The organism is Pseudoalteromonas sp. SG43-4 (assembly GCF_014164325.1).
In the GTDB taxonomy this organism is placed as follows: Bacteria; Pseudomonadota; Gammaproteobacteria; order Enterobacterales; family Alteromonadaceae; genus Pseudoalteromonas; species Pseudoalteromonas distincta.
On record NZ_JACJFB010000005.1, the window covers coordinates 114,353 to 172,023 of the forward strand.

The window sequence follows — 57,671 nt, forward strand, 5'->3', positions numbered from 1 at the left end:
TCCAATTAAACCGCTGTCATTAGATGAAATGCTTGTGTCGGCCACAATATATGCAGCTCGTGCACTGAACCAGTCGTATGATAGGCTCCAGTTTATACCGCCTAAATTATTTAACTCAGCAGGTAAGCTATCTCCAAATACATCTATATCGCCATCAAAAGCGCCATAAAACCCTTGCAAAGTAGAGTCCCAATCTCCTAATTGATTGTTGTAAACAACACTCAAGCCTTCATAAGTCGAAAATGGGATACCGTATACTGAGCGAGGTGGACGTACCCAGCGATAAGCATAGCCAACATCCAAGAAATCTGAGTATTTATAGAAAGGAACACGCATTTTACCAGCGCTAAATTGCAGTTCATCGCTGTATTCATAAGTAACATATGCCCATTCGAATGTGGCGTCAAAGTCGTCCTCTCCACGCGCAATAATTTGAGCCGTAGCCGTTAGCTTCTCTTGAAGATCAGCAGATAGTTGTAAAGCGAACTTACTCTCATTTTTAAATGAGATATCATCGTCATATCCGTATAAGGTTTGATCACTGTCTAGGCTTTTACCACCCACTATAGATGCAAAACCATTAATACGTACTTCAGCGCTTGCATAGCTAGATGCAAGTACAGCACATACAGCTACTGCTACAGATAGCTTTTTCATATGTATTTCCTATTTGTTATTTAGATGTTGATTTCAATAGGATTATAGAAGTGATAGTGTTTTTTATCTAATAAATTTAGGAAGTTAATAAAAATAAATTTAGTAACTGCTTTTTAATTTTGTAACATATATATTTTATGTATGTATTAAAAGCAGAATAGTATGATTTTATTAGAATAAACTTTAAATCTAGTTAATAAGGCTTTTTAAAATGGCGGGAATATTATAACTAAATTTTCTTTTTACGTTCTTTGGTTAAGGAGTTAGAACGAATGTTGCTGGTAATTACAATAGCTATTATCAAGTTTGCTTAATCGGTTTTAACTATTGATCTTATTTAAGTTTTTTTGACACCAAAGCAATGCTTGTTGCTTGTTTTTTACAGCGATTTTTTGATACACCTTGTGTAAATGTACACGAACTGTAGCTTCACTGATAAATAAAGTGTCTGCAATTGCGCTTGAATGTAAGCCAGAAAATAATAAGTTTAATACTTTCATTTCTTTGCAGGTTAAGTTATTTGATTGCAGCGTAGTTTGTTGTTCACTCGCTAGCATTTGTCTCATCCAACCATCAGTTACCGCACGTGGAAACCAAAGTTTTCCTTGTTCTATTGCTTGTAATCCTTGCTGCAGTAGTACTTCGTCAGTGCCTTCATAAAACAAACCTTTCAAATTAGGCCACTCTTTTAATGCCAAAACATCACCGTCTTTGGGCACGTCAAAAATAACGAGTCCTTGGTGACCGTTTTTTAGCATAAACTGATTTATAAGTTCATGGTTTGTAATAACATTTAAAGCTAGATAATTGACAAGTAGGACGTTGAAGTCAGCTGCGACACAAAAAAGTGATGTGTAATTTGGGCTGGTGAAGCATGTGGGGCTTTTATTGGCTGTATTTTCAATATTCATAATATTCTATCCATAGACTACATTTTAGCACTATATTCTTATTTTTAGTTAATTTCAATGATACCTGAATGTGTTTTAGCTCTTTTTTTATACACTAAAGTACATGTATGAGTATGTTTTATGCGCTCTTTAAAGTAGTATTTATGAGATTTTTTGTTTTAAAACAGTTCATTAGTGAGGTAAATATTAGAGGGGTTTATTTATGATAATTCATTTAAAGCTAACAATGCTTAAATTACTGTCATTTTCTATGAATTTATTTAAATAATCTTATACATTTATTCACAATAATGTCATATAATACCTGTCCAGAGGAAAGATGCTATTTAGCGTCTTTTTTTATGCCTAAAATTTATATTATTAATATAAAAGCATAACAAAAATCACACGGTATCCTTTGGAGAATATTTTGAAACTACGCACACTCTCACAGTTAAGCCTAGCAATTGTCGCTGCACTATCTACCTCAGTAAATGCTGAAGAAGCTAAAACAACCGCAAAACAAGACGCGTTTGAAAAAATCGAAGTCACAGCTCGTAAACGTACAGAGAGCTTATTTGAATCTCCAACCGCTATCACATCAATTGGGGCGAACCTAATTGATAAAGCCAATATGAGTAATCTTGAAGATATTGGTAAATATGTTCCAAACTTAAACATCACCCGTTACGGTGTTGGTAATGCAGCACATGCGTCTGTGTTCATTCGTGGTATTGGTCTGCAAGATCACATAATAACTACTGATCCAGGTGTAGGCGTATACTTAGATGGCGTTTATTTAGGTCGTCAAATGGGTTCTAATTTATCATTACCTAATGTTGAGCGTGTTGAAGTGCTTCGTGGTCCACAAGGTACTTTATATGGTCGTAATACATTAGGTGGCGCTGTAAATGTAATTACAAAGCAACCTGGTGATGAAGGTATTGTAACTACTTCAGCTAAGCTGGGAAGTCGTGGACGTATTGCTGGTGATGTTTATTTTAATAACTCACTAAACGATGAACTAAGCATGTCTGCGAGTGCATCTTACAAAACACGTGATGGTGTTGGTGAAGCTGTTAATTTAGCAAATCCAGAGAAAGAAATTGGTGAGGAAGAGGAATTCAGTGGTCGTGTAGCCCTTAAATGGCAAGCGAACAGCGATTTAGCATTCACTTTTGCTTTAGATGGAGTTGATAACGAGTCAGGTCAATCGCCTTACACAATTGAATTAACTGACCCGCTAGATGCAAACGATGTGTTTAATGGCGACTTCCCGTTATTGACTCAAGATTTAATTCCATCAGACCCTGATGATTTAGGTACAACCGTTGCAGGTATTGAATCAACTTCTTACTCAGGTTGGGGCACATCGTTCTCGGCTGATTGGGCAATTAACGATACTTATACTACTAAATTTATCTCAAGCTACCGTACATCTGAGTATGAAGGTGGCCTAGATGACGATGCATCACCTTTAAACTTATCTGAGTTTCCAGAAGAGGGCGGAGCTGATCAGTACTCGTTTGAAATTCAACTAAATGCAACATTTGATAATATGGACTTTGTGTCAGGCCTTTACTTTTTTAATGAAGATGGCTTTACACGTTCAGGCCCATTTGTATTCAGCCCATTTAATACACCCAATGGCTTATTGAATGACGGAGTAACAGAATCATTTGGTGGTTACGGCGATTTTGAAATTAACCAAGAAACTAATTCTTACGCAGCCTACTTTAATGCAAGCTACGATTTAACTGACGATTTAACGGTAGGTGGTGGTCTTCGTTATTCAAAAGATGAAAAAGATGCAAATGCTATATTCCCATCATTTCCTACTCGTAAGTATGTAAGTGCAGATTTTGATGCAGTTACGTGGGATGTAAATGCATCTTATCAGCTTAGCAATAATATGAATGTGTATGGCCAGATTCAAAAAGGCTACCAAACAGGTGGTTTTCCACCGCGCCCATTTGGTGGACCAGACCAGTTTGTATCATTTGACGAAACGAAAGCGGTTAACTACGAAATGGGTCTAAAAGGCCAAGTACACGAAAATGTATCTATGATGCTTGCGGTATTTGTGACTGATTACACTGATTTAGCATTACCATTTTCAGACCCAACAGCAGGTGGCGGTTTTGTAACAATTGTAGAAAATGCGGGCCAGTCTAAAGCACAAGGTATTGAGCTTGAAACAACAGTCGCTATTACTGATGACTTTACTATTCGCAGTGCAGTTGGTTATTTAGATTCTGAAATCACAGAAGTGGCTGAGGGTGTACAAGGTATAGGTAAAGGCGATTCACCTGCACTTACACCACGCTGGACTGTCATGGTTGCACCTTCTTACTTTATGGATTTAGAGAGCGGCGCAACACTTGCATTTAATGCTAATTATTCGTACCGAAGCGAAATGCAAGGGCAATCAGTTTATAACCAAAGTGAGACAATTGACTCTCGTGAACTAGTTGGTTTTAATATTTCCTACACTAATCCATATGGCGATATGGAAGTTACACTGTATGGTGAAAACGTTCTAAACGAAGTTTACGACGTTGGTCGTCTTCAACAATCAGGTTTTGTTGGCGTAATGCGCAGTAATGATCGAAGTGAATTTGGTTTGAAATTCAAAAAAGATTTTGAGCTATAAACTAAAATCAAGTAAATAAAATATAATGTAATTGAAGTTTATTTTGCATAATAAAGGCCGAATCATGCTGTGATTCGGCCTTTGTGTATTCAATAGTAAAGTTATTATTCGCATCGTTTAAATTCCTAATTTAAATTGCTGATTTAAAACAATCCACATCCCCATTTTTGAGTGTTTGTATTAACTAAAATGCGCCTTTTTAGTTTGTGTAAAGGCTAGGTTGTTCGCTACAATGGCGCCTCTTAATTGCCAAACGGACTCTGTAATGAAAATTCTTGCCGATCAAAATATGCCTTTAGTTGAGCAGTACTTTGCAGACTTTGGTGAGGTTGAGCGTTTTGATGGTCGTAAATTAACGCCTGAACAATTAATAGATGTAGATGTTCTTCTTACTCGTTCGGTGACAAATGTTAATCATGAACTTTTGGTACAAGCTAACAAGTTGAGCTTTGTAGGTACTGCCACAATCGGCATTGACCATATTGATACGCAATTACTGCATGATAGAAATATTGCTTTTACAAGTGCACCTGGTTGTAATGCTGTTGCTGTAGCTGAATATGTAATTAGTAGCTTATTTGCATTAAGCCAAGAAAATGCGCGTCCATTGTGTGGTCAAACAATTGGTATTGTAGGGATGGGCAACATTGGTACATGTTTGGCGCAAAAATTAAAAGCATTAAACGTAGTTGTACTGCTGTGCGATCCGATTAAGCACGAACAAGGCTTATTACAAGAGCATGTAGCGCTTGATGAGTTATTAGCGCAGTCAGATGTTGTTACTTTTCACGTTCCCCTTGTTAAAAGTGGCGAGCATAAAACACTGCACATGATGGGTAAAGAGCGTTTAAAGGCACTTAAGCCAGGAACCACGCTAATTAATGCAAGCCGTGGCGATGTAATTGATAACCAAGCATTACTTGAGGTAATGGAAGCTGGGGCTGATTTAGATTTAGTACTTGATGTATGGGAGAAAGAACCCAATATTTTAACTGAATTACTAGAGCATGTTCGTTACGCTAGTGTGCACATTGCAGGGCATACACTTGAGGGGAAAGCTCGTGGTACACAAATGTTGTATCAAAAACTGTGTCAGCTCAAAGGTGTTGAGGCGATTAAATCGTTGGATGATTTTTTACCAACACCAGCCGTTACAAATGCAACTGTTACGCAAAGCCTTAATGAGCAAGATATTGCCCGTTTAGTGCATTTAATTTATGACGTTCGCCGCGATGACGGAATATTACTTCGTCGTCTAGAGAGCGACGGCTTTGATAGTTTACGTAAAAACTATCCAATAAGGCGAGAATTTAGCACTTTATTTCTACAAGGTGATAGCTCACAACTAGCAGCACTTAGCCAGCTTGGCTTTAGCATAGCTGAATAATTATTTAACTAACGATGTTGTTTTAATGTCGTTTATAGAGGAAGAAATATGTCGCAAAAATATAACGTTGCCGTACTTGGCGCTACTGGTTTAGTAGGCCGTCAAATCATTGAAACGCTAGCAGATCGTAAGTTTCCTGTTGATCAGCTTTTTTTACTTGCTAGCAGCCGCAGCGCAGGTGAAGATATAAAGTTTCGTGGTGAGACCATTGAAGTACTTGACGTTGAAGGCTTTGACTTTAGCCAAGCGCATATAGGTTTGTTTTCTGCTGGTGGCAGTGTATCTGAAAAATATGCTCCTATTGCTGCTGAAGCCGGCTGTATTGTAATCGATAATACATCGCACTTTAGAAATGATTTTGAAATACCACTCGTGGTGCCAGAAGTTAATGCTTCAAGCCTAGCTGATTTTAGAAATCGTAATATTATTGCTAACCCTAACTGTTCAACTATTCAGATGATGTTAGCACTTAAACCAATTTATGATGCTTACGGAATAGACCGTATTAATGTATCTACTTACCAAGCTGTATCGGGTGCAGGTAAAGACGCGGTTGATGAACTTGCAAAGCAAACAGCTAATTTGATGAATGCACGCCCTATGGATAATAAAGTATTTCCAAAGCAAATTGCATTTAACGTTATTCCTCAAATTGATAGCTTTGAAGATAATGGCTATACGCGCGAAGAAATGAAAATGGTAAACGAAACTCATAAAATTTTGGGTGATACCACTATTGCAGTGAACCCAACGTGTGTACGTGTTCCCGTATTTTTTGGGCACTCAGAATCAATTAATATTGAAACGCGCATGCCTTATGACTTTGAACACGTTAAACAACTTTTAAAAGACGCGCCTGGTGTCGAGCTAATTGATGATGAAGGTGACTACCCAACAGCAGTGTCTGACGCTAGTGGTAACGATACTGTGTATATAGGTCGATTACGTGCTGATATTTCTCATCCTCATGGATTAAACATGTGGGTTGTAAGTGACAACACTCGTAAAGGTGCTGCAACTAATAGCATTCAAATTGCAGAAGAGCTTATTGCCAATTACATGTAATAGTTAATTGCGCTAAACATGCTTTTGAAGCGGTAAACAGTAGTTGTTTGCCGCTTTTTGTTTATATGGCTTGTCAAATTTTTGCCGTTTAATTTTAAAAATACAAAAACTGATTGATAACGCTCAATAAATTAATATTTATAAAGATGTTTTAAGGCATTTATTTTCAAGGTGTTGCGATGGATATTACGCTCTAACTGGTTTATAGTTTGTAATTGGAATAGAGCTTGCAATAAAAATAGATTGTAATAATAAATGCGAGTCAGTCATTTGGCTGATAATAGCAATAATAAACAATATTTATGCACTTAAGTTTTAGGTGTTTTATTAATATTTAAATATTAAAGGATCAGCATGCGCGGTTTAGCTACACTTATTATATTAGCGTCTGCATTGATAGTAACGCCAGTTTACTCTCAGGACAGTACCCAATTAAAGGGGCCTAAAGGCGTTGACTATGGTGCGCAAGGGCGATCAATTGGGCCAATTAAACCAACTGATACGCTTTGGCGTATAGCAGCTAAAGTGCGCCCAGACAATTCTGTCAGTATTTATCAAGTTATGCAGGCTTTGTATAACAAAAATCCCGATTCATTTTTAGAACAAAATCTTAACCACATTCAAAATGGTGCCTATTTAAAAATCCCTACCTTAGCCGAAATAAAAGCTGTAAATACGCAGCTCGCAAAGCAACGCTCTGAGCAAGATGATGCATTATGGGAAAAGAAAAAAAATGGCACGCTTACACAAAGCGAAATTAACTCAGCGCAAACAAAAGTAACTCAAGCGCGTAAAATTGATGTAGACGATGCTAAAAAAGAGATACAGAAAGAATTAAATGAAATAAAAACAGAGCAAGGTACTAAGCTTGTTGAGTTACAACAACAGTTTAAAAGCTCAGTTAGTAATGTAGAAGAGATTTTAGTTGAAAATAATAATCTTAAAAAACAGTTATCAGGAATATCTAAAGAGCTCGAAAACTTACGTTTGCAATTAGGACAAGACAGCGAAATTCAAAATCAGTTAAAAGAACTCATCGTTAAACAAAACGAGATTATTGCCCAACAAAAAAAACAAGAAGTAATACCAAAAGAGTCATTTGATTTTGGCTCATTATTTTCAAACCCCATAGTACTGGGCTTGTTAATGTTTATTCCTGGGTTACTGATTATTTTTGCAATCGTTATGTTTTTACGCAAACGAGCAAGTAATCAAGAAGAGCCGCAAAACGATGATGACTTTTTACCACAAACCCCAACTTATACTGGCGATGATGATTTAGGCCCAAGCTTAAATGACGATCCAATTGTACCTGACCCTTTAGATGACTTGAGTGTTCAATTAGATGATAGTCTCGAAAGTGATATGTTGCCTAATGATGATTTAGACGACGGCTTAGATGATTTTTCTGGCGACGAAAATTTACTTGATCAGGATGAGCTCGAAAGCTTGCTAAGCGATGACATTGTTTTTGATGATGAAAATACCGATGACGATGATGAGCTCGATATTTTTATGCAGCAAGGGTTTGATCAACCTTCAGATGAAAACGCTGAAGATATAGATTTAGACTTATCTGATGACTCAATTAACAATGATGAAATCCTAACTAATGACGATTTAGATAGCTTGTTTGATGAAGACGATAGTCTACCTGAGTTTGATGCACCGCAAACAAGCGAAGCTTTAGAGGATGACAGCTTAGAATCTCATGATGAAATGGCGGCTTTAAGTGAAGAGCTTGCAGATGAAGATAATTTTGATATAGATGAATTATTAGATCAAACATCAACAGAATTAGATACCTCAAATAACACTTCAGCTGAACTTGATACAAGCGACGACTTTGATTTAGACGATATAGATAGCTTAATTGATGAGGCGAATGACCCAAAAAGTGATGTGGTAGATGACTCACTTGATGCAGAGTTACTCGACGAAGATGAACTTCTAGAAGAAAGCGACGACTTTGATTTAGACGACATAGATAGCTTAATTGATGAAGCAGCAGTTGATACTGCAGATGACTCATTAGTTGAGGAAAGTGACGACTTTGATTTAGACGATATAGATAGCTTAATTGATGAAGCAGCAGTTGATACTGCAAATGATTCATTAGTTGAGGAAAGTGACGACTTTGATTTAGACGACATAGATAGCTTAATTGATGAGGCTGCAGTTGATACTGCAGATGACTCATTAGTTGAGGAAAGTGACGACTTTGATTTAGACGACATAGATAGCTTAATTGATGAGGCTGCAGTTGATACTGCAAATGATTCATTAGTTGAGGAAAGTGACGACTTTGATTTAGACGACATAGATAGCTTAATTGATGAGGAAGCAGTTGATACTGCAAATAATTCATTAGTTGAACAAAGCGATGATTTTGATTTAGACGACATAGATAACCTAATTGATGATGAAGTAAAAAATTCAGATGTAAGAGATTCAGAAATTGATAATGCATTGGCAGACTCAGTTGAGGATTTAGCAGATGCTCAAGAAGAATTAAATGTTGATGATATTGAGTCGCTTGCTTCATCATTAAATGAAGAACCTGAGCTTGAAGAAGAGCCTGAACTTGCAGAAGAACCTGAGCTTAAAGAAGAACCTGAACTTATAGATGTAACGGTTGATGATTTTTCAGATACATCAGAGTCGCTTCTTGATCCTGAAGATGCGCTTGAAGAATATACAGATGATACTTTAAAGAGCGTTGATGAGCTTTTAAATGAGCTACAACAAGCGACGGATGATGACTATATAGAAACACCAGATTGGTCTTTAGATGAGCTTGACGACGATCTTGAAGAAATAGAAGTAGATCTTGGTGACGATCCGTTAGCGGGCGACGATGGCTCAGATCTTACAAAAATTGAAGAGCAGCTTGATAGCGATCTTATAACGCCAAGTGAAGAGTTAGATGAATATCCTGAACTTGAATTAGATGATGATCATTCATTATTGGAGAATGAACCTTCGTTTGAGCCGCAAGAACCTAAAGAAAATGCACCGAGTGAAGAAAATGCAGTAGCACTTAGTCAAACAGAGAAAGATCTCGCAAATGCGCTTTCTGAAAATGCTAACTTAGATAGCTTAGAAGATGATTTTGATGATGAACTATTAATTGATAATGACTTCTCTGAATCAGAAGCTAAGGTTGAAGACGAGTCGTTTGATGATGATTTACTGCAAGAAATTAATGACGGAATTGATTCTGTTGAACCAGTTAGTATAGAAGAGGATACCAAACCTCTTAACCTTGATGAAGTTCAAGAAACACTAGAAAGTGAGTTGCCATTTACCCCCGAAGAATTACAAGGTGATGATTTAGACGGTGAGGCGCAGGGAGTCTCTTCCAGCCAAGCTGAGCAGGACTTATCAAATGCGCTTTCTGAAAATAATGATTTAGATAGTTTAGAAGACGATTTTGATGATGAAATTTTAATTGAAGACGATTTTTCTGACTTAGATGTTGAGTTTGACGAAGATATTTTAGAGCAAGCGCTAACTGATGAGTTATCAGACGAGCAGCAAGAGCAAACAAATGCAGAGCGCGAAGCACAGTTAACAAACTCAGATGAAGCAGGTAGCACTAATATTAGCTCTGACGATGAACTTGATGAAGAGTTTATGTCAAATTTGACGCAAACTGATTTTGATTCATTACTTAGTGAGTTAGCGGAGCCTGAAGAATTAAGTGCTGAGGATAGCAGTGAATTTGATGTCGACTTTGACAGCTTGCTAAAAGAAGACTTAGAGGAAGATGACTCATTAACTACAAAAGAGCCACTTGTTGAAAGTAGTGATATTGAGCAACTTGATAATGATGAATTTGTAGATATAGATTCATTATTAGAAGAAAGTGAAGAGGCTGAACTTGAACACGAACCTTACACCGACGTTAATATGGATGTCGGTTTGAGTGAGTTTGATGCATTACTTGCTGGTGATAACCCAACCGATGTTGATGCTGAAAGTGGTGGTTATTCAGCTAAACTAGATTTAGCGCGTGCTTATATTGAAATTGATGATTTTGATTCTGCGCTCAAGGTCATTGAGGATGTCATCAACAAAGGCCCAGAAGAAGTTCAAGAAGAGGCACTTAGTTTAAAAGCGAAACTAAAATAACAAATTGTTAAAAAAACCCTTAATTGGTTATTCTAATTAAGGGTTTTTTTATGGATGTTAGTTTAATTATAACAAGGGAAAGCAACGCATTAATGAAGCGGATTTTATAGTATGTAATTGTTATAAAAGAATAATTTACATCGTAATTATTAAGTTATTTGATTCATTAAAATGCTCATGTTTTTAATAAAAAGGGTATTACCGCACACCTCCTTTTATTGCGTCGAGAGATAGCATAAAATGCCGTGTTCATTAGCACAGTAGGTAAAGCAGTAATTATGCGAGTAGCACTTGGAGTTGAATACAACGGCGTACGCTATAGTGGGTGGCAACGTCAATCACATGTTAATAGCGTACAACAAGAAGTAGAAAAGGCATTGTCGCGTATTTGTAATCACCCAGTTGAAGTAGTATGTGCGGGGCGAACTGATGCGGGTGTGCACGGTACAGGTCAAATAATACATTTTGAAACTGAAGCTTCGCGTGACATGGTCGCATTTACAATGGGTATGAATACCTTATTGCCTAAAGATATTGCTATTCGCTTTGCACAACCAGTTGCTGTCGATTTTCATGCTCGTTTTAGTGCAACAGCTCGCCGATACCGCTATATTATTTATAACTCTCCTTTTCGAGGAGCGGTGTTAAGCGAAGGGGTTACGCATTTTCATCACCCATTAGATGAAGTTAAAATGCAGGAAGCCTGTCAGTATTTGATCGGGACACACGATTTTACATCTTTTCGAGCGATCCATTGTCAAGCGAATACACCAACTCGTACTATTCATCATTTATCGGTACAGCGCCAAGGGTGTTACGTTATTATTGATATTAAGGCGAATGCGTTCTTACATCACATGGTACGTAATATAACGGGGAGCTTGATGGATATTGGCATACATAAGCAACAGCCTATTTGGTTGAAAGAATTACTTGATTGTAAAGAGCGTGCTAAAGCAAGTGCTACAGCTAAAGCTGCAGGTTTATACTTGGTTGATGTCGATTATCCTGAAGAGTTTAATATTCCTAAAATGCCTTTAGGTCCATTGTTTTTACCTGACGCTGAAATTTAGTTATGGTTGTCGTTAGTGCTTTTTATGAACACTTTTAACTACTAAGACCAGTTTTTTATACCGCGTTAGTGTAATTCATGTTTTAATTGAAAAAATTTGTCTGCTAATTGCTATTGGCAGGCTCGCGACACAGAACAGCATTAAGAGAGTTGCAAATGAGTTGGCTAGAAAAAATCTTACCTAAAACGACAAAATCATCAGGTCGTAAAGAAATCCCAGAAGGTGTTTGGGCTAAGTGCACATCGTGTGATTCAATTTTATATAAAGCTGAATTAGAAAAGTCATTAAACGTATGTCCTAAGTGTAACCATCACATGCGTGTTAGTGGCCGTAAGCGCCTGGAGCACTTTTTAGATGAAGGTGACCGTCAAGAGCTTGGCACACAACATGAGCCTAAAGACATTCTTAAGTTTAAAGATTCTAAAAAATACTCTGATCGTATCAGTGCAGCCCAAAAAGCAAGTGGTGAAAAAGATGCACTTCTAGCTATGAAAGGCCGATTAAAAGGTATTCCAGTTGCAGCAGTAGCATTTGAGTTCTCGTTTATGGGTGGTTCAATGGCTTCTGTTGTTGGCGCTCGCTTTGTTGATGCTGTTGATCAATGTTTAGAGCATAACATGCCGCTTATTTGTTTTTCTGCATCAGGCGGTGCACGCATGCAAGAAGCGCTTATGTCGCTTATGCAAATGGCTAAAACAAGTGCTGCACTTGCAAAAATGACTGAAAAAGGTCTTCCGTTTATTTCAGTCATGACTGACCCAACTATGGGTGGTGTATCTGCATCACTTGCTATGCTGGGCGATATTAACGTTGCAGAACCTAAAGCATTAATTGGTTTTGCGGGTCCTCGTGTTATTGAGCAAACTGTTCGCGAAACATTACCTGAAGGCTTTCAGCGTAGTGAATTTTTGCTTGAACACGGTGCAATTGACATGATTATTGACCGCCGTGAAATGCGCGATACCCTTGCACGCATTTTAGCTAAATTTATGAACTTGCCTTCTACGGAACAAGAGCATAGAGTAGCGTAAATTTCAGCTTTACTGATTACACGCTATGACAAAAAAAACTCCTAGCCAATCATCAAGCCTTGATGATTGGCTTTTTTATTTAGAAAGTGTTCACCCAGCTAACATTGCTATGGGCTTAGAACGAGTTGCTAATGTTGCTAACAATATTGGCCTGTTAAACACTCCAAGTAAAATTATTCTTATTGCCGGTACAAACGGTAAGGGCACCACAGCACGCTGCTTAGAGTCGCTATTGCTAGCGCAAGGTTTCAATGTGGCTACTTACGCATCTCCACATTTAATTCGTTATAACGAGCGTGTACGAGTTAATGGGGAAGAATTGGCAGACCAATTTCATATAGATGCTTTTCACCAGCTTGAGCAAGGCCGTAAAGACACTCCTCTGACTTATTTTGAATATGGTACTTTGGGGGCGTTGGCAATTTTTAAACGCTGTAACGTCGATTATGTATTACTTGAGGTTGGTTTAGGTGGGCGCTTTGATGCTACAAATATAGTCACTCCCTTTGCAAGCGTGATCACCACAATAGACTTAGACCACAAAGAGTACTTAGGTGATACCCGTGAGTTAGTGGCTTATGATAAAGCCGGTATTTTTCGTGAAAATACGCCCGCTATTATAGGGGATTTAAATATTCCTCACACAATGACTGATTATGGTAAAGAAATTAATGCCAACATGACGCTGTCGGGCAGTGACTTTATTTTTAAAGAAAATGCTGAGAGCTTTAATTGGCAATATAAAGAACATAATCTTGAAATAGATAAGCCAGCAATACCGTGTCAAAATGCAGCTACCGCATTAACTACGCTAAGTGTTTTAAACTTATTACCTAGTGAATCAATTATACGAAGTTGTTTAGCTAATTTAGTTGTCGAAGGGCGCTTTCAACAGTTAAGTGTTGAGCCTTTAGTCTTTACCGATGTAGCACACAACCCTGAGTCGGCGCGTTATTTAGCCAATAAGTTATCAAGCTATAAAGATAAAGGCTTTAAAATTCATGCATTAGCCGCTATGCTTGCTGATAAAGATAAAGCGGGTGTATTTAAAGAAGTAAGTCACTTGGTCGATGAGTGGTCATTAGCGAGCTTAAGTGGCCCGCGAGGCGATACTGCAAGTAATTTACAAAATGCACTGCAGGAATTGTCTCATAATAATACTATTAATAGCTATGATAGTGTGGCACAAGCACTGAATGTAATTTTACCAGAACAACAAAGCGATACTATGTTGATTATATTTGGTTCATTTTTTACAGTTGCTGGCGCTATTAATTACTTTAAAAAATAGAGAGGATGTCGGTGAACTCAAGTTTTATTAATCGCTTAGTCGGAACAAGTATAGTGGTGATCGCAGCAATTGTGTTTATCCCTAATATACTCGATGGCGAAAAAGTGCATTATAAAGAAGGCTTTAAAGCGATCCCAGACCGCCCTGAGTTCAAAACAATCGATCTTCAAGAGTCAATTGATGAAAATATGGCTAATGCTGAGCCACTAAAGCAAGATGAAATTGAAGACATTCAAGCTGACGATGAAGCTTTTGAGCAGCAAAGCGCGATGGATGAGAGTGATTACGCTGTGGAAGATAAAGTTGTTGAAGCAACTATAGAGCCCAAAGCTACACCAATTACAAAAGCGCCTGTTCAAGCTAAGCCAGAGCCAATTGCACCACGTAAAAGTGATGAAAACCTAACGAGTATGGCCTATGTTATTCAATTAGGTAGTTTTTCACATGTTGCAAACGTTAAAGCATTACAGGCTAAATTAAAGGCTGAAGGGTTTAAAACATTTACTAAACCGATTAAAACCCCAAATGGGACATTAACCAAAGTATTTGTTGGTCCTTCGCTTGATAAAAGTGAATTACAAAAGCAGCTCCCCCAGCTCAAAGAGCTTACTAAATTAAATGGTAAAGTTACGCAGTACGAAGTAACAAAATAATTTTAAAAAGGCTTGTATAACAAGCCTTTTTTTATTTATTTATATTTTTTTTATCATTATCTTTATCTCACAATACCTACACTAGAATGTTAATTTTTTGTATTAACTACAACCCAGTAATCTCCCGTTTAAACTTGCATACTAACGATGTTTGGGTATAGAATGCGCCCCAAATTAGCGACTAATTGGTTCTTATGATCTGGGTTGATTACGCCATTATTGGCATCATTGTATTGTCTACCATCATCGGTTTAATACGCGGCTTTGTAAAAGAAGCAATGTCATTAGCTGTATGGGCTGGCGCCTTTATCATCTCTAGCTTATTTTACCAATATTTAGCTTCCTTCCTAACAACCATTTCTGAACCCCTTTTAAGAAATGCGGCGGCCATAGCCATATTATTCTTTGCGACGCTACTGTTAGGCGGTTTACTAAACTACATTTTAGGTGAACTTGTACATCGTACTGGTTTATCGGGTACCGACCGTGTTTTTGGCATAGTGTTTGGTGCTCTACGAGGCGTGTTGGTCGTGAGCGCGTTACTCTTCTTTCTTGATGCTTTTACTGGTGCACCCAATACGCACTGGTGGGGCAATTCTATTTTGATTCCAGAATTTGGCTTTGTTGTTGAATGGTTCTTTTCGTACCTAGAAAACAACTCGAGCTTTTTAAATTCAGTAAACCGTTAATCGGCGAGGATAAATTACATGTGTGGTATCGTTGGAATAGTCGGAACATCCCCTGTCAATCAGGCGATTTATGATGGCTTAACTGTTTTGCAGCACCGTGGTCAAGATGCCGCGGGTATCATTACCATTGAGAATAATACGTTCAGCTTACGCAAAGCAAATGGCTTAGTGAAAGATGCCTTTCACACTCGTCATATGAAACGACTACAAGGTACGATTGGTCTTGGCCATGTGCGCTATCCTACAGCAGGGTCTTCAAGCTCATCTGAAGCACAGCCTTTTTATGTTAACTCACCGTTTGGTATAGCGCTTGCCCATAATGGTAACCTTACTAATGCAGAAGCTTTAAAAGAGCAGTTATTCTCAGAAGCACGTCGTCATGTAAATACAACATCTGATTCAGAAATCTTACTCAACATCATGGCACATGAACTAAGTAAATCTGATAAGTTGCATTTAGACCCTGAAGATATATTTACTGCGGTAACCGAGGTAAATAATAAAGTAAGCGGTGGTTATGCAACAATTGCTATGATTATTGGTCACGGCATTGTTGCTTTTCGTGACCCTAATGGTATCCGTCCACTTGTATTTGGTAAACGTGAGACTGCAAAAGGCACTGAGTACATGTTCGCTTCAGAAAGCGTTGCGTTAAAACCGGATGGTTTTGAGTTTGTACGTGATGTTGCCCCTGGTGAAGCTATATATGTTACAGAAGAAGGTGAATTTCATTCACTTAGTTGTGCAGATAAAGTATCTTACTCGCCGTGTATTTTTGAATTTGTTTATTTTGCTCGACCTGACTCAACAATAGACCGTATGTCTGTGTACGCAACACGCGTAAACATGGGCACAAAACTAGGTGAAAAAATTGCACGCGAATGGGCTGATAAAGACATTGATGTAGTTATCCCAATCCCAGAAACTTCATGCGATGTAGCACTGGAAATTGCACGTGTGCTTGATTTACCGTATCGTCAAGGTTTTGTTAAAAACCGTTATATCGGTCGTACATTTATCATGCCTGGCCAAGAGATGCGTAAAAAATCAGTGCGTCAAAAGCTAAACGCAATTGATCGCGAGTTTAAAGGTAAAAACGTATTATTGGTTGATGACTCAATTGTTCGTGGTACAACATCAGCACAAATTGTTGAAATGGCTCGAGAGTCTGGTGCTAAAAATGTTTACTTTGCATCCGCAGCGCCTGAAATACGCTTCCCTAATGTGTACGGTATTGATATGCCTTCAGCAGCTGAGCTTATTGCTCACGGACGTGAAGTTGAAGATATTAATGCAAGTATTGGTTCTGACGGTTTAATCTTTCAATCGTTAAAAGATTTAATAGCTGCGGTTAGCCAAGAAAATCCTGAAATTACTAAGTTCGAAACCTCAGTATTTGATGGGCAATATATTACAGGCGACATTGATCAAAACTATTTAAACCGTATTGATGAGCTACGTAACGATTCAGCAAAAAGTACCCGCGAAAGTGCGATGTCTTCAAGTTTAGAGATTCACAACCAAGACGAAAACGAAGCTGATTAATTATTAGTTAATAAAAAGTCGTTACATAAAAAAAGGAGCTAATTAGCTCCTTTTTTGCGAAGGAAAGAAAGGGAACATTTCTATCAAACACGACTCTTTATTAGCTAAACTTTACTAAGTAAACATTGGACTAACAATCCCATTTGTCCAAAGCATAGCTGTTACAGCTAAAATAATAACTAGTAATATTAATCCACACGTTACAACCGAGCTGGCATAAATAAAGCCACGCTCTTCTGGAATATGCATAAGTATTGGTACGCCGGTATAAAGTAAGTAGACCGAGTAAGCTAGCGCAATAATTCCAATACACACTACAAACCAAAGTACAGGCCAAAAGGCGGCAAGCGCTGACATAAACACAGGTGTTGCAGTATAAGCTGCAAGTTCAAGTGTTTGTGTAAATGTAGGCTTAGAGCCAAATGTAACGGCCATCCAATGAGCCAAATACGCCAATGCAAAAACACCAGCTATTAAAGCAAAATACATTGCAACTGCAATTAATAGCGCACTATCGTGCGTTAAAAATACAGGATCGCCTGCGCCTATACTCCATCCTAAATAAACAGATGAGTAATAACCCATTATTGAAGGAAACAAAGCAATCAGTAAAATATGCGACAAACTATAGGTTAGACTTTCATGGCGATTATCTATTGTTTGCCATTCTTCAAGTGGGTGAGCATAAATGCCCCAGAGGTGATTTAATATCATAGTGCTTACTCCATAAAAGGAACGTATTACTGTTTTGGTTGGTTTATTTTTATACAGTCTACGTACAGTTATGGTTCACTTATTTTGCAAAGTCAAGTTAACTCACTATTAACATTTTTGCACAGGTTAGGGCTTTGATTTATCCCAAACAAAATTTCGTGTTAAAATAATGGCATATCAAATTTATTTAGTAATGAGCAGTCAACGTGCCACATAGCCAACTTTTAGAGCCGATCAATAACTTTTTAGTGTGTACAACCCCACAGCAGTGGGTGGAGCAGGCAATTAAAAAAGAGAACTTATCAGTAATCTTAATCGATCACTTAATTTGTGAGTTAAAAGCGGCTCAAAGTGCGATGTTTTTAATACGTAAATACGCTGTTGATAAAGAGGGCAGTGATGCCTTACTCGAGTGGCTAAAGCCATTTGAAACGCTTATTTATAAGCGTGAAGGAAATTGGCGTGATCTCGCCGCTAAAAATAAGCTAACTAAATCAATAATTCCTAAATCTAATTCGCCATATGGACAAGATTTAATTGATAAAATGGTATTGTTGATAAAAGAAGAGTTGCATCATTTTTACCAAGTGCTCGAAATTATGGACGAGTACGGTGTAGAGTACCAAAGCATTACACCATGTCGTTATGCAAAAGGCATGCTTCGTCATGTTAAAACGTTTGAGCCAAACGCCCTTGTTGATAAATTAATTGTAGGCGCTTACATTGAGGCGCGTTCATGTGAGCGTTTCGCAAAGCTTGCGCCGCATGTTGACAAACGTTTAGGTGATTTTTATATTTCGCTGCTGCGCTCTGAAGCCCGTCATTACCAAGATTATCTAACTTTAGCGCAAGAAATTGCTGATTTTGATATTACCGAACGAGTTAAAGAATTTGGCGAGATTGAAGCCGAATTAATTTCATCACAGGATGAAGATTTTAAGTTTCATAGTGGCCTGCCAATAGCAGAAAGCTAATTTTCTTTTAAAAAATTAATGTATTCAGCTGTTTTTTGATTGCTGAAATTGTGTTTCTTCATGATTTCAGCAATGCTTCCGTTTTCAATTATTATATCAATCCCTCTATTAAACTTTTGTAAGTACTCTTTTGCCCTGTAATTTGATTTAGAGACAACTAAATATAGTTTATGAGAAGCAAGATCTGGCAATAAGTACTCAATTTTATTCTTATCTAAATCAACTTCGTTATTGTGCTCAAGCCAATACTTCCCTACTTCTTTAGTGCCTGCGACCAAATCAATACGTCCTTGTTGTAGCAGGTATAAACTTGTAGGAAGGCTTTTAGTGGATGTTATTGCCAGCTCAGTATTTCTTGTAAACTCTTGGCTTACAAAGGCATTGTCTTCTGTACCAATACTATAAGGTGTTAATGATTTAACTGTACCATCGAAGTTAATAGCACTCTCTTTGCGTTTAAAAATTCCTGAATGAGCAACTGCAAGTGGGCGAGAGTAGTAAAAAACTTCATTTCTTTTTAATGAATAAAAAGCGCCTAAAATAGCTGTTTTTCTCTTTTTTTCTAATAGCTTTAGGGCGCGGTCCCATGTCGTAAACTCGGCTTCGCTATTAATGCCTTGAGTTTTAAGGGCTGATTGAGTGATTTCATATAACCAACCGTTATCAGGAAGGTTTTCGCTAAAATAGGGAGGGTAGTTTTCAGTAACAATTTGCCATGTTTGCTCGCTAAATACTTTGGTAGGAATGGCAATTACTACGATGAAAATTAACAGCTTAATCATTAAACCTCTCACTATTATTCAAATATATAGTTAAATAATAGTCAGGATTTTAAATTATGCGAAAGGCGTGCTAATTAATTCTTGTGATTGAGGGGTAACGACTAAATAAGAGCCTTGGGTATACCAGTCACCTAGCACTGTACGAGTAAGCGTTTGTTCATTAACTTTATAGGTATGAACATTAGGGCGGTGAGTATGACCATGAATCATATTAGTAACGTTATGTTTGGCAAAGGTAGCAAGCACGGCTTCATCGACAACGTCTAAAATTTCGATAGGTTTATCAGCTTGGCTCAACTTACTTTTTTCGCGGGCATTACGCGCTATTTTTTTACGATACCAAAGTGGCATTGCAAGCATTAATTTTGGCCACCACCAACCACGGCTTTTTTTACGAAATTTTTGATACTCAGTATCTTGAGTACACATTTCGTCGCCATGTAAAATAACGGTAGGCGTACCATATAAATCAATGACTGTTTGTTCATCAAGTAAAGTCATTGCGGCCATGTCTGCATATTGCTTGCGCATGATGAAATCACGGTTGCCATGTATAAAATAAACAGGTGTCCCACCATCATTAACGGCGCTTAAATGCTTTGCTACATCGGCACTCAGCGCTGTAATGTAGTCATCTCCAACCCATACTTCAAAAAAATCACCCAAAATATAAAGTGCATCTACATCTTTATTTAGTATATGCGTATTTAAAAAGTCAAAAAATGCAGCGCTAATGTCGGGGCGGTTTTCGCTTAGGTGTAAATCTGCAATAAAGTAAGTTTGGCGAGTCATAGGTCAGTCTTTTCGATATAAATAAAGCGGGCGTATACACATTGCGTAAATGCCCGCTGATACTCCACATTACGTGGGTAAACTTACTATTAGCTAACAGTAACGCTTTCGATGATCACATCTTCAAGAGGCACGTCTTGGTGAAAACCAGTACTACCTGTTGCTACGCCTTTTATTTTATTTACTACGTCCATGCCTTCTACTACTTCAGCAAAAACACAGTAACCCCAGCCTTGCGATGTTTCGCTGCTGTGGTTTAAAAAGTCATTGTTGTTCACGTTAATGAAAAACTGCGCTGTAGCTGAATGAGGATCAGGCGTACGCGCCATTGCTAAAGTACCTATCTTGTTAGATAGGCCATTATTAGCTTCATTTTTAATTGGGTCGTTAACTTCTTTTTGTTCCATACCTGGTACAAAACCACCGCCTTGAACCATAAAACCATCGATTACACGATGAAAGATAGTGCCGTTGAAAAAATCAGCATTTGCATACTCTAAAAAGTTTTTAACTGTGTTTGGAGCTTCTTGCTCAAACATTTTAATGGTGATGTCACCAAAATTGGTGTGTAGAACAACCATGTGTTTTCCTATATCTGGTTTAAATATTGGCGCTATTTTATCGTAGTTGGCTAAGATTAACAAAGTAGATGTTTGGTTTGTTATAAAGCGCTAGAGCAGGGGCTTTTCAAGTGGTAACATAACTGTTCAAGTAAATAGTCAAGGACTCAAAGTAAATGGTAAATATATACAACACACTCACGCGACAAAAAGAGCAATTTAAACCTATGGTCGAAGGCAAAATCGACATGTATGTGTGTGGTATCACCATTTATGATTACTGCCATATTGGACACGCTCGTACTTTTGTTGGTTTTGACGTTATTGTGCGCTACTTACGTCATATTGGTTACGATTTAAAATATGTACGTAACATTACAGATATCGACGATAAAATAATTAAACGCGCAAATGAAAATGGTGAGTCAATAAACGACTTAACTGTGCGCATGACTAAAGCGATGCATGAAGATTTTGATAGCCTAAATATGCTACGCCCAGATATTGAACCAACAGTTACAAGCCATATGGATGAAATCATCGCTATGGTTAAGCGCTTGATTGAAAAAGGCCATGCCTATGTTGCAGCTGATGGCGATGTTTTGTTTGATGTATCAACGTTTGAGCAATACGGTGCGCTTTCTCAGCAAGATTTAACTATGTTGCAATCGGGCTCTCGCGTAGAAGTGGCTCAAGATAAAGACGATCCACTTGATTTTGTGTTATGGAAAAAAGCCAAAGCAGGTGAGCCATCATGGTCATCACCGTGGGGTGATGGGCGTCCTGGTTGGCATATTGAATGTTCGGCAATGAGCTCAAAACACTTAGGAGAGCATTTTGATATTCACGGTGGCGGGTCTGATTTACAGTTTCCACATCATGAAAACGAAATTGCCCAGTCGTGCTGTGCAAACAACGGCAAGTATGTAAATACATGGATACATACTGGCATGGTGCAAGTAAATAAAGAAAAAATGTCTAAGTCGTTAGATAACTTCTTTACAGTGCGTGAAGTTTTAAAAGCATACGATGCCGAATCTGTTCGTTACTTTTTAATTTCAGGGCATTACCGCAGCCAATTAAATTACTCACAAGAAAATTTAGACCAAGCGCGTTCATCACTTGAACGCATTTATACAGCGCTTCGTGATGTCGTACCGGTAGAATGCGATTTAGAAGGCAATGAGTTTGTTGCTAAATTTAGAAAAGCAATGAATGACGACTTTAATACACCAGAAGCACTACCTGTGTTGTTCGAACTTGCTAAAGAATTAAACCGCGTAAAAGAAAGTGACGCAGGTCAAGCTGGCAAGTTAGCGTTTATACTGCGTAGCCTTGGTGAAGTGTTAGGCGTTGCTCAACAAGCTCCGGAAGCTTTTTTACAAGGTGGGCAAGATGACGACGAAGTTGCGACAATTGAAGCATTAATTGTAAAACGTAATGAAGCACGTGCTAGTAAGGACTGGGCTGCTGCTGATGAAGCTCGCGATGCACTTAATGCGTTAGGTGTAATACTTGAAGATTCAGCTGGTAAAACAACGTGGCGTAAAGCGTAAGCGTTTAAAGTAATTCAGGTCAAACTAAAAAAGGGTTGCCAAATGGCAACCCTTTTTTGATTTTTTAACAGCTTAGCTGTGATACTTTTCACACGCTTCAAGTGTGTTTTCAATTAAGCTTGCGACAGTCATAGGGCCAACGCCACCTGGTACAGGTGTAATAAAATGCGCTTTTTGTTCGGCCACACTGTATTGAACATCACCGACTAATTTACCCGTATCTAAGCGGTTAATGCCCACATCGATAACAATAGCGCCTTCTTTTATCCAATCTCCCGGTATAAATTCAGGTTTACCGACAGCCACAACTAATAAGTCAGCGCGGCGAACATGTGTTTCTAAGTCTTGAGTAAACTTATGACACACAGTGGTAGTACAACCTGCTAATAAAAGCTCTAACGACATTGGACGACCAACAATATTTGACGCGCCAACGACAACTGCATGCATCCCTTTATAGCGTACACCCGTTGAATCAAGTAATGTAATAATGCCTTTAGGCGTACATGGGCGAAGGGCAGGCATACGCTGTGCTAATCGACCAATGTTATATGGATGAAATCCATCAACATCTTTATGTGGGGTAATACGTTCTAAAATCTTTTCAGCATCAAGACCTTTTGGCAGTGGTAACTGCACTAAAATTCCATCAACTTCGGCATCATTATTTAGCTCGTCAATTAAATCTAAAAGAGTTTGCTCTTGTGTGTCTGCAGGTAAATCAAATGATTTAGAGATAAAACCGACTTCTTCACAGGCCTTACGTTTTGAACCAACATAAACTTGGCTTGCTGGATCAAGTCCTACAAGTACTACTGCAAGTCCTGGTGCACGTAAACCATTTGCTACACGTTCACTTACGCGTTCTGCTACAGCGCTACGTACTTGTTTTGCGATTGCCTTACCATCAATGATGTTTGCCGTCATGGGTGACCTTTAATTGGGGTTAATTAACTAGATACCGATACTCTAAAAACGAATGCATAATAAAATAGGGGTAAAATGCTAATAAAGAAAAATACGCTCTTTATTTAACTCGTTTTATAATGTGCCTACTATTTTCGCAGAAAAGCATAGCAGCGCCAAGTTGCTTTTAAGGTATATAACGTTTGAGCTGTTAAATAGTTTAAAATTCAGCCGACTATTGTAATATTTAACCATTGTGCACTAAAAATGAGCACTTGATTGGTTTTCTTAAAAAAACGTTTGACCTAACCCCGTCAAATCACTATTATGCACCCCGTTGTCAACGAGGTCACTCGCTAACAATAATAAGTTTCGGCGATTAGCGCAGTTTGGTAGCGCACTTGGTTTGGGTCCAAGGGGTCGCAGGTTCAAATCCTGCATCGCCGACCATTTTTTTATAATTTTTTTATAATCGAATAGCTTATTGGTAAACTATGAAGTTTTCGATGCGCCCATAGCTCAGCTGGATAGAGCAACGCCCTTCTAAGGCGTCGGTCGAAGGTTCGAATCCTTCTGGGTGCACCATTTGAAAACATGTAAATATAGCGGTGATTGTAGCTCAGTTGGTAGAGCCCCGGATTGTGATTCCGGTTGTCGTGGGTTCGAGCCCCATCAGTCACCCCATTTACAACGAATATCGGCGATTAGCGCAGTTTGGTAGCGCACTTGGTTTGGGTCCAAGGGGTCGCAGGTTCAAATCCTGCATCGCCGACCATTTTCTTAAAATGGTCTTAAACTCTCAGTTTAAGTGTTCAGTATGAAAAAAGAAGTTAACTCTTCAATGTCGGCGATTAGCGCAGTTTGGTAGCGCACTTGGTTTGGGTCCAAGGGGTCGCAGGTTCAAATCCTGCATCGCCGACCATTTTCTTATCTAATAAGAACAATAAGTAAATTCCTCTAAGTTATAATTCTAAATCTGTTAGCCTATAATTCTATTAAATAATTTCTATTTTATTCTATTTAGTCCGTAGTTAGCCTGTTTTTTATTCAGTTAGTCTTTATAGTCCCTTATCTAGTCCAAATAATTGCCCCCTATACTCGACTATCATAAATATTAGGTTATAATGCCGCGTCTATTGTTTAACATAGTGCCCGAAGGGCAAAGCAGCAATGGTGTCTCATGGTAGCGACGGATGCTTTTAAGTGTGAAAAACCGCTTAAACTTTATCAAGACTCATGCAGAACACTTTGTTTGTAAAGGAAGGCGAACAGTCGCCAAAATTGAATATTGAGGTAAATCATGCAAGTTTCTGTTGAGACGACCCAAGGCCTTGAGCGCCGTATAACTATCACCGTTCCTTCAGAGAACGTTGAGACCGAAGTAAAAAAACGCCTACAACAACTGTCAAAAACACAGCGTATAGATGGTTTCCGTGCTGGTAAAGTTCCAGTATCTGTAATTAACAAGCGTTTTGGCCCTGCAGTTCGTCAAGAAGTTGCTGGCGAAGTAATGCAACGTAATTACATCGAAGCAATCGTTTCTGAAAAAATCAACCCAGCTGGCGCGCCTACATTCGCTCCTAAATCACTTGAAGCAGGTAAAGATTTAGAATTCTCAGCAACGTTTGAAGTTTACCCTGAAGTTGAAGTTCAAGGTTTAGATAAAATTACTGTTGAAAAACCAGCAGTAACAGTAACTGACGAAGATTTAGCTAACATGCTAGAAACACTTCGTAAGCAACACGCAGCGTGGGCTGATGTTGATGCAGCTGCTGGCGAAAACGACCGTGTAACAGTTGATTTCGTAGGTACTATCGACGGTGAAGTATTTGAAGGCGGCAAAGCTGAAGACTTCCCATTAGAACTTGGCCAAGGTCGTATGATCCCAGGTTTTGAAGATAACATCGTAGGTAAAAAAGCAGGCGAAGAAGTAGTTGCTGATGTAACTTTCCCTGATGATTACCACGCTGAAAACTTAAAAGGTAAAGCGGCTCAATTCACTATCACAGTGAAAAAAGTTGAAGCGCAAGAATTACCAGAATTAAGCGAAGAGTTTGCAACTAAATTCGGTGTTACCGAAGGCGGCGTAGACGCGCTTAAAGAAGAAGTTAAAAAGAACATGACACGTGAGCTAGACCAAGCGGTTAAAGCAAGCGTTAAAGACCAAGCAATCAAAGGTCTTTTAGCTAACAACGAAATCGAAGTGCCTAAAGCACTTGTTGATCAAGAAGTTGATGCTCTACGTCAGCAAGCAGCTCAACGTTTTGGCGGCGACGCTCAAAACATGCCAGAGCTTCCAGCTGAATTGTTCCACGAGCAAGCTGTAACACGTGTAAAAACTGGCCTTTTATTAGGTGAAGTGATTAAAGCTAACGACATCAAAGTTGATGATGCTAAAGTTGAAGCATTAATCGCAACAGTAGCTTCTGCATACGAAGATCCAACTGAAGTAGTAGAATACTACAAAGGTAATGATCAACTTATGCAGCAAATGCGTAATGTAGCAATGGAAGAGCAAGCTGTTGAAGCTATTTTAGCTAAAGCAGTTGTTACTGATGTTGAAAAAGCATTTGATGACATCATGAATCCACAGCAAGGTGCTTAATAAGTCATTGACTTAAGCTCTCGCTAACGATTAAATGGCTCGTGTTACTCTGTTTATACAGCGTGCCCGGGCCATTTTAGTTTTTGGCTCTAAATTTGCGAAAAACGATAACTATGCTTCCTTATAATAAGGATAAGTATAAGCGCATAAGGAATTAAATAAGTATGAATACTGGTATTACAGATCCCCTAAATGCATTGGTCCCAATGGTTGTTGAACAAACACCAAAAGGCGAGCGCTCGTATGATATTTATTCGAGATTATTAAAAGAGCGTATTATCTTTTTAACAGGTCAAGTTGAAGACAACATGGCAAATCTGATCTTAGCGCAAATGCTATTTTTAGAATCAGAGAACCCTGATAAAGATATCTTTTTATATATCAACTCACCAGGTGGTTCAGTAACTGCGGGTATGGCTATTTACGACACAATGAACTTCATCAAACCAGATGTAAGTACAATATGTGTAGGTCAAGCTGCAAGCATGGGGGCTTTTTTACTTACTGCTGGTGCTAAAGGTAAGCGTTTTTGCCTACCAAACTCACGTGTGATGATTCACCAACCATTAGGTGGTTTCCAAGGTCAAGCATCTGACTTTGAAATACACGCTAAAGAAATTCTGTCTATTAAAGATAAGCTTAACCGCTTAATGGCTGAGCATACAGGCCAACCATTAGATATTATCTCTAAAGACACTGATCGTGATAACTTCATGAGTGCTTCGCAAGCTGTAGATTACGGCTTGGTAGACTCTGTATTTACAAATCGCGACAAAAAGTAAGCGCTTGGTAAGCAGGACTGCCTGTTTGCCACTTTGAGTTACTATGCGAAAACCAATAAATTTTGGTATAGTTAAAGCGTATTGAAATAGCCGCCAATAGTTTTGGTGGCCAACGTAATAAAATGAGGTAGCTGAATGTCTGACACTCCTACAGACGGCGACAAAAGTAATAAATTGTTATACTGCTCTTTTTGTGGCAAAAGCCAACATGAAGTGCGTAAATTAATTGCAGGCCCTTCAGTATACGTTTGTGATGAATGTGTAGAGTTGTGTAACGATATTATCAGGGAAGAGATCAAAGACATTGCTCCTAAGCATGATACGTCTGACAAACTACCTGTACCAAAAGAAATTCGTAAACACTTAGACGATTATGTTATTGGTCAAGACCATGCTAAAAAAGTATTGTCTGTTGCCGTTTATAACCATTATAAACGCCTACGTAACCAATCGACTAAGCAAGACATTGAATTAAGTAAAAGTAATATTTTGCTTATCGGCCCAACAGGTAGTGGTAAAACATTACTTGCAGAAACATTAGCGCGCCTACTTGACGTGCCGTTTACTATGGCCGATGCCACTACATTAACCGAAGCAGGTTATGTAGGTGAAGATGTTGAAAACATCATTCAAAAGCTTTTACAAAAGTGCGATTACGATGTTGAAAAAGCACAGCGCGGTATTGTCTACATCGATGAAATTGACAAGATTTCTCGTAAATCAGATAATCCTTCAATTACGCGTGACGTATCAGGCGAGGGCGTTCAACAGGCGCTACTTAAACTGATTGAAGGCACCGTTGCTTCTGTTCCACCGCAAGGTGGTCGTAAACATCCACAGCAAGAGTTTTTACAAGTAGATACATCTAAAATCTTGTTTATTTGTGGTGGTGCATTTTCAGGCCTAGATAAAGTAATTGAGCAACGTAGCCATAAAAACACCGGTATCGGTTTTGGCGTTAGCGTAAAAGAGTCTGCGGCGAGTCGTTCTTTAAGTGAAACATTTAAAGATGTAGAGCCAGAAGATTTAGTTAAATATGGCTTAATTCCTGAGTTTATAGGTCGTTTGCCGGTAGTGGCTACGCTAACAGAACTTGATGAAGCAGCTCTTGTACAAATATTGAGTGAACCTAAAAACGCGATTACTAAACAGTTTTCAGTATTGTTTGGTATGGAAGACGTTGAACTTGAGTTTCGCGATGATGCCTTAGCTGCAATTGCCCACAAAGCAATGGAGCGTAAAACAGGCGCACGTGGTCTTCGTTCAATTGTTGAAGGTGTACTACTTGATACTATGTACGAGCTTCCTTCAATGGATGATGTAAGCAAAGTAGTTATTGATGAAACCGTTATTAAAGGTGAGTCAGATCCAATCTTGATTTATGAAAATAATAAACAAGATAAAGCTGCATCAGAATAGTTTTTAAGCTATTTGAATGGAAAAAGGAGCCTTAGGCTCCTTTTTTTATAATTAATTTAATCGAGTTAGGGAAAATTGTTGAACTTTAATTAGGTTATCCCCATATACTTGAGTAATCTTTAAAATAAATGAAGTGCGAAGAGAAACTATAATGACGCTTGAGAGAACCGACCGAGTCGAAATCCCAGTCCTTGCACTGCGCGATGTTGTGGTATACCCGCACATGGTGATCCCGCTTTTTGTTGGCCGTGAAAAATCAATAAAATGCCTAGAAGCGGCAATGGACAAAGACAAACAAATTTTCTTGGTTGCACAAAAAGATGCAACTGTAGATGAACCAGAGCAAGATGATATTTATCGTATCGGTACTATTGCCACTGTACTTCAGTTATTAAAATTACCAGACGGTACAGTTAAAGTTTTAGTCGAAGGTACACAGCGCGCACAAATTGAAGAATTTGTAGATAACGATGACTTTTTTGTCGCTAATGCTCAATTTATTGAATCTGATTCTGTAGATGAACAAGAGCAAGATATTTTTATCCGAAGCGCAATTAGCCAGTTTGAAGGCTATGTAAAGCTAAATAAAAAAATTCCACCTGAAGTACTAACTTCGGTTTCAGGTATTGATGAGCCAGCACGTCTTGCCGACACAATGGCAGCGCATATGCCGCTTAAAGTACCTGAAAAACAAAAAGTGCTCGAAATTTCAAGTGTCACAGAACGTCTTGAATATTTAATGGCACTAATGGAAGGCGAAATAGACTTATTGCAAGTTGAGAAGAAAATTCGTACCCGCGTTAAAAAGCAGATGGAAAAATCTCAGCGCGAGTATTACCTCAATGAGCAAATGAAAGCCATTCAAAAAGAACTTGGTGAGCTTGATGATGTGCCTGATGAATTTGAAGCGCTTAAAAAGCGTATTGAAGATTCTGGCATGCCTGATGAAGCTAAAGAAAAGGCAACTACAGAGCTCAATAAGCTTAAAATGATGTCGCCAATGTCTGCAGAAGCAACTGTAGTGCGTTCATACATAGATACATTAATTAATGTGCCATGGAAAAAACGCTCTAAAGTGAAAAAAGACTTAGCAGGCGCACAAAAAATTCTTGATAGCGATCACCACGGCTTAGATAAAGTAAAAGAACGCATTATTGAGTACCTCGCAGTACAACAGCGTACTAATAAGCTCAAAGGGCCAATTTTATGTTTAGTTGGACCACCAGGTGTTGGTAAAACATCACTTGGGCAATCTATTGCACGTTCGACTGGTCGTAAGTATGTTCGTATGGCGCTTGGCGGCGTACGTGATGAAGCTGAGATTCGCGGTCATCGTCGTACATACATAGGTTCAATGCCAGGTAAGCTAATTCAAAACATGACAAAAGTGGGCGTTAAAAACCCATTATTCTTATTAGATGAAATCGATAAAATGTCATCGGACATGCGCGGCGACCCAGCATCAGCATTGTTAGAGGTGCTTGATCCGGAACAAAACAGTCATTTTGCCGATCACTATCTTGAAGTCGATTACGATTTATCTGACGTTATGTTTGTAGCAACATCAAACAGCTTTAACATTCCTGGTCCATTATTAGATCGTATGGAAGTTATTCGCTTGTCGGGTTACACCGAAGATGAAAAGCTAAACATTGCAAAAGAGCACTTAATTACTAAACAAGTTAAACGTAACGGTTTAAAAGAGTCTGAAATAGTTATCGAAGACAGCGCAATTATTGGCATTATTCGTTATTACACACGTGAAGCGGGTGTACGTAACTTAGAGCGCGAAATTTCGAAACTATGTCGTAAAGCAGTTAAAAATATCTTACTTGAAAAAGACACTAAAATAGTGACCATCAATCAAGATAACCTAGAAGAGTTTTTAGGTGTGCAGCGCTTTGACTATGGCAAAGCTGAAGATGGCGACCGTATTGGTCAAGTTACAGGCTTAGCATGGACAGAAGTTGGCGGTGATTTGCTAACAATTGAATGTGCGGCAGTGCCAGGTAAAGGCAAGTTAAGTTACACCGGTTCTCTTGGCGATGTAATGCAAGAGTCGATTCAAGCGGCAATGACGGTTGTGCGTAATCGAGCAGATACTTTCCGTATTAACAGCGACTTTTACGAAAAACGTGATATTCACGTACACGTACCTGAGGGCGCAACACCAAAAGATGGTCCTAGTGCGGGCGCAGCAATGGTAACGGGTCTTGTATCTAGCTTAACGGGTAATCCTGTACGAGCAGATGTTGCAATGACAGGTGAAATTACACTACGCGGTGAAGTACTTCCTATTGGTGGTTTAAAAGAGAAGTTATTAGCGGCGCATCGTGGTGGAATTAAAACAGTGATCATTCCAAAAATTAACGAACGTGACTTAAAAGAGATACCAGACAACGTGCTGGCAGGTCTTGATATTCACCCAGTTACTTGGATTGACGAGGTGTTAAAGCTTGCTTTAGTGCATCCTGTTGAGAGTTTTTCGGTCGAAACACCTAAAAACCAAGAAAAAAGCTAAAAAAAGTGCTTTTTAGGGCTTTTCAAATCTAAACGGTATGATAAGTTAAGCACTGGTTTTCAAGCCTAGCCCTTACGGGGCCTAGGCTTAAGAAAAATATAATCATGTGGGCATTAAAAGTTTGCTCTAAAATTTTCAAAAAAGTGATGTTAGTTTAAAAAACCATCGCTCTTGATAATAACAATGAAAGAGGATGATATTGTGAATAAATCTCAATTAATCGATCAAATCGCAGCTGATGCTGACATTTCTAAAGCGGCTGCAGGTCGTGCACTAGATTCATTCATCGAATCTGTATCTGGCGCGCTAAAAGATGGCGACTCAGTTGCACTTGTAGGTTTTGGTACTTTCTCAGTACGTGAACGTGCTGCACGTTCAGGCCGTAACCCGCAAACTGGTGAAACTATCCAAATTGCTGCTGCAACTATTCCAGCTTTCAAAGCCGGTAAAGCGCTTAAAGACGCAGTAAACTAATCACTGTTTTAAACACATTAGTTATGGCGAGTGTAAAGTTACTGATTCACCACAACAGATGAGTTAAGTAACTTTTCCGCCAGTTACTTCAAGTGAAAAAGCGTATCTGGTAAGATACGCTTTTTTTACATGTGACAAGGTAAAATACCTTGATCAAAAAGAGATAAACAAATGCTTGAGAAAATCAGAGAAGGTTCGCAAGGACCTGTAGCCAAAATAATTTTAGGCGCGGTGATTTTATCTTTTGCCTTAGCAGGGATCGGTAGTTACTTAGGTCAAACCACAGAACAACCCGTTGCTGAAGTAAATGGAATTAAAATTAGTCAAACCGATTTTAACCGTGCTTACCAAAATGAACGTAGCCGTTTAGAGCAACAATTTGGTGAATACTTTACACAAATTGCAGCTGATCCAAATTACATGGCACAAATTCGTCAAGGTGTAGTTGACCGCTTAGTACAACAAGAATTGCAATCACAGCTAGCGGCTGATTTAGGCCTTCGCGTAAGCGACGAAAGTGTACGTAAAACAATTTTAGAATTACCGTACTTTCAAATTGGTGAAAAATTTAATAACGACCGTTACCTACAAGTAATTCGTCAAATGAATTTTCAACCAGATGCTTTTCGTGAATATTTACGTAAAGATATGACACGCAGCCAGGTAGTATCTGCTGTTGCAGGTACAGACTTTGCTCTAGAGAGCGAGCTGAAAAGCGCAATTGCTCTTCAGCAGCAAACTCGTAGTATTGATTACGTAGTTGTAAACAAAGAGGCACTTGCCGCGAATGTTGAAGTATCAGATCAAGAAGTATCTGATTACTACGACTTAAACGCATCTCAATTTTTATCTCCAGAGCTTATTTCAGTAAGTTACATTGAGCTTAAAGCAGCAGATATCAATGTTGAATCGGTAACCGAGGATGACGTTAAAGCGTATTATGAGCAAAACAAAGCACAATACGTTGAGCCAGAAAAGCGTCGCGTATCACATATCTTAATTGATAACAGTGAAGACGATGATGCAGCAAAAGAAAAAGCCAATGCTCTTCATGCACAGCTAGAGCAAGGTGCAGACTTTGCTGAGTTAGCACAATCATCGTCTGACGATATCGTTAGTGGCGAAATGGGCGGCGATCTTGAGTGGATTGAGCGTGATGTAATGGACCCTGCATTTGAAGACGCGGCTTTCGCGCTTGAAAATAAAGGTGATATTTCTGACGTTGTTACTTCTGAGTTTGGTTATCACATAATTAAACTTACTGACATTCAACCACAACAAGTTAAAGCGTATGACGATGTTAAAGCTGACTTACGTGCTGAATTAGAACAAGCTGAAAAAATAGATGCATTTTACGAAAAGCAAACTGAAATGGGTGCACTTGCATTTGAAATTTCAGACCGCTTAGATGATGCTGCAGAAGTTGCTGAAGTGGAAGTTAAATCTACACCTCTTTTAGCACTTAATGCTCTACCAGAGCCGTTAAACAGCCCTGCAGTTGTTACAGCATTAACATCAGTTGATTTACTTGAAGATAAAGTAAATTCTGAAGTTATTGAGCTTGGCGATGAGCATGCAATCATTGTTCGTATTAACGAGCATAAAGCTGCTGCTACTAAGCCGTTAGACGAAGTAAGCGAGGAAATTAAAGCGCGTTTAGTGAATGAAAAATCATCTGAGCTTGCTAAAGAAAAGGCACGTAGCTTATTTGCAGAAGTACAAGCAGGTAAGAGCTTAAACGATGTTGCTAACGAGCAAAGCTTAACACTTCGCCAAGAAGCGCAGTTAACACGTCAAAGCTACACTGTTTCACCTGCTATTGTGACTCAAGCTTTTAAAATGGCTCACCCAGCGGATTCTGCGGTAGTCGATCTCGTTAATTTAAATAATGGTGATGCAGCAATTGTAGCGCTTAAGTCGGTAACGGATGCACAAGTTGCAGCTAATATTGACCCTCAAGCAAAACAAAGCATTACTATGGCGCAAGCTAATAAAAACTACATGGTATTTATTGAAGCGCTTAAAGCCAATGCTGAGCTTAACTTACCAACGGCTACACAAACTGTTGAGTAATTAATTTTAGCTCATAAAGAAAGGCGCTTTTAAAGCGCCTTTTTTATTGTCTTTTAATTACCTCTGGCAATAAACTCAATCCGATTGCCGCTAGGCTCTCTTATCATCATATGTTGGGTTGGGCCGCTACCTAAGTTTTCGGGTGCAAACTCTATAATAATATTATTTTGCATTTTTAAGTGTTCATGTAGCTCGCTTAACTTTTTGATACTTTCAACACTGAGTGCTAAATGGTGTAAGCCCACATTTTCTGCTCGATTAAACTCCACACGTTTTGCATCGCTTTTCACGCGCCATAATGTAATGGTTATTTTATTGTTTGATAAAAAATAAGCAGGATAGGCTGGGTCATTCCCTAGCGTTTTAAAGCCAAGTACATCAGTAAAAAATGCTTTGGATGCATCTAAGTTTGATACGGTTAAACCTAAATGATCAACGCCACCAACCCAATTTGTATCAGCAATAGCTGAGGCTGATAGAAGGAGTAATGGGGAAAGGCTAAGTAGTAACTTTTGTTTAAGCATGAGATCTCTTGTTAATTAAATACAATTAACAAGAAGACCTAGTTAAATACGGTTACCTTACAAAAAAGTTAGGTATTTATAATCTGCTTTAGCAGCTTAATAAACGCTGCGTTACTTTTGATTGAGGGTTTTGAAAAACATCTTCAGTAGGACCGTATTCAACCACTTCGCCTTTATCAAGAACAACTACAAAATCACTAATGTGGCGTACTAAACTTAAATGATGAGTGATCATCACATACGTAAGGCCTGTATCGCGCTGCAGCTTAAGTAACAAGTTTACTATTTGCGCTCGTATAGAGGGATCTAAAGACGAAACAGCTTCATCAAGTACAATCACCTTAGGATCTAAAATTAATGCACGAGAAAACGCTACACGCTGTAACTGCCCCACGCTAAACATATGCGGGTAGTAGTGTTTATGATCGATTAACAAACCCACCTTAGAAAGCGTTGCATCAATCTTTTCAGTGCGTTCACTAGCATCAAGCTCAGTATTATATTGCAGGCAATCATCAAGCATTTCGCCAATGGTTAAGCCCGGGTTGAGCGATGCAGCTGAATCTTGAAAAATCATACGAATATGGCGACATTGATTATCGCGTACGCCATTATCTTCGATAATATTATTCTCGAGCAAAATTTGCCCGCTATCAGCGCTATCAGCTCCTGAAAGTAGTTTTGCCAACGTACTTTTACCTGCGCCTGTTTCGCCAATTATGGCAATGGTTTCACCTTTACCTACGCAAAATGAAATGTTTTTAAGGACTTCAAACTTTTTACGTGAAAAAAGCCCAGCTCGTACATTAAAGGTTTTACAAAGCGCTTGTACTTTTAACAGTGGCTGCATTACTTCATGTCCTTAATTAACGGAAAGTGACACGCATAACTATGCCCATGATGTTTAGTCAGGGCTGGTGTAACCACGCAGGCTTTTTGTGCTTGTGGGCAACGCGGCCCAAGGCGACAGCCAATAGGCAAATGTTGCAGGGTAGGGATAGTCCCTTTAAGTGCATAAAAAGGTTCTTTATGTGCTAATCCTTGCTCGTAGTCTGGCAAGCTTTTTAGTAATGCTTGCGTGTATGGATGGCGAGGCTGTTTAAATATTTCATGGGTTGGGCCTGCTTCAACCATTTGCCCGCAATATAAAACATGAATGCCATGCGACCAATGTGCAATCTCTTCCAGTTCATGAGAGATCATCAAGATAGACATGTTTTTAAGTTGGTTTAAGCTTTTTAGTAACCTAAATACTTGTGCGCGAGTTGTGCTCTCAAGCGCTGTAGTGGGCTCATCAGCGATTAAAAGTTTAGGCGTGCGAGCAATGGCCATCGCAATCATTACTTTTTGACATACGCCTTCAGAGAGCTCATGAGGGTAACTACTTAGTACCGCTTCGTGGTTTTTAATACCCACCTTATGAATAAGCGCCTTTACTCTGTCTTTTCTCTCTCGGTTGCGTTTTAAAAAGAAACCTTTAGTTGCGACCTCTGGGAGTGTTTCGGCAATTTGGTCAAATATTTTAGCGGTTGGGTCAAGGCAGCGACTTGGGTCTTGATAGATCATCGCTATATCTTGGCTTACTATTTTACGGCGTTTCTCTGGGCTTAAACGCATTAAGTCTACGCCGCGCCAATGAATACGGTCGGCAGTAATATCCCAGCGCTCGTTTAATACACCAATAATCGCTTTTGCTATTAAGCTTTTGCCAGAGCCAGACTCGCCCACAAGCGCATGTACTTCACCTTCTTTTAAGCTAAAGCTCACTCTGTCTACAGCTCTAATTACAGTTTCAGAGGTACGTAGTTCAATTGTTAAGTTACGAACATCGAGTAATTGCATTTAATCAGCCTTACGTGCTTTTAGCACTTGTCGCAGGCCATCGCCTACTAAATTAGTAGATAACACGGCTAAAAATAACAGTACACCAGGTAGCGCTACAGTCCACGGCGCTAAATAAATAAGGCCTAGATTTTCGGCTAATATTGCGCCCCATTCGGTCGTTGGTGGCTGAGCCCCTAATTTTAAAAATCCCAGTGCTGAAATATCTAATATCGCAGTAGAAAGCGCCATCGTGAATATAACCACAATATGCTCATAAATATTAGGGAAAATACCGCGCGATATTATATGCCAATTAGATGCGCCATCGAGTCTAAACGCAGTAATGTAATCTTTACTTAATTCATCAACAATTAGGTTGCGCACCGAGTGAATAAATTGCGGTAGTAACGCTAAAATAATTGCCCATACGGTATTCATTAAACCAGGACCGAGTATGGCGATTATTATTATGGCCAATAACAAAGAAGGAATAGAAAGTGTTATATCAAGTAAATGATTTAAAAAGCTTGAACGCAACCCTTTACTAATCCCGGCAAAAGTCCCCACTAATACACCAAACAGGGTCGTGATTAGGGCAGCTACAACAGAAAGTCCAAACGTATATGTTGCACCATTCATTAAGCGCGAGAGTACATCACGGCCTAAATCATCGGTGCCTAAAATAAAGCGTACATCGCCCATTTCTCGCCATGAGGGCGGTATGAGTAGTGCATCACTATGCTGTTGGTTTACGCCATAGGGCGCTAAAAAAGGAGCTGTGGCGGCCAATAATGCAAACGCCATAAATATCCATAAACCAACCAAAGCTGGGTGATTGTTTTTAAATTTGCGCCAAAATCGCGCAAGTGGCGATTTATTCGACTCTTCAGAAAATAAATTAAACTTTGCCATGGGCCTGATTCCGCGAGAGTGGATCGAATAAAGTGTAAGTAAGCTCAGCTGTAATAGAGGCTAAAATAACAAATAAAGACACCGCCATTAATCCGCCTTGAATTGCAGGAAAGTCGCGCTGATAAATACTATCGATTAACCATCGGCCAATACCCGGCCAAGAAAAAATAACTTCAGTAATCATCGCAAGTGTTATCAAGGTGCTAAATTGCAAACCAATTTGCTTAATTACCGGTAGTAGAGCATTACGCAGTGCATGGTGCATGATAAGTTGACGGCGGTTAAGGCCTTTTGCCCTAGCTGTTTTAATAAAGTTTTGATCCATTACCTTAAGCATAGACTCGCGAGTAAAGCGCACTAATACCGTGGTTGGATACATGGCCAGTACAATAGTAGGGAGTGTTAAATGGCGCAGCGCATCAACAAAGGCCATCCCTTTATATGGAAATCCAGCTAGAGCAATATCAATTAATATAAACCCTGTACTGGCGGGTATTTCGTAAAGGAGGCCCATTCTGCCCGACATAGGAAACCAGCCAAGCTTTAATGAAAAAACCATTATTAACAACAATGCGAGCCAAAACACAGGCATTGAATAACCTACCATAGTGACAGAGTTTATAAGTTTGTCGGGCCAGCGTTTATGATAGCCAGAGCCTAAAATGCCAGTAGGTACACCAATAACAACCGATACAATTAATGCATATACGCTTAGCTCTAAAGTAGCCGGTAGTAAGTCAATAATATGGCTAAACACGCTGTTACCAGAGGCAAATGAAAGCCCCCAATCGCCTTGAAATATTCTCCCTAAAAAGGCAATGTATTGCATAAAGTAATTGCTGTTGTATAAATATTTATCCTCAAGCTCACTATGCTGTGCAAAGTTACCACTTGGTATGCCACTTAAATTACTTAGCGGATCACCGGGAAATAAATACGCCAGTGAAAACGTAAATACGCTGAGCATTAGTATCATAAAAAAGAACAAACCAAGGCGACGTAAAATATAATCTAAGATCATTATTTTTTCCTCGCATTAGCAAGCGAAATAGCACCAAACGGGCCAAGTGTTATGCCTTCCACATCAGCGCTACTTGCTTGAAAGCGCAAGCCATGAGCAATAGGTAATAACGGCAACTCTTTAATAATTAAGCTTTGTGCATCTTCGTAGTATTTTTTACGTTTGTTTAAATCAGTGGTGTCTAGTGCTTTAGTAAGCAATAAATCAAATTGGGGATTACACCAGTTTGCAGGGTTTTTGCCACTAAAAGTAGCGGTGCAACTCAGCAGCGGGCTAAAAAAGTTATCAGGGTCGGGTGTATCTGCGGCCCAACCAAGTAATACACTGTCGTGCCTATGCTCGCCAATACGTTGAATAAACGTATTCCACTCATATTCTACAATACTGACGTTAACGCCTACTTTGCGTAAATCACTTTGCATAAGCTCAGCCATTTTACGTGCGTTGGGGTTATAAATACGACTCACAGGCATAGCCCATATCGTCATATCAAAGCCATTAGGCAACCCTGCTTCAATAAGTAACTTTTTAGCAAGTTCTGGATCAAATGTAGGTATATCTTCTTGTGGCTCAAATGCCCAAGAGGTTGGCGGCAAAATCGATTGTGCGCGAGTACCATTACCGTAATAAACCGCCTGCATTATTTTATCTACATCTATTGCGTGCGCAAGCGCTTGGCGTACGCGTAAGTCGTCAAACGGAGCACGCTCTGTATTAAATGCCCAATAACCTATGTTTAAGTTTGTTTCTTTTTCGACGTTTATATCATCGCGTTGCGCTAAAATGCTCAATTGTGCACTACTTGGATGAGCCGTTACATCGCACTCTTTAGTCAGCATTTTTGCTATGCGCGTAGTGCCGTTAGGGGTTATATCGTAAACCAATTGCTCAAGTGCAACGTCATGCTTCCAATAAAGTGGGTTACGGTAAAAGCGCACAAGATGATCTCGGCGGTATTCTTTATAAATATACGGGCCGGTGCCAATAGGGTACTGATCAAATAAGTTTTTTTGATTATTTTTCTTAAGTTTCATGGCGTATTCTTCTGAAAGCACCACGGCAAAGTCGGTAGCCATATTAGCTAAAAAACTACTTTCAGGATTAAACAATTCAAAACGGACTTGGTAGTCAGACACGCGCACAATTTTGCGAATAAGTTGATCAATTCCTACACTTTGAAAATACGGGTAATCGGCATCGCCCACAAAGTGATATGGATTATATACATCGAATAATCGGCTAAAGGTGAATATAACGTCGTCGGCGTTAAAGTCCCGCGATGGGGTAAAATAAGAAGTTGTATGAAACTTTACATCTTTACGCAGGGTAAAGGTAACCGATTTACCATCTTTGCTAATTTTCCAATCGGTCGCCAGCTCACTTTGAAACTCTGCCGTAACAGGGTCAATGCTAATTAAGCGGTCGTATAATTGGTTAGCAATTATATCAATAGTTGAACCGGTGGTCGTGACTTGCGGATTAAACGACACAGGGTTAGCTTCAGCGCAATAAACTAAGCCTTGGTTTTTTTCTTCTATGATTTCTTCTTTGCTATCAAGGCAACCAACTAAAGTGGTGGTAAGCAAAACAAGTAATAATTTATGCACCCGCATAACCTCTGACTATTGTTGATCCAATAAGTTGTATTTTTTAAGATAACCACGTAATTGATGATACGTTAAACCAAGTACTTCTGCAGTTTTCTTTTGATTAAATTGGCTATGTTCGAGTGCTTTATTAATCATGTTTATTTCAAAGTCGTTTGAATGCTCTTTTAAGCTGCACGGAAATTGAATATCAACGGCTGAATAATTGCTTGCTTGAGTAACCGGTGGCGCAACAACAATAGGCTCGGCATTAACAGTTTGAGCTGCTATAGGTGCTTTAATACGCGCTTTTGGTCTAAATGGGCTATCGAATGGGTCTAAAATAATCTGGTGAACGGGAATATGTTCACTACCGTGGCGATACAAACTGCGTTCAACCACATTTTTAAGTTCACGAATATTACCAGGCCAATCATAACTAAGCAGTGTTTCTGTTGCGCTTCGGGTAAAACCGCTAAACAGTTCCCACTCTAAATCGCGCGCCATATTCATCGCAAACTGCTCAGCAAGAAGCATAATATCGTCTTGGCGTTCGCGCAGTGGTGGCAGGGTAATTACATCAAAGGCAAGGCGATCGAGTAAATCACTTCTAAATTCACCTTGCTCGGCCAAATAAGGAAGATCTTCGTTTGTCGCACACACTAAGCGGGTATCTACTTTTACAGTTTGTTTGCCGCCAACACGTTCAAACTCACCGTATTCTATAACGCGCAGCAGTTTTTCTTGTACCATAGCTGAGGTATTAGCTAATTCATCTAAAAACAGTGTGCCGCTGTTAGCGCGTTCAAAACGACCTTCGTGACGTTTACTTGCCCCCGTAAAAGCACCGCTTTCGTGGCCAAATAACTCACTTTCGAGTAGGTTTTCGTTAAGCGCTGCACAGTTAAGCTTTACGTAGTTTTGATCCCAGCGTTTTGATAAAAAGTGTAAGCGTGCTGCTATTAGCTCTTTACCTGTGCCGCGTTCACCAATAATAAGTACCGGTTTATCTAAATTAGCCAGTTGCGATACCTGATCTAATACAGACAGAAAGCTATCTGATTGGCCGAGTAAATTATCCTGTTGGCGATATTGGCTCATATTTCCTAACTCTTGGTCATTTTTACTAACAGTTAGTGTATTTCATAATTAGGGATAACTAAAGAAATTTGTATATTTAGTTTAACGTAATGAAAATAAAGTGTATTTTAACTTTTAAAAAGTTGGCAAGCATATTGATACTAGTTATAGCAGACTAACTAAGTTTTAATTACAGAGGTAAATGTTATGGGAATTTTTTCACGTTTTGCAGATATCGTTAATTCTAATATCAACGCCATTTTAGATAAAGCAGAAGACCCAGAAAAAATGGTTCGTCTGATTATTCAAGAAATGGAAGATACGCTTGTTGAAGTACGTTCTACATCAGCTAAAACATTGGCTGAGAAAAAAGAAATTGTACGCCGCTTAGATACACTTAAAGCGCAGGTAAGTGATTGGCAAGATAAAGCCGAACTGGCTTTAAGTAAAGACCGCGACGATTTAGCGCGTTCAGCCTTACTTGAAAAGCAAAAGTCGGCAGATGCAGTTGCTTCAGTAGCGAGTGAGCTTGAACATGTAGAGTCTCATATTGAGAAATTACAGCAAGAAGTAACGACGCTACAAGAAAAGCTAGCAGATGCTAAATCTCGTCAAAAAGCGATTATACTTCGCCAACGTTCGGCTGAGTCGCGCCTTGAAGTGAAAAAGACACTTGATAGCTCAAAAGTAGAAGAAGCACTTAACCGCTTTGAACGTTACGAAACCAAAATTGATGGACTAGAATCTCAAATTGAGTCGTACGATTTAGGTAAAAAGACGTTAGCGGATGAAATTGCTAATCTACAAAAAAATGAAAAGATAGATGATGAGCTAGCCGAACTTAAAAAGAAGTTAGCTGATAAATAATTACATATAAAAATATATGGGGCCCTTGTGCCCCAGCTTAAAAACATCAAAACGGATTGTCAGGAGAGGATTATGTTTGATCCAGAGATATTAGTTGCACCATTTATCTTGTTTATGATTTTTGTTGCTCCGCTGTGGCTAATTTTGCACTACCGTAGCAAGAAACAAGTAAGCCAAGGTTTAAGTGAGCACGAACATCGCCAATTACTTGAGCTTGCACACAAAGCTGAAAAAATGGCTGATCGATTAGAAACACTTGAAGCATTGCTTGATCAAGAGTCACCACAATGGAGACGCAAAGTATGAGTGCCAAACGCGAATTATTAAGAGACCCACAACGCGGTAAAATAGCCGGTGTGTGTGCGGGATTAAGTGACTACTTTAATATGGAGTTATGGTTAGTTCGCATTATATTTGTTAGTGCGGTACTGCTAACGGGTGGCCCATTATTTGTGGTAGCGTATATTGCAGCTTGGTTCATTTTAGATAAAAAAGAGCCCGCAACAGCGCAAACAAAAAGCTCAACTAAAACTGATGATCCGCTAGAAGTAAAATTTAAAGTATGGCAAAAAGGCGAGCCGCCGCGCCGCGCATTGCAAGATTTAAAAGAGCGTTTAACGCGTGTAGATACTCGCCTTCAAGATATGGAGCGCCATGTAACTTCAAGCGAGTTTACGGTGAGCCGTGAAATTAACAAACTTTAAAGGATTTAATAGCACCTTATTTGCAGCGTGATAAATTACGGCAAATTAGGTGCAAGACACTTTATGAGCCAATCATTTGCAAAAAAGACCTTTAAAAGCATTAAAGGCAAAGCACAAAAAGCCCTTCATCGCAGTTTAGACCAACACGTAAAGCTTGCCGTAACTGGCCTAAGTGGTAGTGGTAAAACTGCCTTTATTACCGCGCTTGTTAAACACTTAACAACCCAAGCGGACGATAAAAACTTACCTTTTTTTGATGTAATGCGCGAGCACCGCCATGTGGCCACTAAAGTTGTGCCGCAAGAGGCGTTAAAAGTCCCTACGTTTAATTACCCTCGAGCACTCAATACTTTATTACCCAGCGATGGGATGCCTACATGGCCTGCATCTACCGAGCGTATTAATACGCTGCGCTTGGCAATAAAGTATCAAAGTAATGCAGGGCTGCGTGGGCACTTTTCGCCGCAATCAACGCTTTATTTAGATATTATTGACTACCCGGGTGAATGGCTCCTTGATTTACCTATGCTTGAGCAAAGCTATTCTCAATGGTGCGAGCAGCAATATCCGTTATTAACTCAGCCTTCGCGCGTAAACACATCAAGTGACTTTTTAGTGGCCGTTGATCAACTTGACTTAAACGCCCCCGTTGATGAAAACGCACTTGCCCATATTGCTCAGCTTTATCAAAGCATGTTAGTCGGGCTTAAAAAAGACACCAAACTTGCCATGTTGCAACCTGGGCGCATGCTTATGCCTGGCGACCTACAAGGCGCGCCATTGTTATTGTTTTTTCCGGTATCGGGTGAAATAAACAGTGACGATGTCGTTGCGGGTTCTAATTTAGCGCATTTAATTAAGCGTTTTAACGCCTATATAAAAGAAGTTGTAAAACCATTTTATAATGAGCATTTTAGGCACTTTGATCGCCAAATTGTACTTGTAGATGTACTTAGTGCATTAAACGAAGGGCACGAAACACTCCAAGAGCAAAGCAGTGTAATAAACCAATTACTCGCACATTTTAACTATGGCGAGTCGGGCTTTTTTAAACGTTTATTTAAGCCCAACATAGACAAAATATTATTTGCAGCTAATAAATCAGATCACATAAGTGCTAAGCACCATAAAGATTTAGCACTGCTACTTGATTCGCTCGTGCATGAGCAAAGTAATCATTTAAAGTTTGATGGTGTAAAAATAGAAACCATGGCCATGTCGTCAATTACAGCAACGCAACCGCGCCAAATTACCGACAAAGGCCAAACGCTTGACTGCATTTACGGTAAACCATTACACGAGCCTGATTGGCTTACGTATCTACCGCCGCAACCACCCTCGCGGATGCTTAATAAAAATGAGTGGCCAGCACAGGGATTTGAGTTTTTATCGTTCTCTCCAATGCCGAGCCCCGATAAACAACTACAACATATTCGATTAGATCATGTCATGCAGTACCTGCTAGGAGACAAATTAACATGAGTGAGTCAAACCAAACATTTCAAGCAGGGCGTCGGATAGATACGCAAAGCATTGAACAAAACGAACCCGTTTTAGCACCTGCAAAAATTATTCAGCACGGGCAAAGTGATTACGAAGAACTTGAAGATGAAGCACTAGAGCCCGAAATAGATCTGGAACCGGTGTACAAAAAGTCAAAGTGGCAAACGCTTAAAGGTGTTTTTGCTATTAGTTTTATAGTACTGGTGCTTTTAGAGTTTGCGTACTCGTTATTATTTGCTTTCGAGCAGTCAATTATTTTAGGCAGTGTTTATTTAACTGCGGTTGTAAGTGGCGTACTGCTAATAGGGCGCTTATTGTGGCGAGAGTACCGAATGCTGCGCAGTTTAAAGCGTAACCAATTGCACCGAGTTGAAGCCGACAGGCTTTTAAACAGCGAGCAAGTAGGTGGTGCATTACCTTGGCTCGAAAAGCTTAATAAACACCAAGAGCTTGATAACTTTGAAACCTTTAAAAACCAAGTAGCGATGCATCACAGCGACAAAGAAATAATGACGCTGTACGCCAACAGTTTATTAATAACCCAAGACACCAAAGCTAAAAAGCTTATAAATCGTTTTGCGACTGAATCTGCACTGCTAGTTGCCCTAAGCCCACTTGCGCTGGTGGATATGATGGCTGTGCTTTGGCGCGGTACTAAATTAATAGAACAAATTGGTAAAATTTACGGCATTGGTTTTGGCTACGCGAGCCGCATTAAGCTTTACCGTATGTTGATAAAACAAGTAATGTTTGTTGGCAGTGCAGAGCTTGTATCTGACCTTGCTGCAACTGCACTAAGTGCTGAGCTTTTAGGTAAGCTTTCGGGACGAGCTGCGCAAGGGGTCAGCGCCGGTATTTTTACAGCGCGTATTGGTTACAAAGCAATGGAGCTTAGTCGCCCATTACCACGGCTTGAAAACAAACGCAGCTTACTAAAAGGCACTGTGCAAAGCATCGCAGGTAAAATTATGAGCCGTAAAAAGGCGGAACCAACACACTAGGGTCTGTTGAACTTTTAAGGTTAAATTTGCAGCAGTCTGTTTGGTATTTAGGCAAGGCAGAGCCTATGTAGTGTGGTTATTCCCCATAAATAGGTGATAACGTAGCATTAATGCCAAACAGGCGCTGCCCAAAGGGTTCTTCCTAGGGGCTATTTACTCTTTGTTGCCTACATGGATGTAGGTAAGGGGCGTGAGCAGAACGCGGAAGCTTTGCTCGGTTTTACTTATTCTTACATGGATGTAAGCCAGTAGGGTAACGCAGGAGCAGTTACCGAGCCCACTAGGTTACAAACCTCGCGCCGCGATTTAATCTTCCTTGGATTGAACAAATTTCAATCCGCAAAGGTCAACACGCCCTGGTGGCAATATTTGTGTACAAACGTGCGCTGCACGGTTTTTACACAAATAGCCATCTGAGCATCCGGCATGCTTGCTGTTTGTAAGCGCATACGTTTTGATTGTTGAATCGCAAAAACATAATAATCAAAAAAATGAGCCTACAATGAGCAAGCATCATATAAACACCCAGTGTATTCACGGACCACAAAAAGCAAACGACCCGCACGGCGCACTCACTTCTCCTTTGTATCAAACCTCTACCTTTCATTTTGAAAATGCCGCACAAGGTGCTGCGCGTTTTGCAGGCGACGAACCTGGCTATATTTATACGCGCTTAGGAAACCCTACAACCACAGAGCTTGAGCAAAAAGTTGCTCAACTAGAGAGCTGTGAAGCAGCTGCTGCAACCGCAACAGGTATGGGGGCTGTATCAGCCTCAGTACTGAGCTTTTTATCGCAGGGAGATCACCTTGTTGCCTCAAGTGCTTTGTATGGTTGTACCTTTGCGTTTTTCTCGCATATGTTGCCGCGCTGGGGAATCGAAGTCACTTTTGTTGATATGACCAACGAGGACGAACTACGCGCTGCCATCAAACCTAATTCAAAAATGATATTTGTAGAAACGCCAATCAACCCCACTATGGCGGTTATTGATTTGGCACTTATTGGCGCAGTTGCTAAAGAGCACAACTTAATTAGTGTGGTCGACAACACCTTTTTAACGCCGCTACTGCAATCGCCTAAAAAATACGGTATCGACATTATAATGCACAGTGCGACCAAGTACTTAAACGGCCACGGAGATGTAGTTGCCGGTATTGTATGTGGATCGTTTGAGCACATAACACACATTAAAATGACCGTACTAAAAGATATTGGTGCAACCATAAGCCCACACGATGCATGGCTAATTAATCGAGGCCTAAAAACACTCGCTATTAGAATAGAGCGCCATTGTCAAAGCGCACAAACAATAGCGCAATATCTAGAGGCTCACCCACAAGTAAGCACCGTATATTACCCGGGGCTTAAATCGCACCCAGGTTATAAGTTTATTGGTAATCAAATGAAAGCCGCTGGTGGTGTTATTGCGTTTGAAATAAAAGGCACGCTACAAGATGGCGCACAATTTATTGATAGTATGAAACTTTGTACACTTGCAGTAAGCCTCGGCGACGCTGAAACACTGATTCAGCATCCTGCATCTATGACTCACTCGCCTTATACGCCAGAGGAGCGAGCTGCCGCTGGAATAAGTGATGGGCTGATCAGACTCTCGGTTGGGCTTGAAGATGTTAACGACATTATTAGTGATTTAGACCAAGCTTTTACTAAAATTGGTTAGGTGTATTTAATTATATACACTAAAAACAAGGTGTAGCCCTTTGTTTAAAGGCCTGTATTTTTAATGTGCCACAGGTGTAATTTTAAATTTACAATCTAAGTGATCGCGCTAAATACTGATGTTAGCCTATCTATTAAACTTTTCTTCACTTTTGCATAGTATGGGGCCATTCGATATTCATTAGGTTTGAGTATCACACTGACACCGATTTAGGGCTCACACCCAAGAAGGTACTTATGGCTAAAGCAAGTAAATACACATCCAAAACACCAGACGAAAATGGTGTTATACATTGGAGTGATGAAGAAAATAAAATTTGGTCTGAGCTTGTAGCGCGCCAACTTGCATGCATTGAAGGCAAAGCCTGCGATGAGTACATGCAAGGGTTAAAAAAGATTAACCTGCCGCACGACCGCATTCCGCAGTTAAGCGAACTAAACGAAGTGTTACTAGCCACAACCGGTTGGCAAGTTGCACCAGTACCTGCGCTTATCGACTTTGATGAGTTTTTTAGATTACTGGCAAACAAGCAGTTTCCGGTAGCTACATTTATTCGTAGCCGCGAAGAATTTGACTACCTACAAGAGCCAGATATTTTTCATGAAATATTTGGCCATTGCGCCATGCTAACTAACCCTGACTTTGCCGAGTTTACACACAAGTACGGGCAATTAGGTTACGCAGCGCAGAAAAAAGACCGTGTATACCTTGCGCGTATATACTGGTTTACAGTCGAATTTGGTTTAATGCAAACCGAACACGGTCTGCGTATTTACGGCGGTGGTATTTTATCAAGCCCAGGGGAGACTCAGTACGTATACTCAAATACGCCAGTAATCAGCCCAATGAATGTTCTAGATGTACTGCGTACGCCGTACCGTATTGATATTATGCAGCCACAGTACTACACCATAAATTCGATTCATGATCTGTTTGATATATCACAAATGGATATTATGACTTTGGTTGAGCGAGCTAAAGAGCTTGGTTTGCACGACCCAAAATTTCCACCAAAAGAAAAATTAGCCAGTTAAACATTAATGCTACAAAAGCTAAAAAGTAAGGATTTAGAATGTCTTCATTAAGTGCACAAAAATGCGAAGCCTGTCATGTAGATGCGCCAAAAGTATCTGACGAAGAGTTAGCACAATTAATTACTAAAATCCCAGACTGGGTACCAGAAGTACGTGACGGCATTATGCAGCTTGAGCGTGTTTATAAATTTAAAAACTTTAAACAGGCTATCGCGTTTACTAACAAAGTAGGCGACATGGCAGAAGACGAAGGCCATCACCCAGGTTTATTAACCGAGTGGGGCAAAGTAACCGTTACATGGTGGAGCCATTCAATTAAAGGCCTACACAAAAACGATTTTATTTGCGCAGCTAAAACAGACGACGTATTTAACGCGCTGTAGTTAAAAATTAATTGAGCGAACTAAAAAGGCACTTTTCAGTGCCTTTTTTATTGCAATAATTGTGTATTAAATACGATGCTTATTTAAGGTTTATCGCTATTTAACATGTCATCGTGTTCGGCCATATCCCAAGGTAGTTCACCTGGGCTGTTACCTAAAAAGTGTAAGTAATTCTCAAATTGATCAAGAATATCCTTCACAATATCATCTTCACTGTAACCATACACATCGTAAGATTGCCCACCACGGCGTAAGAAAACATCAGCCTTGTAATACATTTCGATGTTATCAATCTCAGGTTTCAGCTCAGAATAGGCAAAGCTTGGCATAGGGTGTTCGGTTAGACGAATGTCATACACAAAATCAACATGCTCATGGCGTAGCACAGTTAAATGAGCACGGCCTAAGTCGGTATCAAAATCAACCTCTGCATGCCATTGTCGCGCTTTTAATTCAGCCTGAACGGCTTGCATTGCTTGTACTACCACACTACTAATGAAGGTGTGTACTTTTTCTTTATTGGGGTAATTAACCATGGCGGCTAAACGGCGCTTCCAATGAGATAAGTTAATATTACGGCCATTAAGCGCATGTGCTTGTAAACTAGTATCGCGATGGCCTTCAATGGTGAGTGCTCGCCAAAGCCCAGCGGTTGCAATAAGCATAATGATCGCAAAGGGTAAGGCACTGGCTATAGTCATAGTTTGTAGCGCACTTAACCCACCTGCCACTAATAAAACAGCAGCCACCGCGCCCTCTAGCACAGCCCAAAACACGCGTTGCCATGCGGGTGTATTAATATTACCTCCAGAGGCGAGAGAATCAATAACTAATGATCCTGAGTCAGACGAAGTAACAAAAAAGGTAATGATTAGAATAACGGTAAGTAGCGAAATAATAAATGATAACGGTAACACCTCAAATAACTGAAACAATGCAACAGCTTGGTTTGCTTGAACATCAGTAATTAAAGTATTGAACCCTTCATTCATTATTAGATTTAACGCGGTATCACCAAACACAGAAAACCATAAAAAGGTAAAAATAGTCGGGACTAGCATCACGCCAACAACAAATTGCCTGATGGTTCTGCCGCGGCTAATTTTAGCGATAAACATGCCAACAAAGGGTGCCCAAGCAATAGTCCAGCCAAATATAAATAGGGTCCAGTTACCAATCCAATCACTACGGCTGTACGCCTGTAAATTAAAAGTACGCTCAACAATACCGCTAAGGTAGCTGCCGGTATTTTGTAAAAACGATTCAAGAATATGAATAGTAGGGCCAATAAAAAATACAAAGGCCATTAACGACACTGCAAGAGTCATGTTTACAATAGATAAGCGCTTTACACCTTTATCCATCCCAGCCACTACTGAGAGAGTAGCTGCTGCGGTAATAATGGCAATAGCAGTAATTTGTACTGTGGTATTAATAGGGATACTTGGCCACAAATAATGCAGCCCAGCATTAATTTGGGTAACGGAAAGTCCTAACGTTGTGGCAATGCCAAATAACGTGCCTAATATGGCAAACACATCAACAGTGTGACCAATAGGACCATATATTTTATCACCAATAAGTGGATACAACGCTGAGCGAATCGACAGTGGGAGGCCATGACGAAATGCAAAATACGCAAGGACTAAACCGACAATCCCATAGATTGCCCATATGTGAAAACCCCAATGAAAAAATGCAATTTGCATAGCTTGCTTGGCAGCGTCGACGGTTTCTGCTGCGCCTGCGGGCGGAGATGCATAATGGAGCACGGGCTCTGCTACACCAAAATAAAGTAATGCGACTCCGTAACCGGCCGAAAATAGCATAGCAAACCATTCAGCGAAACTGTATTGCGGCTGCGCATGATCAGGGCCCAGCTTGATATTTCCCCAGCTGGAGGCTGCTACACAAACAATGAAAACTAAGAAAATAGCGACTGATAACATATAAAACCAACCAAAGGTTTCTGTTATCCACTTGAGGGTAACGCTGAATACTTGCCCTGCGAGTTCAGGGTTGCTAATTGTACCAATTACCAAGAGCAGAATAATAACCACTGCAGGTAAAAATACCGGTAGCAAAATAGTTGAGCGTAAAGCAGTTTTTGTCATATTAATCCTTAATATTAATTGCTAACTTTCAATTATACTTTACTACCTTATTATATCTTGGGTGTGTTGGCTAATTCAGTCTCTTGTTTAAGATTATCAAATTTTATTGTTGCCACTTATCAAGGTTAAACTAAAGATTAACATTACTTGGGATTTTAAATATGGAATATGTTTATCATTACACTTCTGCAGATGGTTTAAAGGGAATTTTAGAGGGCAAAAGTTTATGGGCTACTAACGCAGAGTATCTAAATGATTTTAGAGAAATAAAGCAAGGTATTGATAGAATAAAATCACTCAGAGGGAGTTTGTCTGAGTTTTCACAAATCAAACTCGAAGAAATTTATGCCAAACACAAAAATATACCTTTAGATGTTACCCAAAAAGAAATGCGAAGTAAGGACGTGCATCTCGCAAATCATTTTTTAAATTTTCTATGGAATATAATTGATAATAATACCATTGATGAAATTTATACCACTTCATTTACAACTAAGCGTGATAGCCTAAACCACTGGCTAACTTACGGGTCAGAGCAAACTTCATATTGCATAAAGTTTAATAAAGAAAAGCTATTTGATGATGAGTACTTTAGGCAAAGAAAACTTTTGAGTGGCTATGATGATGTTGATTACCAACCAACTGAGGAAATGCTTCATTCTTTAATTGAAGAACACTATCTGCCTGAGGTTTTAAGTTATGTGTTAGATCCAAATTTAAATGGAAATGACCTAAATGAAAAATGTGCTATTGCTGCAATTGAAATTTTTAATGAAGCGATTTTTAAGATTGCTAGCATAAAAGATCAAGCGTTCGAATATGAAGAAGAGTATCGTTTTACTCTTTTTTACCCTGGTTTAGTCTCATTAAATGAAAATACTGAAAAGGGTTATTTTGATTTTATAGACTCCTCTAATATTGATTTTATAGAGCTTGAAAATGGAGTGAAAGAGTTTTTTCCTTTATGCTACAGAACCCTAAAGTCTGGCATTATAGCCCCATATAGAGCGATACCTTTTCCTAAAAATTCAATTGATGAAATTATAATAGGACCATCAGAAAATAATGAGTTAGCTGTTAAAGGCTTAAAGTCTTTTTTGAGTTCATTAAATTTTGATGTAGAAGTGTCTAGTACTAAAACTTCATTTAGAAGAATTTAAAAAAGCTCCAAACCAAAGGGCTTAGAGCTTTCTATATATAATTAAAGTTTAGCTAAAACACTTAACTTAAAAGTATCGTTGGGTTTCGTTTCACTCAACTTAACCTACGTGTTACTCATCAATTGAGCGTAGTAGGGCGTTTATGCCTACTTTTTCACGTGTTTGTTGATCTACCTTTTTCACGATGATTGCAGCGTAAAGGCTGTGGGTGCCATCTTTTGACGGTAGTGCGCCTGGAACAACTACTGCCCCTGCTGGTACGCGGCCGTAGTGAATTTCGCCGGTTTCGCGGTCATAAATACGAGTGCTTTGGCTGATGTAAACGCCCATTGAAATTACTGCGCCTTCTTCAACAATTACGCCTTCCACAATTTCAGAACGTGCGCCAATAAAACAGTTGTCTTCAATGATGGTTGGGTTAGCTTGTAGAGGTTCTAAAACGCCGCCTATGCCTACGCCACCTGATAAATGTACGTTCTTACCAATTTGTGCACATGAGCCTACAGTCGCCCATGTATCAACCATGGTGCCGTCGTCAACGTATGCGCCAATATTTACGTACGATGGCATAAGTACGACGTTTTTACCTACAAAGCTGCCTTTACGTGCTACTGCGTTTGGTACTACGCGCATACCACCTTGCTGAAATTGCTCTGGCGTGTAGTCGCTAAATTTAAGTGGTACTTTGTCGTAAAACTGGTTTACGCCGTCGTTCATTGGTTGGTTGTCGCGAATACGAAACGACAGTAAAACGGCTTTTTTAAGCCACTGGTGTACAACCCATTCACCTGATATTTTTTCAGCAACGCGTGCTGCGCCGCTATCAAGCAAATCAAGTGCATCAATAATGGCTTGTTTTACGTCGCTTGATACTGTGCTTGGGCTAATGCTATCGCGGTTGTCCCATGCGTTTTCGATCATCGTTTTTAAATCTGACATGTGTGTCCTCTATTCTGTTTCGGCGTTGAATTTTTTACGTAATGCCTGATGAATTTTTGCTTGCTCTTCATCAGTCAGCGCTTGGTATTCGTTATTAGATACAACAAAGAAATCCTCTGCACGTTCACCTACCGTTGTAATACGGGCAGCGTGAATGTGTAGTAAATGCGCTTGGAAAACTTCGGCTATTTTGGTTAGTAAACCTTGTATATCGACGGCTTGAATTTCTATTAAGCTACGGTCTTTGCGTGCATGTGGGCGCAACACAATTTTAGGTTTAATATTAAAATCTTTAAAGCGTTGAGAGCGGCTCTTTTTAAAGCGAATTTTTTTACGCGGATCGCTAAGTGCTTGCTCAAGCCCGCGTTTAATTGATTGCGCTCGACCACTTGCAATAGGGTCGCCACTTACTTCAAGTATTACAAAACTAAACAGGACGTAACCATCTTTTGTGGTCAGTACTTGCGCGTGCTGTATTTGTGCTTTTTTAGAGCCAATTACACTCACTAATCTCGCAAATAGCGCACCAGAGTAGGGGCTGTATACAAATACTTGTGTACCACCATGCATTGCTTTGTTAGATACAATTACACTGGGTTGGCTTAAATCGGTGCTAGTTAATAAATGCTCACTTTGCCACGATATTTGCTGTTCGCTAAAGGCGGTAAAGTAATTGGCTTTAAAGCGACTCCAAATTAAATCAATTTTATTCTCAGGGTAACCTAAGTTGAGTAGACGTTGTTTAGCTTGGTGCTTTTTATCGCGAATTTGGTCGCGTTGATCCATTGGGTTTTCGAGCCCTAAGCGCAACGCGCGTTGCGTGTGCAAGTACAATTCACGCAGTAGGGTGTTTTTCCAATCGTTCCATAAGTTGTCGTTGGTTGCACGGATATCGGCAACGGTTAAACAATATAAATAGTCGAGTTGGCGCTCTGTTTTAATACGTGTTGCAAAGTCTTTTATTACAGCAGGGTCGTTAATATCTTTACGCTGCGCGGTAACCGACATAAGTAAATGGTTACTTACAAGCCATGCTACTAATTTTGCATCAGAGGATGAAAAACCATGTAGTTTAGCAAAGGCTATAGCATCAACAGCGCCAAGTTCAGAGTGATCTCCCCCTCGTCCCTTAGCAATGTCGTGAAATATACCGGCTAAATAAAGTAGCTCTGGTTTGTCCATTCGAGTGACTATTTCACTACAAATAGGAAACTCGCTAATGCCAGTTTTATCAAAGTATTCGTAAATATTTTTGATTAATTTGTGAGTATGCTCATCTACGGTGTAGGCGTGAAACAAATCGAACTGCATTTGTCCAAATATATTACGCCACTGCGGTAAGTAGGCGGCAAGCATGCCGTGTTTGTGCATTAACGTAAATGCGCGGCCCATACCATTAGGGTGTTTAACTAAGCGTAAAAAAGCTTCACGACAGGCTGCATAATCTTGTAAATCCCCCAATAAACGGCGGCGTACTTGGCGGATTGTACGAATAGTGCTTGGGTAAATATGCGTTATTGCAGGGTTGTCTGCTATGTGCTCAAACAATACAAAAAGTTGGTCACGTCTAAAAAATACAGATGGATCTTTTACGCGTATTTGATGGCCCACTTGCTCAAAGTTTCTGTCGAGTACTATCACCGTTTTTTCACTACTTTCGGGCATGATACTTTGCTCAAAGTATGAAAGTAGCATTTGGTTAAGTTCGCGCACGCGGCTCATTATTCTAAATAAGCGCTTCATCATACGCTCAACAGAGGCTTTACCGTCGCTACCAAAACCTAAAATTTCGGCGGCTTGTGGTTGATGATCAAACAATAAGCGGTTTTCAGCCCGACCTGCGGCTAGATGCAGTGCAAAGCGAATATTCCATAGGTTCTCTAGGCACTCTGAAAGCTCTTGAAACTCTTCATGGGTTAAGTAGCCGTGACTTATTAACTCTTGCAGGGTTTCGGTTCTAAAGTGCTTTTTTGCGACCCAAATAATGGTTTGCAAGTCGCGCAGGCCACCGGGGTTTTCTTTAATGTTTGGCTCAAGATTATACGCGGTGCCATGGCACTTTTTGTGACGTAAGTTTTGTTCTTGAACTTTGGCAGTAAAAAACTCACCGGAGCGCCATACGGGGGTTTCTAGAATATGCGTTTTGAGTTTTTCAAACTCAATATGATTACCAAAAATAAGGCGGCTTTCGAGTAAACTGGTGGCAAAAGTAACGTCTTCACGTTTTTGCTCAATGGCTTGTTCTATCGTGCGCACGCTGTGGCCAATCTCTAAGTTGAGATCCCATAGCATGGTGACAAACTGGCCTATTTTTTCGCATATTTCTTCGCTTGGTGGTTTAGTTACAAGCAATAAAAAATCGATGTCGGAGTAGGGATGTAGCTCGCCACGTCCGTATCCGCCTACTGCTATTAGTGCTAAATCAGGTTCGCGCGCTAAGTCGTAAACATGAAAAAGCTTAATTAGTAGGCGGTCAATAAACTCAGCCCGGGCATTAATTAAATTCCCAACCGGTTGTTTAGAAAATTCGTTATGTAACCATTTATAAAAATAGCTAGAACAATCGCGATAATCACTAAGTTGCTCTGCATCGCTGAGCAACTTTTTTACTTTGTTGGGTAATGCCACGTGGGCTGGCTCCTAATTTCTTATTTATTATTAGTGTTCTATGATCCTGTCGATAGTATCATCTGATCGTAGCGTTAAAATTTCAACACCATTTTCAGTCACTAATAAAGTATGTTCCCACTGTGCAGACAAGCTGCGGTCGCGAGTTACTACAGTCCAATCATCTTTAAGTAGCTTACATTGGCGTTTACCCGCATTAACCATTGGTTCAATTGTTAAGCACATGCCCGCTTTTAAAGTTTCGCCAGTACCCGCTTTACCGTAGTGCATTACTTGTGGTTCTTCATGAAATCCTGCGCCAATACCGTGGCCGCAATATTCACGAACAATAGAGTAATTAAAACTTTCTGCATATTTTTGAATAGCAGAGCCAATATCACCTAAGCGCACACCTGGTTTTACCATTTTAATAGCAAGGTATAAGCTTTCTTGTGTTACTTCTGCAAGACGCTTAGCTTGGATGTTTGGTGTACCAACGTGGAACATTTTAGAAGTATCGCCGTGGTAGCCATCTTTAATGACAGTTACGTCAATATTTACGCTGTCGCCTTCTTTTAATGCTTTGTCATTTGGAATTCCGTGACAAATAACATGATTAACTGACGTACAAACTGATTTTGGAAAGCCATGATAATTTAACGGAGCAGGGATTGCTTGTTGCACATTAACAATATAATCATGACAAAGTGTATTTAGCTCATCGGTGGTAACACCCGGCACTACATGAGGGCCGATCATTTCAAGTACATCGGCCGCTAAGCGCCCAGCTACGCGCATTTTCTCTATTTCTTCAGGGGTCTTGATAATAGCGCTCATTGAGGCTCCAAAGTTGAGTTTCTAACATTTATCGCCGAACAAATTTTGCACGCGACGTTGAGTATTTAATTTTAATATGGTATAAAGCGCGCCGTCTTTTTACAAATAAATTCTTAAATGATTTTTTGTATTTAAGGCAAACACAATTTTATTTTAACACACACACGTATCGTCACATACACTTGGGTGCATTTGAAGTTTAATTACTTCGGTGTTGGTGCTATGGGATATGTGGAGGCCTAACCCTAAACAACTATAGAGGATCTATAAAATGGCAAACGTTTCAATGCGCGATATGCTTCAAGCTGGTGTTCACTTTGGTCACCAAGCACGTTACTGGAACCCTAAGATGAAGCCTTTCATCTTCGGCACACGTAACCGTGTACATATCATTAACCTTGAGCAAACTGTACCAATGTTCAACGACGCACTTAAGTTTTTATCAAGTGCTGCAGCTAACAAAGGTAAAGTTCTTTTCGTTGGTACTAAGCGCGCAGCAAGCGACGCAGTTAAAGCAGCTGCTTTAGAAAGCGATCAGTTCTTCGTAAATCACCGTTGGTTAGGTGGTATGTTGACTAACTGGAAAACTGTACGTCAATCAATCAAGCGTCTTAAAGACCTTGAAGTACAAAGCCAAGACGGTACTTTCGAGAAATTAACTAAGAAAGAAACGTTAATGCTTAACCGCGAAATGGAAAAGCTTGAAAAGAGCCTTGGTGGTATCAAAAACATGGGCGGTCTTCCAGACGCGCTTTTCGTTATCGATGCTGACCACGAGCACATTGCTATCCGTGAAGCAAACAACCTAGGTATCCCTGTTGTTGCAATCGTTGATACTAACTCTAACCCAGACGGCGTTGATTACATCGTTCCTGGTAACGATGATGCTATCCGTGCTGTAAGCCTTTACACTAGCGCTGTTGCAGCTGCTATCACTGAAGGTCGCGAGAATAACATCGTTGCTCAAGCTGAGAAAGACGATTTCGTTGAAGCTGAGTAATTAGCTATCATCAAGTCTTCATCTTTTTAAGGTGAAGACTTGTTATTCTTGTAGAGCGGGTAACCCGCTTATCTAAACCAGATTTCAGATTTGAGGATTTACTAATGGCTGTAACTACTGCCCTAGTTAAAGAATTACGCGAGCGCACAGGCGCTGGCATGATGGATTGTAAAAAAGCGTTAACTGAGACTGATGGCGACATCGAGTTAGCGATTGAAAACATGCGTAAAAGTGGCGCTGCTAAAGCTGCTAAAAAAGCAGGTAACATTGCTGCTGAAGGTACTATCATCATCAAGCAAAACGCTGGTGTTGCAGTACTAGTAGAAGTTAACTGTCAAACAGACTTCGTTGCAAAAGACGTAAGCTTTTTAGCATTTGCTGATAAAGTTGCTGAAGCTGCAATTGCTGACACTCTTACTATCGAAGACTTACAAGCTAAGTTTGAAGAAGACCGTGTTGAGCTAGTAACTAAAATTGGCGAAAACATCAACGTACGTCGTCTGCAGTACATCGCTGGTGAAAACCTAGTTGAGTACCGTCATGGCGACCGTATCGGTGTTGTTGTTGCAGGTGTTGCTGATGAAGAAACACTTAAGCACGTTGCAATGCACGTTGCTGCTTCACGTCCAGAGTACTTAACTCCTTCTGACGTACCAGCTGACGTTGTAGAAAAAGAAAAGCAAGTACAAATCGAAATCGCGATGAATGAAGGCAAGCCTGCTGAAATCGCTGAGAAGATGGTTGTTGGTCGCATGAAAAAATTCACTGGTGAGGTTTCTCTTACTGGTCAAGCTTTCATCATGGAACCTAAAAAATCTGTTGGCGATATTCTTAAAGAGAAAAACGCAACAGTTACTGGCTTTGTACGTGTAGAAGTTGGTGAAGGTATCGAGAAGAAAGAAGAAGATTTTGCTGCTGAAGTTGCTGCTCAAATTGCAGCTGCTAAAGGTCAGTAAGATTAACTATTTGTGATGCAAAAGGAAATTAGATGCAATTAAAGTACTATTTGGTTTTGCTTCACAGCTAGAAATTCTTTAAAATAACCGCGCTTTTATGTTTAACATAAGCGCGGTTATTTTTTATCCATAATTCAATAAAAGTTGGCCCCTATACTATGACTATCAATCGCAAACCTATTTTTAGACGTGTTCTTCTCAAATTAAGTGGTGAAGCTTTAATGGGAGACGAAGGCTTCGGCATCGACCCTAAAGTTTTAGACCGTATGGCACAAGAAATTAAAGAGCTAGTAGAGCTTGACGTAGAAGTGGGTTTAGTTATTGGTGGAGGTAACTTTTTACGCGGTGGTTCACTTGCAGAAGCAGGTATGAACCGCGTAGTAGGCGACCACATGGGTATGCTTGCAACGGTTATGAATGGCCTTGCAATGCGTGATGCGCTACACCGTGCATTTGTAAACTGTCGCTTAATGTCGGCTATTCCGCTAAATGGTGTATGTGACGCTTATAACTGGGCTGAAGCAATTAGTTTATTGAAAACTGGCCGCGTTGTTATTTTTGCAGCAGGCACCGGTAACCCATTTTTTACTACCGATTCTGCAGCGTGTTTACGCGGTATCGAAATTGAAGCGGATACAGTAATTAAAGCGACTAAAGTGGATGGCGTGTACAGTGATGATCCTGTTAAAAACCCAGAAGCGACGCTTTA

At 39.7% G+C, this 57,671-nt stretch carries 48 protein-coding genes and 5 tRNA genes (2 of these 53 running past the window's edge); 35 read left to right on the forward strand and 18 right to left on the reverse strand.

The window, feature by feature from the left end; translation table 11 throughout:
• Together H5160_RS06850 and H5160_RS06855 are read right to left on the reverse strand one after the other, a co-directional pair.
• On the reverse strand, positions 1–657 hold the 5' portion of the coding sequence (locus tag H5160_RS06850; protein WP_182737115.1) for a porin. Its footprint begins 474 nt before the window's first position; 657 of the gene's 1,131 nt are visible here — the first part of the coding sequence; the start codon lies at positions 655–657; its stop codon lies beyond the left edge, outside the window.
• 320 nt (positions 658–977) lie between these two features.
• On the reverse strand, positions 978–1,568 hold the full coding sequence (locus H5160_RS06855) for a LuxR C-terminal-related transcriptional regulator (protein WP_182737116.1): 591 nt from the start codon (positions 1,566–1,568) through the stop codon (positions 978–980).
• Positions 1,569–1,977: 409 nt separating this feature from the next.
• Between H5160_RS06855 and H5160_RS06860 the strand changes: the two genes are divergently transcribed.
• From H5160_RS06860 to purF, 10 genes are all read left to right on the forward strand, one after another.
• Positions 1,978–4,200: a TonB-dependent receptor gene (locus tag H5160_RS06860; RefSeq protein WP_039484465.1), complete on the forward strand. Its 2,223-nt coding sequence runs from the start codon at positions 1,978–1,980 to the stop codon at positions 4,198–4,200.
• A gap of 265 nt (positions 4,201–4,465) precedes the next feature.
• Positions 4,466–5,587: a 4-phosphoerythronate dehydrogenase gene (locus tag H5160_RS06865; protein ID WP_024594856.1), complete on the forward strand. Its 1,122-nt coding sequence runs from the start codon at positions 4,466–4,468 to the stop codon at positions 5,585–5,587.
• A 48-nt stretch (positions 5,588–5,635) separates the two neighbouring features.
• Complete coding sequence (locus tag H5160_RS06870) at positions 5,636–6,652, forward strand: aspartate-semialdehyde dehydrogenase (RefSeq protein ID WP_024594855.1); 1,017 nt, start codon at positions 5,636–5,638, stop codon at positions 6,650–6,652.
• 354 nt (positions 6,653–7,006) lie between these two features.
• Positions 7,007–10,786 (forward strand): FimV/HubP family polar landmark protein, encoded by a 3,780-nt coding sequence (locus H5160_RS06875; RefSeq protein ID WP_182737117.1) that lies wholly within the window; start codon positions 7,007–7,009, stop codon positions 10,784–10,786.
• Positions 10,787–11,064: 278 nt separating this feature from the next.
• Positions 11,065–11,859 (forward strand): tRNA pseudouridine(38-40) synthase TruA, encoded by a 795-nt coding sequence (truA, locus tag H5160_RS06880; protein WP_002958360.1) that lies wholly within the window; start codon positions 11,065–11,067, stop codon positions 11,857–11,859.
• A 155-nt stretch (positions 11,860–12,014) separates the two neighbouring features.
• A complete protein-coding gene (accD, locus tag H5160_RS06885; RefSeq protein ID WP_182737118.1) occupies positions 12,015–12,890 on the forward strand; it encodes an acetyl-CoA carboxylase, carboxyltransferase subunit beta in 876 nt (291 codons plus the stop codon).
• A gap of 25 nt (positions 12,891–12,915) precedes the next feature.
• Positions 12,916–14,181 carry a bifunctional tetrahydrofolate synthase/dihydrofolate synthase gene (gene folC, locus H5160_RS06890; RefSeq protein WP_182737119.1) on the forward strand — a complete coding sequence of 422 codons (1,266 nt, stop codon included), beginning with the start codon at positions 12,916–12,918 and terminating at the stop codon, positions 14,179–14,181.
• Between the two features lie 11 nt (positions 14,182–14,192).
• Positions 14,193–14,834, forward strand: coding sequence for an SPOR domain-containing protein (locus H5160_RS06895; RefSeq protein ID WP_002958357.1), 642 nt, complete (start codon positions 14,193–14,195; stop codon positions 14,832–14,834).
• Positions 14,835–15,028: 194 nt separating this feature from the next.
• Positions 15,029–15,523 carry a CvpA family protein gene (locus H5160_RS06900; RefSeq protein WP_002958356.1) on the forward strand — a complete coding sequence of 165 codons (495 nt, stop codon included), beginning with the start codon at positions 15,029–15,031 and terminating at the stop codon, positions 15,521–15,523.
• Between the two features lie 18 nt (positions 15,524–15,541).
• Positions 15,542–17,068, forward strand: a complete 1,527-nt coding sequence (gene purF / locus H5160_RS06905) for an amidophosphoribosyltransferase (RefSeq protein ID WP_182737120.1) — start codon at positions 15,542–15,544, stop codon at positions 17,066–17,068.
• A 114-nt stretch (positions 17,069–17,182) separates the two neighbouring features.
• Here the strand turns inward: purF and H5160_RS06910 are convergent, their stop codons facing one another.
• Positions 17,183–17,782: a Yip1 family protein gene (locus H5160_RS06910; protein WP_024596370.1), complete on the reverse strand. Its 600-nt coding sequence runs from the start codon at positions 17,780–17,782 to the stop codon at positions 17,183–17,185.
• Between the two features lie 206 nt (positions 17,783–17,988).
• Here H5160_RS06910 and miaE point away from each other — a divergent pair, with 206 nt between their 5' ends.
• Positions 17,989–18,756: a tRNA isopentenyl-2-thiomethyl-A-37 hydroxylase MiaE gene (gene miaE, locus H5160_RS06915; RefSeq protein ID WP_182696375.1), complete on the forward strand. Its 768-nt coding sequence runs from the start codon at positions 17,989–17,991 to the stop codon at positions 18,754–18,756.
• On the opposite strand, the gene H5160_RS06920 is transcribed toward miaE, so the two are convergent.
• The 3 genes from H5160_RS06920 to H5160_RS06930 all read right to left on the reverse strand — a co-directional run bounded on the left by H5160_RS06920 (position 18,753) and on the right by H5160_RS06930 (position 20,911).
• Entirely contained in the window at positions 18,753–19,538 is a 786-nt protein-coding gene (locus H5160_RS06920; protein ID WP_138488746.1) for a transporter substrate-binding domain-containing protein, read from the reverse strand. The two genes, miaE and H5160_RS06920, sit on opposite strands and share 4 nt — an antisense overlap.
• A 54-nt stretch (positions 19,539–19,592) precedes the next feature.
• A complete protein-coding gene (locus tag H5160_RS06925; RefSeq protein WP_002958351.1) occupies positions 19,593–20,330 on the reverse strand; it encodes a UDP-2,3-diacylglucosamine diphosphatase in 738 nt (245 codons plus the stop codon).
• Positions 20,331–20,419: 89 nt separating this feature from the next.
• Positions 20,420–20,911 carry a peptidylprolyl isomerase gene (locus tag H5160_RS06930; RefSeq protein WP_002958350.1) on the reverse strand — a complete coding sequence of 164 codons (492 nt, stop codon included), beginning with the start codon at positions 20,909–20,911 and terminating at the stop codon, positions 20,420–20,422.
• Between the two features lie 155 nt (positions 20,912–21,066).
• Here H5160_RS06930 and cysS point away from each other — a divergent pair, with 155 nt between their 5' ends.
• Positions 21,067–22,446, forward strand: a complete 1,380-nt coding sequence (gene cysS / locus H5160_RS06935; protein WP_182732700.1) for a cysteine--tRNA ligase — start codon at positions 21,067–21,069, stop codon at positions 22,444–22,446.
• A gap of 72 nt (positions 22,447–22,518) precedes the next feature.
• On the opposite strand, the gene folD is transcribed toward cysS, so the two are convergent.
• Positions 22,519–23,373, reverse strand: coding sequence for a bifunctional methylenetetrahydrofolate dehydrogenase/methenyltetrahydrofolate cyclohydrolase FolD (gene folD / locus H5160_RS06940; RefSeq protein ID WP_002958348.1), 855 nt, complete (start codon positions 23,371–23,373; stop codon positions 22,519–22,521).
• A 352-nt stretch (positions 23,374–23,725) separates the two neighbouring features.
• On the opposite strand from folD, the gene H5160_RS06945 reads away from it, so the two are divergent.
• From H5160_RS06945 to H5160_RS06995, 11 genes are all read left to right on the forward strand, one after another.
• Positions 23,726–23,802 (forward strand) — tRNA-Pro (locus H5160_RS06945).
• Positions 23,803–23,860: 58 nt separating this feature from the next.
• Positions 23,861–23,937, forward strand: a tRNA-Arg gene (locus H5160_RS06950).
• Positions 23,938–23,960: 23 nt separating this feature from the next.
• A tRNA-His gene (locus tag H5160_RS06955) sits at positions 23,961–24,036 on the forward strand.
• 14 nt (positions 24,037–24,050) lie between these two features.
• A tRNA-Pro gene (locus H5160_RS06960) sits at positions 24,051–24,127 on the forward strand.
• A gap of 70 nt (positions 24,128–24,197) precedes the next feature.
• Positions 24,198–24,274, forward strand: a tRNA-Pro gene (locus tag H5160_RS06965).
• A gap of 378 nt (positions 24,275–24,652) precedes the next feature.
• Complete coding sequence (tig, locus tag H5160_RS06970) at positions 24,653–25,957, forward strand: trigger factor (protein ID WP_002958347.1); 1,305 nt, start codon at positions 24,653–24,655, stop codon at positions 25,955–25,957.
• A gap of 164 nt (positions 25,958–26,121) precedes the next feature.
• Positions 26,122–26,739 carry an ATP-dependent Clp endopeptidase proteolytic subunit ClpP gene (clpP, locus tag H5160_RS06975; RefSeq protein ID WP_002958346.1) on the forward strand — a complete coding sequence of 206 codons (618 nt, stop codon included), beginning with the start codon at positions 26,122–26,124 and terminating at the stop codon, positions 26,737–26,739.
• Between the two features lie 135 nt (positions 26,740–26,874).
• Positions 26,875–28,158 (forward strand): ATP-dependent protease ATP-binding subunit ClpX, encoded by a 1,284-nt coding sequence (clpX, locus tag H5160_RS06980; RefSeq protein ID WP_002958344.1) that lies wholly within the window; start codon positions 26,875–26,877, stop codon positions 28,156–28,158.
• Positions 28,159–28,309: 151 nt separating this feature from the next.
• Positions 28,310–30,679 carry an endopeptidase La gene (lon, locus tag H5160_RS06985; RefSeq protein ID WP_182737121.1) on the forward strand — a complete coding sequence of 790 codons (2,370 nt, stop codon included), beginning with the start codon at positions 28,310–28,312 and terminating at the stop codon, positions 30,677–30,679.
• A gap of 183 nt (positions 30,680–30,862) precedes the next feature.
• Complete coding sequence (locus H5160_RS06990; protein ID WP_158000827.1) at positions 30,863–31,153, forward strand: HU family DNA-binding protein; 291 nt, start codon at positions 30,863–30,865, stop codon at positions 31,151–31,153.
• A 171-nt stretch (positions 31,154–31,324) separates the two neighbouring features.
• Complete coding sequence (locus tag H5160_RS06995; protein WP_182696377.1) at positions 31,325–33,226, forward strand: SurA N-terminal domain-containing protein; 1,902 nt, start codon at positions 31,325–31,327, stop codon at positions 33,224–33,226.
• 53 nt (positions 33,227–33,279) lie between these two features.
• Here the strand turns inward: H5160_RS06995 and H5160_RS07000 are convergent, their stop codons facing one another.
• The 7 genes from H5160_RS07000 to pspF all read right to left on the reverse strand — a co-directional run bounded on the left by H5160_RS07000 (position 33,280) and on the right by pspF (position 40,194).
• Positions 33,280–33,750 carry a VOC family protein gene (locus H5160_RS07000; RefSeq protein WP_182724526.1) on the reverse strand — a complete coding sequence of 157 codons (471 nt, stop codon included), beginning with the start codon at positions 33,748–33,750 and terminating at the stop codon, positions 33,280–33,282.
• Positions 33,751–33,838: 88 nt separating this feature from the next.
• A complete protein-coding gene (locus H5160_RS07005; protein ID WP_182737122.1) occupies positions 33,839–34,600 on the reverse strand; it encodes an ATP-binding cassette domain-containing protein in 762 nt (253 codons plus the stop codon).
• The gene (locus tag H5160_RS07010) at positions 34,600–35,592 is read right to left on the reverse strand and encodes an oligopeptide/dipeptide ABC transporter ATP-binding protein (protein WP_002958338.1); all 993 of its coding nucleotides are present in this window, start codon (positions 35,590–35,592) and stop codon (positions 34,600–34,602) included. The genes H5160_RS07005 and H5160_RS07010 overlap by 1 nt, the downstream gene beginning before the upstream one ends.
• Entirely contained in the window at positions 35,593–36,486 is an 894-nt protein-coding gene (locus tag H5160_RS07015; protein ID WP_002958337.1) for an ABC transporter permease subunit, read from the reverse strand.
• Positions 36,473–37,507, reverse strand: coding sequence for an ABC transporter permease subunit (locus tag H5160_RS07020; RefSeq protein ID WP_002958336.1), 1,035 nt, complete (start codon positions 37,505–37,507; stop codon positions 36,473–36,475). The genes H5160_RS07015 and H5160_RS07020 overlap by 14 nt, the downstream gene beginning before the upstream one ends.
• On the reverse strand, positions 37,507–39,114 hold the full coding sequence (locus H5160_RS07025) for an ABC transporter substrate-binding protein (protein ID WP_024596506.1): 1,608 nt from the start codon (positions 39,112–39,114) through the stop codon (positions 37,507–37,509). Before H5160_RS07025 ends, H5160_RS07020 begins: the two co-directional genes overlap by 1 nt.
• Before the next feature lie 15 nt (positions 39,115–39,129).
• The gene (gene pspF, locus H5160_RS07030) at positions 39,130–40,194 is read right to left on the reverse strand and encodes a phage shock protein operon transcriptional activator (RefSeq protein WP_182737123.1); all 1,065 of its coding nucleotides are present in this window, start codon (positions 40,192–40,194) and stop codon (positions 39,130–39,132) included.
• A gap of 186 nt (positions 40,195–40,380) precedes the next feature.
• Between pspF and pspA the strand changes: the two genes are divergently transcribed.
• The 8 genes from pspA (at position 40,381) to H5160_RS07070 (ending at position 47,349) form a co-directional block, all read left to right on the forward strand.
• On the forward strand, positions 40,381–41,040 hold the full coding sequence (gene pspA / locus H5160_RS07035; protein WP_007376832.1) for a phage shock protein PspA: 660 nt from the start codon (positions 40,381–40,383) through the stop codon (positions 41,038–41,040).
• A 72-nt stretch (positions 41,041–41,112) separates the two neighbouring features.
• Entirely contained in the window at positions 41,113–41,346 is a 234-nt protein-coding gene (gene pspB, locus H5160_RS07040; RefSeq protein WP_024596504.1) for an envelope stress response membrane protein PspB, read from the forward strand.
• The gene (pspC, locus tag H5160_RS07045) at positions 41,343–41,744 is read left to right on the forward strand and encodes an envelope stress response membrane protein PspC (protein WP_024596503.1); all 402 of its coding nucleotides are present in this window, start codon (positions 41,343–41,345) and stop codon (positions 41,742–41,744) included. Before pspB ends, pspC begins: the two co-directional genes overlap by 4 nt.
• Positions 41,745–41,807: 63 nt before the next feature.
• Entirely contained in the window at positions 41,808–43,226 is a 1,419-nt protein-coding gene (locus H5160_RS07050) for a YcjX family protein (RefSeq protein ID WP_182737124.1), read from the forward strand.
• Positions 43,223–44,248 carry a TIGR01620 family protein gene (locus H5160_RS07055; RefSeq protein WP_182737125.1) on the forward strand — a complete coding sequence of 342 codons (1,026 nt, stop codon included), beginning with the start codon at positions 43,223–43,225 and terminating at the stop codon, positions 44,246–44,248. The genes H5160_RS07050 and H5160_RS07055 overlap by 4 nt, the downstream gene beginning before the upstream one ends.
• A gap of 502 nt (positions 44,249–44,750) precedes the next feature.
• Positions 44,751–45,932 (forward strand): methionine gamma-lyase, encoded by a 1,182-nt coding sequence (gene megL / locus H5160_RS07060; RefSeq protein ID WP_024596502.1) that lies wholly within the window; start codon positions 44,751–44,753, stop codon positions 45,930–45,932.
• 236 nt (positions 45,933–46,168) lie between these two features.
• Positions 46,169–46,966, forward strand: a complete 798-nt coding sequence (phhA, locus tag H5160_RS07065; protein ID WP_182737127.1) for a phenylalanine 4-monooxygenase — start codon at positions 46,169–46,171, stop codon at positions 46,964–46,966.
• Between the two features lie 38 nt (positions 46,967–47,004).
• A complete protein-coding gene (locus H5160_RS07070; RefSeq protein ID WP_002958326.1) occupies positions 47,005–47,349 on the forward strand; it encodes a 4a-hydroxytetrahydrobiopterin dehydratase in 345 nt (114 codons plus the stop codon).
• A gap of 83 nt (positions 47,350–47,432) precedes the next feature.
• Here H5160_RS07070 and H5160_RS07075 read toward each other — a convergent pair whose 3' ends face one another.
• Positions 47,433–49,463, reverse strand: a complete 2,031-nt coding sequence (locus tag H5160_RS07075; RefSeq protein WP_024606267.1) for a BCCT family transporter — start codon at positions 49,461–49,463, stop codon at positions 47,433–47,435.
• A 161-nt stretch (positions 49,464–49,624) separates the two neighbouring features.
• On the opposite strand from H5160_RS07075, the gene H5160_RS07080 reads away from it, so the two are divergent.
• On the forward strand, positions 49,625–50,623 hold the full coding sequence (locus H5160_RS07080; protein ID WP_182737128.1) for a DUF2971 domain-containing protein: 999 nt from the start codon (positions 49,625–49,627) through the stop codon (positions 50,621–50,623).
• Between the two features lie 111 nt (positions 50,624–50,734).
• Here the strand turns inward: H5160_RS07080 and dapD are convergent, their stop codons facing one another.
• Genes dapD through map form a run of 3 tightly spaced genes read right to left on the reverse strand, consistent with a single transcriptional unit; the run spans position 50,735 to position 55,006 of the window.
• A complete protein-coding gene (gene dapD / locus H5160_RS07085) occupies positions 50,735–51,562 on the reverse strand; it encodes a 2,3,4,5-tetrahydropyridine-2,6-dicarboxylate N-succinyltransferase (RefSeq protein WP_138584315.1) in 828 nt (275 codons plus the stop codon).
• Positions 51,563–51,571: 9 nt separating this feature from the next.
• A complete protein-coding gene (gene glnD / locus H5160_RS07090) occupies positions 51,572–54,190 on the reverse strand; it encodes a [protein-PII] uridylyltransferase (RefSeq protein ID WP_002958323.1) in 2,619 nt (872 codons plus the stop codon).
• Between the two features lie 30 nt (positions 54,191–54,220).
• Positions 54,221–55,006 carry a type I methionyl aminopeptidase gene (map, locus tag H5160_RS07095; RefSeq protein WP_002958322.1) on the reverse strand — a complete coding sequence of 262 codons (786 nt, stop codon included), beginning with the start codon at positions 55,004–55,006 and terminating at the stop codon, positions 54,221–54,223.
• Positions 55,007–55,277: 271 nt separating this feature from the next.
• Here map and rpsB point away from each other — a divergent pair, with 271 nt between their 5' ends.
• From rpsB to pyrH, 3 genes are all read left to right on the forward strand, one after another.
• Positions 55,278–56,006 carry a 30S ribosomal protein S2 gene (rpsB, locus tag H5160_RS07100; RefSeq protein WP_024596499.1) on the forward strand — a complete coding sequence of 243 codons (729 nt, stop codon included), beginning with the start codon at positions 55,278–55,280 and terminating at the stop codon, positions 56,004–56,006.
• A 104-nt stretch (positions 56,007–56,110) separates the two neighbouring features.
• Positions 56,111–56,962 carry a translation elongation factor Ts gene (gene tsf, locus H5160_RS07105; protein ID WP_002958320.1) on the forward strand — a complete coding sequence of 284 codons (852 nt, stop codon included), beginning with the start codon at positions 56,111–56,113 and terminating at the stop codon, positions 56,960–56,962.
• 158 nt (positions 56,963–57,120) lie between these two features.
• Positions 57,121–57,671, forward strand: partial view of a UMP kinase gene (pyrH, locus tag H5160_RS07110; RefSeq protein ID WP_024596498.1) — the 5' portion only. The gene runs 199 nt beyond the window's last position; 551 of the gene's 750 nt are visible here — the first part of the coding sequence; the start codon lies at positions 57,121–57,123; its stop codon lies beyond the right edge, outside the window.

Coding starts and splice junctions, on each gene's coding strand:
- H5160_RS06855 (WP_182737116.1), bottom strand. CDS start 1,568: ATGAATATTGAAAATACAGCCAATAAAAGCCCCACATGCTTCACCAGC.
- H5160_RS06865 (WP_024594856.1), top strand. CDS start 4,466: ATGAAAATTCTTGCCGATCAAAATATGCCTTTAGTTGAGCAGTACTTT.
- H5160_RS06870 (WP_024594855.1), top strand. CDS start 5,636: ATGTCGCAAAAATATAACGTTGCCGTACTTGGCGCTACTGGTTTAGTA.
- H5160_RS06875 (WP_182737117.1), top strand. CDS start 7,007: ATGCGCGGTTTAGCTACACTTATTATATTAGCGTCTGCATTGATAGTA.
- truA (WP_002958360.1), top strand. CDS start 11,065: ATGCGAGTAGCACTTGGAGTTGAATACAACGGCGTACGCTATAGTGGG.
- accD (WP_182737118.1), top strand. CDS start 12,015: ATGAGTTGGCTAGAAAAAATCTTACCTAAAACGACAAAATCATCAGGT.
- folC (WP_182737119.1), top strand. CDS start 12,916: ATGACAAAAAAAACTCCTAGCCAATCATCAAGCCTTGATGATTGGCTT.
- H5160_RS06900 (WP_002958356.1), top strand. CDS start 15,029: ATGATCTGGGTTGATTACGCCATTATTGGCATCATTGTATTGTCTACC.
- purF (WP_182737120.1), top strand. CDS start 15,542: ATGTGTGGTATCGTTGGAATAGTCGGAACATCCCCTGTCAATCAGGCG.
- H5160_RS06910 (WP_024596370.1), bottom strand. CDS start 17,782: ATGATATTAAATCACCTCTGGGGCATTTATGCTCACCCACTTGAAGAA.
- H5160_RS06920 (WP_138488746.1), bottom strand. CDS start 19,538: ATGATTAAGCTGTTAATTTTCATCGTAGTAATTGCCATTCCTACCAAA.
- H5160_RS06925 (WP_002958351.1), bottom strand. CDS start 20,330: ATGACTCGCCAAACTTACTTTATTGCAGATTTACACCTAAGCGAAAAC.
- H5160_RS06930 (WP_002958350.1), bottom strand. CDS start 20,911: ATGGTTGTTCTACACACCAATTTTGGTGACATCACCATTAAAATGTTT.
- cysS (WP_182732700.1), top strand. CDS start 21,067: ATGGTAAATATATACAACACACTCACGCGACAAAAAGAGCAATTTAAA.
- folD (WP_002958348.1), bottom strand. CDS start 23,373: ATGACGGCAAACATCATTGATGGTAAGGCAATCGCAAAACAAGTACGT.
- tig (WP_002958347.1), top strand. CDS start 24,653: ATGCAAGTTTCTGTTGAGACGACCCAAGGCCTTGAGCGCCGTATAACT.
- clpP (WP_002958346.1), top strand. CDS start 26,122: ATGAATACTGGTATTACAGATCCCCTAAATGCATTGGTCCCAATGGTT.
- clpX (WP_002958344.1), top strand. CDS start 26,875: ATGTCTGACACTCCTACAGACGGCGACAAAAGTAATAAATTGTTATAC.
- lon (WP_182737121.1), top strand. CDS start 28,310: ATGACGCTTGAGAGAACCGACCGAGTCGAAATCCCAGTCCTTGCACTG.
- H5160_RS06990 (WP_158000827.1), top strand. CDS start 30,863: ATGAAAGAGGATGATATTGTGAATAAATCTCAATTAATCGATCAAATC.
- H5160_RS06995 (WP_182696377.1), top strand. CDS start 31,325: ATGCTTGAGAAAATCAGAGAAGGTTCGCAAGGACCTGTAGCCAAAATA.
- H5160_RS07000 (WP_182724526.1), bottom strand. CDS start 33,750: ATGCTTAAACAAAAGTTACTACTTAGCCTTTCCCCATTACTCCTTCTA.
- H5160_RS07005 (WP_182737122.1), bottom strand. CDS start 34,600: ATGCAGCCACTGTTAAAAGTACAAGCGCTTTGTAAAACCTTTAATGTA.
- H5160_RS07010 (WP_002958338.1), bottom strand. CDS start 35,592: ATGCAATTACTCGATGTTCGTAACTTAACAATTGAACTACGTACCTCT.
- H5160_RS07015 (WP_002958337.1), bottom strand. CDS start 36,486: ATGGCAAAGTTTAATTTATTTTCTGAAGAGTCGAATAAATCGCCACTT.
- H5160_RS07020 (WP_002958336.1), bottom strand. CDS start 37,507: ATGATCTTAGATTATATTTTACGTCGCCTTGGTTTGTTCTTTTTTATG.
- pspF (WP_182737123.1), bottom strand. CDS start 40,194: ATGAGCCAATATCGCCAACAGGATAATTTACTCGGCCAATCAGATAGC.
- pspA (WP_007376832.1), top strand. CDS start 40,381: ATGGGAATTTTTTCACGTTTTGCAGATATCGTTAATTCTAATATCAAC.
- pspB (WP_024596504.1), top strand. CDS start 41,113: ATGTTTGATCCAGAGATATTAGTTGCACCATTTATCTTGTTTATGATT.
- pspC (WP_024596503.1), top strand. CDS start 41,343: ATGAGTGCCAAACGCGAATTATTAAGAGACCCACAACGCGGTAAAATA.
- H5160_RS07050 (WP_182737124.1), top strand. CDS start 41,808: ATGAGCCAATCATTTGCAAAAAAGACCTTTAAAAGCATTAAAGGCAAA.
- H5160_RS07055 (WP_182737125.1), top strand. CDS start 43,223: ATGAGTGAGTCAAACCAAACATTTCAAGCAGGGCGTCGGATAGATACG.
- megL (WP_024596502.1), top strand. CDS start 44,751: ATGAGCAAGCATCATATAAACACCCAGTGTATTCACGGACCACAAAAA.
- phhA (WP_182737127.1), top strand. CDS start 46,169: ATGGCTAAAGCAAGTAAATACACATCCAAAACACCAGACGAAAATGGT.
- H5160_RS07070 (WP_002958326.1), top strand. CDS start 47,005: ATGTCTTCATTAAGTGCACAAAAATGCGAAGCCTGTCATGTAGATGCG.
- H5160_RS07075 (WP_024606267.1), bottom strand. CDS start 49,463: ATGACAAAAACTGCTTTACGCTCAACTATTTTGCTACCGGTATTTTTA.
- H5160_RS07080 (WP_182737128.1), top strand. CDS start 49,625: ATGGAATATGTTTATCATTACACTTCTGCAGATGGTTTAAAGGGAATT.
- dapD (WP_138584315.1), bottom strand. CDS start 51,562: ATGTCAGATTTAAAAACGATGATCGAAAACGCATGGGACAACCGCGAT.
- map (WP_002958322.1), bottom strand. CDS start 55,006: ATGAGCGCTATTATCAAGACCCCTGAAGAAATAGAGAAAATGCGCGTA.
- rpsB (WP_024596499.1), top strand. CDS start 55,278: ATGGCAAACGTTTCAATGCGCGATATGCTTCAAGCTGGTGTTCACTTT.
- tsf (WP_002958320.1), top strand. CDS start 56,111: ATGGCTGTAACTACTGCCCTAGTTAAAGAATTACGCGAGCGCACAGGC.